43 protein-coding genes, 1 pseudogene and 1 CRISPR repeat array (2 of these 45 running past the window's edge) are annotated in these 57,671 nt (G+C 40.0%); of the genes and pseudogenes, 13 read left to right on the top strand and 31 right to left on the bottom strand.

What is annotated here, in order from left to right; all coding sequences use genetic code 11:
- Positions 1 to 215: the start of a DUF817 family protein gene (locus I6L31_RS16225; protein WP_004998505.1), read on the bottom strand. The gene continues 625 nt to the left of window position 1, outside the view; only the first 215 of its 840 coding nucleotides appear in the window; the start codon lies at positions 213 to 215; its stop codon lies off the left edge, out of view.
- On the bottom strand, positions 187 to 1,260 hold the full coding sequence (gene hemE / locus I6L31_RS16220; RefSeq protein WP_005003503.1) for a uroporphyrinogen decarboxylase: 1,074 nt from the start codon (positions 1,258 to 1,260) through the stop codon (positions 187 to 189). The genes I6L31_RS16225 and hemE overlap by 29 nt, the downstream gene beginning before the upstream one ends.
- Positions 1,261 to 1,464: 204 nt before the next feature.
- Here hemE and I6L31_RS16215 point away from each other — a divergent pair, with 204 nt between their 5' ends.
- Positions 1,465 to 2,799, top strand: coding sequence for a L,D-transpeptidase family protein (locus I6L31_RS16215; RefSeq protein ID WP_005003501.1), 1,335 nt, complete (start codon positions 1,465 to 1,467; stop codon positions 2,797 to 2,799).
- Between the two features lie 504 nt (positions 2,800 to 3,303).
- Complete coding sequence (locus I6L31_RS16210) at positions 3,304 to 3,993, top strand: pirin family protein (RefSeq protein WP_004990083.1); 690 nt, start codon at positions 3,304 to 3,306, stop codon at positions 3,991 to 3,993.
- Positions 3,994 to 4,136: 143 nt separating this feature from the next.
- A CRISPR array of direct repeats spans positions 4,137 to 9,505; the repeat unit is 28 nt; unit sequence TTTCTAAATGGCGTATGTCGCCATGAAC.
- Between the two features lie 132 nt (positions 9,506 to 9,637).
- Here the strand turns inward: I6L31_RS16210 and cas6f are convergent.
- The 6 genes from cas6f to cas1f are packed head-to-tail and all read right to left on the bottom strand — an operon-like array spanning position 9,638 to position 17,777.
- Positions 9,638 to 10,231, bottom strand: coding sequence for a type I-F CRISPR-associated endoribonuclease Cas6/Csy4 (gene cas6f / locus I6L31_RS16205; RefSeq protein WP_005003495.1), 594 nt, complete (start codon positions 10,229 to 10,231; stop codon positions 9,638 to 9,640).
- Positions 10,232 to 10,233: 2 nt separating this feature from the next.
- On the bottom strand, positions 10,234 to 11,247 hold the full coding sequence (gene csy3, locus I6L31_RS16200; protein WP_005003494.1) for a type I-F CRISPR-associated protein Csy3: 1,014 nt from the start codon (positions 11,245 to 11,247) through the stop codon (positions 10,234 to 10,236).
- Between the two features lie 23 nt (positions 11,248 to 11,270).
- A complete protein-coding gene (gene csy2, locus I6L31_RS16195; RefSeq protein ID WP_005003490.1) occupies positions 11,271 to 12,155 on the bottom strand; it encodes a type I-F CRISPR-associated protein Csy2 in 885 nt (294 codons plus the stop codon).
- Complete coding sequence (csy1, locus tag I6L31_RS16190; protein WP_005003488.1) at positions 12,155 to 13,405, bottom strand: type I-F CRISPR-associated protein Csy1; 1,251 nt, start codon at positions 13,403 to 13,405, stop codon at positions 12,155 to 12,157. Before csy1 ends, csy2 begins: the two co-directional genes overlap by 1 nt.
- A gap of 23 nt (positions 13,406 to 13,428) precedes the next feature.
- Entirely contained in the window at positions 13,429 to 16,815 is a 3,387-nt protein-coding gene (cas3f, locus tag I6L31_RS16185; RefSeq protein ID WP_005003486.1) for a type I-F CRISPR-associated helicase Cas3f, read from the bottom strand.
- Positions 16,812 to 17,777: a type I-F CRISPR-associated endonuclease Cas1f gene (cas1f, locus tag I6L31_RS16180; protein WP_005003484.1), complete on the bottom strand. Its 966-nt coding sequence runs from the start codon at positions 17,775 to 17,777 to the stop codon at positions 16,812 to 16,814. Before cas1f ends, cas3f begins: the two co-directional genes overlap by 4 nt.
- A 570-nt stretch (positions 17,778 to 18,347) precedes the next feature.
- On the opposite strand from cas1f, the gene I6L31_RS16175 reads away from it, so the two are divergent.
- Positions 18,348 to 20,180 carry a monovalent cation:proton antiporter-2 (CPA2) family protein gene (locus I6L31_RS16175; RefSeq protein ID WP_004990095.1) on the top strand — a complete coding sequence of 611 codons (1,833 nt, stop codon included), beginning with the start codon at positions 18,348 to 18,350 and terminating at the stop codon, positions 20,178 to 20,180.
- A 63-nt stretch (positions 20,181 to 20,243) separates the two neighbouring features.
- Here I6L31_RS16175 and I6L31_RS16170 read toward each other — a convergent pair whose 3' ends face one another.
- The 7 genes from I6L31_RS16170 to I6L31_RS16140 all read right to left on the bottom strand — a co-directional run bounded on the left by I6L31_RS16170 (position 20,244) and on the right by I6L31_RS16140 (position 28,462).
- Entirely contained in the window at positions 20,244 to 20,588 is a 345-nt protein-coding gene (locus I6L31_RS16170; RefSeq protein WP_004990097.1) for a hypothetical protein, read from the bottom strand.
- Positions 20,589 to 20,934: 346 nt separating this feature from the next.
- Positions 20,935 to 21,891 carry a carnitine monooxygenase, reductase subunit CntB gene (gene cntB / locus I6L31_RS16165; protein WP_004990099.1) on the bottom strand — a complete coding sequence of 319 codons (957 nt, stop codon included), beginning with the start codon at positions 21,889 to 21,891 and terminating at the stop codon, positions 20,935 to 20,937.
- Between the two features lie 104 nt (positions 21,892 to 21,995).
- The gene (locus I6L31_RS16160) at positions 21,996 to 23,447 is read right to left on the bottom strand and encodes an NAD-dependent succinate-semialdehyde dehydrogenase (protein ID WP_004990103.1); all 1,452 of its coding nucleotides are present in this window, start codon (positions 23,445 to 23,447) and stop codon (positions 21,996 to 21,998) included.
- A gap of 77 nt (positions 23,448 to 23,524) precedes the next feature.
- Positions 23,525 to 24,640, bottom strand: a complete 1,116-nt coding sequence (gene cntA, locus I6L31_RS16155) for a carnitine monooxygenase subunit alpha (RefSeq protein ID WP_004990105.1) — start codon at positions 24,638 to 24,640, stop codon at positions 23,525 to 23,527.
- A gap of 64 nt (positions 24,641 to 24,704) precedes the next feature.
- Complete coding sequence (locus tag I6L31_RS16150; RefSeq protein ID WP_004990106.1) at positions 24,705 to 25,658, bottom strand: alpha/beta hydrolase; 954 nt, start codon at positions 25,656 to 25,658, stop codon at positions 24,705 to 24,707.
- Positions 25,655 to 27,310: a BCCT family transporter gene (locus I6L31_RS16145; protein WP_171064987.1), complete on the bottom strand. Its 1,656-nt coding sequence runs from the start codon at positions 27,308 to 27,310 to the stop codon at positions 25,655 to 25,657. Before I6L31_RS16145 ends, I6L31_RS16150 begins: the two co-directional genes overlap by 4 nt.
- 39 nt (positions 27,311 to 27,349) lie before the next feature.
- Entirely contained in the window at positions 27,350 to 28,462 is a 1,113-nt protein-coding gene (locus I6L31_RS16140) for a tartrate dehydrogenase (protein WP_004990110.1), read from the bottom strand.
- A gap of 100 nt (positions 28,463 to 28,562) precedes the next feature.
- Here I6L31_RS16140 and I6L31_RS16135 point away from each other — a divergent pair, with 100 nt between their 5' ends.
- Positions 28,563 to 29,543, top strand: coding sequence for a LysR family transcriptional regulator (locus tag I6L31_RS16135; protein ID WP_004990112.1), 981 nt, complete (start codon positions 28,563 to 28,565; stop codon positions 29,541 to 29,543).
- A 57-nt stretch (positions 29,544 to 29,600) separates the two neighbouring features.
- Here I6L31_RS16135 and I6L31_RS16130 read toward each other — a convergent pair whose 3' ends face one another.
- The 5 genes from I6L31_RS16130 to I6L31_RS16110 form a co-directional block, all read right to left on the bottom strand.
- Positions 29,601 to 30,785 (bottom strand): hypothetical protein, encoded by a 1,185-nt coding sequence (locus I6L31_RS16130; protein ID WP_005003472.1) that lies wholly within the window; start codon positions 30,783 to 30,785, stop codon positions 29,601 to 29,603.
- A gap of 157 nt (positions 30,786 to 30,942) precedes the next feature.
- Positions 30,943 to 32,061, bottom strand: coding sequence for an ABC transporter permease (locus I6L31_RS16125; protein WP_005003471.1), 1,119 nt, complete (start codon positions 32,059 to 32,061; stop codon positions 30,943 to 30,945).
- A 5-nt stretch (positions 32,062 to 32,066) separates the two neighbouring features.
- Complete coding sequence (locus I6L31_RS16120) at positions 32,067 to 33,194, bottom strand: ABC transporter permease (protein WP_005003468.1); 1,128 nt, start codon at positions 33,192 to 33,194, stop codon at positions 32,067 to 32,069.
- Positions 33,194 to 35,005: an ATP-binding cassette domain-containing protein gene (locus tag I6L31_RS16115; protein WP_005003466.1), complete on the bottom strand. Its 1,812-nt coding sequence runs from the start codon at positions 35,003 to 35,005 to the stop codon at positions 33,194 to 33,196. The genes I6L31_RS16120 and I6L31_RS16115 overlap by 1 nt, the downstream gene beginning before the upstream one ends.
- Before the next feature lie 10 nt (positions 35,006 to 35,015).
- Positions 35,016 to 36,017, bottom strand: a complete 1,002-nt coding sequence (locus I6L31_RS16110) for an HlyD family efflux transporter periplasmic adaptor subunit (protein ID WP_005003464.1) — start codon at positions 36,015 to 36,017, stop codon at positions 35,016 to 35,018.
- Between the two features lie 112 nt (positions 36,018 to 36,129).
- Between I6L31_RS16110 and I6L31_RS16105 the strand changes: the two genes are divergently transcribed.
- Entirely contained in the window at positions 36,130 to 36,765 is a 636-nt protein-coding gene (locus tag I6L31_RS16105; protein ID WP_004990122.1) for a TetR/AcrR family transcriptional regulator, read from the top strand.
- Between the two features lie 47 nt (positions 36,766 to 36,812).
- Here I6L31_RS16105 and I6L31_RS16100 read toward each other — a convergent pair whose 3' ends face one another.
- Positions 36,813 to 37,739 (bottom strand): LysR family transcriptional regulator, encoded by a 927-nt coding sequence (locus tag I6L31_RS16100; RefSeq protein ID WP_004990125.1) that lies wholly within the window; start codon positions 37,737 to 37,739, stop codon positions 36,813 to 36,815.
- A 143-nt stretch (positions 37,740 to 37,882) separates the two neighbouring features.
- Here I6L31_RS16100 and I6L31_RS16095 point away from each other — a divergent pair, with 143 nt between their 5' ends.
- The 3 genes from I6L31_RS16095 to I6L31_RS16085 all read left to right on the top strand — a co-directional run bounded on the left by I6L31_RS16095 (position 37,883) and on the right by I6L31_RS16085 (position 41,163).
- Positions 37,883 to 38,938, top strand: a complete 1,056-nt coding sequence (locus I6L31_RS16095) for an aromatic ring-hydroxylating oxygenase subunit alpha (protein ID WP_005003462.1) — start codon at positions 37,883 to 37,885, stop codon at positions 38,936 to 38,938.
- Positions 38,939 to 39,133: 195 nt separating this feature from the next.
- A complete protein-coding gene (gene greB / locus I6L31_RS16090) occupies positions 39,134 to 39,616 on the top strand; it encodes a transcription elongation factor GreB (protein WP_005003461.1) in 483 nt (160 codons plus the stop codon).
- A gap of 434 nt (positions 39,617 to 40,050) precedes the next feature.
- Positions 40,051 to 41,163: an MltF family protein gene (locus tag I6L31_RS16085; RefSeq protein WP_004990131.1), complete on the top strand. Its 1,113-nt coding sequence runs from the start codon at positions 40,051 to 40,053 to the stop codon at positions 41,161 to 41,163.
- Positions 41,164 to 41,241: 78 nt separating this feature from the next.
- Here I6L31_RS16085 and I6L31_RS16080 read toward each other — a convergent pair whose 3' ends face one another.
- Complete coding sequence (locus I6L31_RS16080) at positions 41,242 to 41,625, bottom strand: SCP2 sterol-binding domain-containing protein (RefSeq protein ID WP_004990135.1); 384 nt, start codon at positions 41,623 to 41,625, stop codon at positions 41,242 to 41,244.
- A 212-nt stretch (positions 41,626 to 41,837) separates the two neighbouring features.
- Positions 41,838 to 42,743, bottom strand: coding sequence for a tRNA 2-thiocytidine(32) synthetase TtcA (gene ttcA / locus I6L31_RS16075; protein WP_004990137.1), 906 nt, complete (start codon positions 42,741 to 42,743; stop codon positions 41,838 to 41,840).
- 506 nt (positions 42,744 to 43,249) lie between these two features.
- Here ttcA and I6L31_RS16070 point away from each other — a divergent pair.
- Both I6L31_RS16070 and htpX read left to right on the top strand, forming a co-directional pair.
- Positions 43,250 to 44,107, top strand: coding sequence for a lytic transglycosylase domain-containing protein (locus tag I6L31_RS16070; RefSeq protein WP_004990140.1), 858 nt, complete (start codon positions 43,250 to 43,252; stop codon positions 44,105 to 44,107).
- Between the two features lie 149 nt (positions 44,108 to 44,256).
- The gene (gene htpX, locus I6L31_RS16065; RefSeq protein ID WP_004990141.1) at positions 44,257 to 45,162 is read left to right on the top strand and encodes a protease HtpX; all 906 of its coding nucleotides are present in this window, start codon (positions 44,257 to 44,259) and stop codon (positions 45,160 to 45,162) included.
- Positions 45,163 to 45,228: 66 nt separating this feature from the next.
- Here htpX and I6L31_RS16060 read toward each other — a convergent pair whose 3' ends face one another.
- The 3 genes from I6L31_RS16060 to I6L31_RS16050 all read right to left on the bottom strand — a co-directional run bounded on the left by I6L31_RS16060 (position 45,229) and on the right by I6L31_RS16050 (position 50,626).
- Positions 45,229 to 45,807: a DUF4112 domain-containing protein gene (locus I6L31_RS16060; protein ID WP_004990144.1), complete on the bottom strand. Its 579-nt coding sequence runs from the start codon at positions 45,805 to 45,807 to the stop codon at positions 45,229 to 45,231.
- 131 nt (positions 45,808 to 45,938) lie between these two features.
- A complete protein-coding gene (gene mgtE / locus I6L31_RS16055) occupies positions 45,939 to 47,288 on the bottom strand; it encodes a magnesium transporter (protein WP_004990145.1) in 1,350 nt (449 codons plus the stop codon).
- A 239-nt stretch (positions 47,289 to 47,527) separates the two neighbouring features.
- A complete protein-coding gene (locus I6L31_RS16050; protein ID WP_005003457.1) occupies positions 47,528 to 50,626 on the bottom strand; it encodes an efflux RND transporter permease subunit in 3,099 nt (1,032 codons plus the stop codon).
- A 386-nt stretch (positions 50,627 to 51,012) separates the two neighbouring features.
- Here I6L31_RS16050 and I6L31_RS16045 point away from each other — a divergent pair, with 386 nt between their 5' ends.
- Positions 51,013 to 51,390 carry a diacylglycerol kinase gene (locus I6L31_RS16045; RefSeq protein ID WP_005003455.1) on the top strand — a complete coding sequence of 126 codons (378 nt, stop codon included), beginning with the start codon at positions 51,013 to 51,015 and terminating at the stop codon, positions 51,388 to 51,390.
- A gap of 178 nt (positions 51,391 to 51,568) precedes the next feature.
- On the opposite strand, the gene I6L31_RS16040 is transcribed toward I6L31_RS16045, so the two are convergent.
- The 4 genes and pseudogenes from I6L31_RS16040 to I6L31_RS16025 form a co-directional block, all read right to left on the bottom strand.
- Positions 51,569 to 51,847 (bottom strand): gamma-butyrobetaine hydroxylase-like domain-containing protein, encoded by a 279-nt coding sequence (locus tag I6L31_RS16040; protein ID WP_005003454.1) that lies wholly within the window; start codon positions 51,845 to 51,847, stop codon positions 51,569 to 51,571.
- Positions 51,837 to 52,829 carry a HEAT repeat domain-containing protein gene (locus I6L31_RS16035; protein ID WP_005003451.1) on the bottom strand — a complete coding sequence of 331 codons (993 nt, stop codon included), beginning with the start codon at positions 52,827 to 52,829 and terminating at the stop codon, positions 51,837 to 51,839. The genes I6L31_RS16040 and I6L31_RS16035 overlap by 11 nt, the downstream gene beginning before the upstream one ends.
- Before the next feature lie 63 nt (positions 52,830 to 52,892).
- A complete protein-coding gene (locus I6L31_RS16030; RefSeq protein ID WP_004990164.1) occupies positions 52,893 to 53,138 on the bottom strand; it encodes a 4Fe-4S dicluster domain-containing protein in 246 nt (81 codons plus the stop codon).
- Between the two features lie 18 nt (positions 53,139 to 53,156).
- Positions 53,157 to 54,203 (bottom strand): annotated as a pseudogene (locus I6L31_RS16025) (fumarate reductase/succinate dehydrogenase flavoprotein subunit); the annotation flags it as partial.
- 171 nt (positions 54,204 to 54,374) lie between these two features.
- On the opposite strand from I6L31_RS16025, the gene I6L31_RS16020 reads away from it, so the two are divergent.
- Together I6L31_RS16020 and I6L31_RS16015 are read left to right on the top strand one after the other, a co-directional pair.
- A complete protein-coding gene (locus tag I6L31_RS16020; RefSeq protein ID WP_004885576.1) occupies positions 54,375 to 55,598 on the top strand; it encodes a tyrosine-type recombinase/integrase in 1,224 nt (407 codons plus the stop codon).
- 101 nt (positions 55,599 to 55,699) lie between these two features.
- Positions 55,700 to 56,908 carry an IS256-like element ISAba26 family transposase gene (locus tag I6L31_RS16015; protein ID WP_000343018.1) on the top strand — a complete coding sequence of 403 codons (1,209 nt, stop codon included), beginning with the start codon at positions 55,700 to 55,702 and terminating at the stop codon, positions 56,906 to 56,908.
- A gap of 88 nt (positions 56,909 to 56,996) precedes the next feature.
- Here I6L31_RS16015 and I6L31_RS16010 read toward each other — a convergent pair whose 3' ends face one another.
- Positions 56,997 to 57,671, bottom strand: the 3' portion of a protein-coding gene (locus I6L31_RS16010) for a UvrD-helicase domain-containing protein (RefSeq protein ID WP_004885574.1). It continues 1,059 nt past the right edge of the window; only the last 675 of its 1,734 coding nucleotides appear in the window; its start codon lies off the right edge, out of view; the stop codon is at positions 56,997 to 56,999.

Raw genomic sequence — 57,671 nt, 5'->3', positions numbered from 1 at the left:
AGTAAACAAGCTTGAATCGCCAAGGCATAAAAAAGCAAATAGTCATAACGATAAAAACCAAGATAGTCATGACTGCCCATCGGCGCAGTAAACACAAATGCGAGCAGTAATAAAATACCAAACAAGGCAGCCGAAGCTGCCTTAAAACAAAATTGAGAAACAAGTTTCAGAACGTACACAAAAACCTTATCCCAAGTATTTGGCGCTATATTCATGTACGGTATCAACAAAAATTTTCGGTTGAGCAGGATCTACCCATTGCGTGATGCCATGTCCAAGATTTGCTACATAACCTGTTGTTTCACCATTGGCATAGGCATCGTCCAGCATTGCTTTGACAGATTTTTCAATGGATGCTCTAGAGCCATACAATACCGCAGGATCTAGATTCCCCTGTACAGCAGCACGACCTGCAATACTTTGACGCGCAACATTTAAGGGAGTTGTCCAATCCAGTCCAAGCGCATCAGCACCTGTCGCAATCATTGGTTCTAACCATTGACCACCACCTTTGGTAAATAAAATCACTGGAATACGACGACCGTCTTTTTCACGTTGTAAACCCGCGACAATTTTTTGCATATAGTTGAGTGAAAATTCAATATATTCACGGTGCGCCAACGCACCGCCCCAACTATCAAAAATTTGAATCGCTTGAGCACCTGCATCGATCTGTGCATTTAAATAATCAATCACAGCGACAGCAAGACGATCAAGCAAGGCATGCAAAACTTCTGGCTGAGCATAGAGCATATGTTTGGTATGACGGAAATCTTTACTCGAACCGCCTTCAATCATATACGTAGCCAATGTCCATGGACTTCCAGAAAAACCAATCAAAGGAACCTGACCGCCCAATGCAGAACGAATGGTCGAAACTGCATTCATGACGTAATCCAGATCGGACTTGGCATTGAAATTAGGTAAATTTAAAACATCTTGTTCAGTGCGAATGGTCTTTTTAAACTTTGGCCCTTCACCCGTTTCAAAATAAAGCCCCAAACCCAATGCATCTGGTACGGTTAAAATATCTGAAAATAAAATAGCCGCATCTAAATCATATCGACGTAAAGGCTGCAAAGTCACTTCACAGGCAAAATCAGTATTTTTACATAATGATAAAAAATCACCCGCTTTACCGCGCGTTTCGCGGTACTCAGGTAAATAACGACCTGCTTGTCGCATCATCCATACAGGTGTGGTGTCCACAGGTTCACGCAATAAAGCACGTAGAAAACGATCATTTTTTAAGGTCGTCATTTACTTTCTCTATCTCAATTTTTATTGCATGCATCATAACAAAAAGGTTTGCGATTTAATAACTTCTCTGTGCGATAAAATCCAGATTAGGCAAGATAAAATTGGATAACTACACAAAAGAACTACTGCATCGTGATGTATTTTCTGTAATACTTACTCCGTTTTCTGTCCTAACTATATGAATAATTCTTAAGGTTGAATTACATGTTTGTTCGCTCTTTGCTCGCTTTGAGTCTAACTTGTATTATGACTGGCACAGCGTTTGCTGCACCTACGGCCGAGCAACCGTTAAATCCAAAAGTGATCCGCACTCAATCTGTTCAAGATCCGATTGATCCACTTGCCATTGAACGTAAGCCTCTCTCTCAAAATACATCTTCAGCATCTAGTCCTGTTTCGTCACCTGTGACAAATTCGGCTTCAGCTCCTGCTGCAAATGTTGCGGCTACATCTAGCCCAGCAAGTTCAGATCAGGCACAAGTCAGTGCTCAAGAAGAACATGATCTGAATCAGGCCTCTGCAACATTGCAAAACCTTGAAAGCAGCGAAACGAAAAATGCAGATACAGGTGTTGCACCTACCCCTGCTCAAAAAGCAGCAGCCACGACAACTGCTACAAAAACTCAAGCAGGTAAAGCATCTTGGACACTTGACGGTCTAAATAATGCTGACTGGTATGAAAATATCGGACGTGGTCAATTTCCAGTCTATGCGCGTGCGCAAGTCATGCTGAATAATACCCATGCGTCTCCAGGTGCAATCGACGGCACAAGTGGTATGAATACACTGAAAGCTCTTTCATCTTTTCAGCAAATGAATGGTTTAAAACCAACGGGTGAGCTCACCAAAGAAACGTGGGATGCCTTGGTCGCCAAGCAAAATAAACCCGCTTTTGTAGAATACACCTTGACAGCAGAAGACTTAAAAGGTCCTTATGCTGCATCTATTCCCCATGATTATGCACTACAGGCCAAAATGAAAGGTTTGTACTACACTCGTGTTACAGAAATGTTGGGTGAAAAATTCCATATGGATGAAGACTTTTTGAAAAAGTTAAATCCTAAGGCAAGCTTTAAAAAAGAAGGTGAAAAGATTATTGTCGCCAATGTGCGTAATGATCTCCCAGAAGATATTCATCTGATCATTGCGCATAAAGGTGCACGTCAGTTATATCTATTTAACAGTCGCAACCAAATGATTGCCTCATTTCCTGCAACCATTGGCAGTAGTGATACACCATCTCCAACAGGTACTTATAAGGTAGTGGGTGTTGCGCGTAACCCTTGGTATAGCTATTCACCAAGTAACTTCGTTCAAGGCAATAACTTAAAACCACTGTCTTTGCCACCTGGTCCAAATGCCCCTGTAGGTAATATCTGGATTGGTTTAAGTAAAAAATCTTTTGGTATTCATGGAACACCAAACCCATCTGCGATTTCCAAAACAGCATCACATGGTTGTATTCGTCTAACCAACTGGGATGCCAATGATTTGGGCAATAAAGTCAGTAGCGGTGTAACTGTTAAATTCCTTGAATAAAATCAATTAGCCCTTTTAAAGCCTGCATCTTAATGCGGGCTTTTTTATATTCCACTTTTATAGTTAACGTAAGTTCGATGAAAATATTTCTTTAACTTATTGAAAAACAATGATCTTGGCGGAGTCTTACTGAGTTCTCATCTAATTTTAGGATTAGCTTTCAGCTAGAGTTACTTTGGTTTCGTCCAAAGTAACCAAAAGCATTGTCATCTGCAAAACCTGTTGTCTTCTTGGATTTATTAAAATATATCGCAGAAACAGTATCTTGTTTAAACTATGCAGGTTGCAGATGACGTTTACGAGTATCATATCCATTGTCGAACTCAGGTTAGTTATCAATTATTTTGATACTTTTTACTGTTCTATTATTTTTAATAATTATAAAAATATCATAAAATCATTTCACAAATAGAACAATTTGTTCCAATACTGGTGTTTTTACTTTGCTGAGGGATTGCTACGATGTGTTCATGAAGTAATACATAAGAATTTGGGAGGTGCAGAATGAATGCATATCTACATCGTAGTGAAAACCGTGGTCATGTCCAAGCAGGTTGGTTAAATACCTATCATAGCTTTTCATTTGGAAGCTGGTATGATCCAAAATATATGGGTTTTGGTCCACTTCGTGTGATTAATGACGATACGATTGCGGCACATAATGGTTTTGGTACTCATCCACATGACAATATGGAAATCTTGACTTATGTCACCGATGGTCGCCTGAGCCACCGTGATACAATGGGTAATGAAGAACATATCACCGCAGGTGAATGGCAGTTGATGAGTGCGGGTACGGGTGTTGCACATAGTGAGTTCAATAATAGCGATGAGCCAGTGCATCTATTTCAAATCTGGATTCATCCAAATGTACGCGATGCTGAACCAACGTATCAACAAATCAAACTTGATCCAAGTGAACAGCCAAACCAATGGCACTTGATTGCAGGACCAAATGATAATGCTGCTATGCATATTCGCCAAAATGCAGAAGTGAAAGCGGCTGTGTTAGAAGCTGGTAAAACACTTGAGATTGCTGCAACTCAAAAACACAATTATGTGCATGTGATTAAAGGTCAAATTATGATTGAGAATCAAATTGTTAAAGCAGGTGATGCTTTATTGTTTGATGAGAAAACTACGATTCATGCACTTGAAGATAGTGAAATGATCTGGTTCGATTTACCAGCATAATCTTATTAACCTAACGCACTGTTTCGCCAGAAGCAGTGCGTTTTTGTTTATATTATTTCTTTTTAACTCATTTTTACGGGCGATTAGATTCCATATTCTACTCTCGTGAATCAATCAGCTTAAGCTTTTACACATCGTTTGCATTTCTAAATGGCGTATGTCGCCATGAACCTTTCAGTATATGCCACAACATATCACCCAAATTTCTAAATGGCGTATGTCGCCATGAACGGATTAAACTGCTGCATTTGCTTGAATTGTTTTTTCTAAATGGCGTATGTCGCCATGAACTTAATCCGTAGACCTGCTGCAAATGAATGCGCTTTCTAAATGGCGTATGTCGCCATGAACTGAAGATATTCCGCGGCTTGCTTTTTTGTAATCTTTCTAAATGGCGTATGTCGCCATGAACGTTTTTGGGTTGATAGTGAAGCAACATTTGAATTTCTAAATGGCGTATGTCGCCATGAACCAAAAACAGCATCTACTTTAACCACTCCACTTTTTCTAAATGGCGTATGTCGCCATGAACGCAAAACAGTGTCGATCGCTGGAATCGAAACTTTTCTAAGTGGCGTATGTCGCCATGAACAACACAAACCCGCTTCGGCGGGTTTTTTAATGTTTCTAAGTGGCGTATGTCGCCATGAACCAAAATAATGTTTTTAAGTGGAACTTTAAGCATTTCTAAGTGGCGTATGTCGCCATGAACGCAATTGTTTTATCGGTTCTACACGTTCTGACTTTCTAAGTGGCGTATGTCGCCATGAACGTTAATCATATGTACACGCCAAACATGTACCGTTTCTAAGTGGCGTATGTCGCCATGAACCTGTATCAGTTTCAGCGTGGCCCAATTAAATGTTTCTAAATGGCGTATGTCGCCATGAACAGACTGTTCACATGGAATTGGCTGGTCGTCGTTTTCTAAATGGCGTATGTCGCCATGAACTCCAGAATATCATAAGCAGGTAATGAGTCCTGTTTCTAAATGGCGTATGTCGCCATGAACGGATCAATACAGCACGGAGTTATCTGGGGCTATTTCTAAATGGCGTATGTCGCCATGAACCGACCGATGGTTCAATTTCTGGCGATGCTACATTTCTAAATGGCGTATGTCGCCATGAACGCTTCATGAACTACCCCATTATTCTTGCGCCCTTTCTAAATGGCGTATGTCGCCATGAACGTTATGCATGTCACACTCCCATTTTCCGATACTTTCTAAATGGCGTATGTCGCCATGAACTTACCCTTGATCGTGTAGTGACAGGGCAAACATTTCTAAATGGCGTATGTCGCCATGAACGGTGGTGTAGAACTAGCGAAGTTCCTACACATTTTCTAAATGGCGTATGTCGCCATGAACATATGGCTTAAAACCATCGGCATGAATCTCTTTTTCTAAATGGCGTATGTCGCCATGAACAAATTGTGTGTATGGCAGAAGGCTATGCTACTTTTCTAAATGGCGTATGTCGCCATGAACTTAAATACGAGCGTTTATTGTGTTTTGCATCGTTTCTAAATGGCGTATGTCGCCATGAACTTGATGCTTCTCTGGTGGATATCACCAGTGATTTTCTAAATGGCGTATGTCGCCATGAACGTTTGGAGTTGTCATCGTTAAACGCATGTTAATTTCTAAATGGCGTATGTCGCCATGAACCATACAGCATTCGCATCTTGACCAGAAAATTGTTTCTAAATGGCGTATGTCGCCATGAACCAATTTGATCAAGCATCACTTTCACTCATTGATTTCTAAATGGCGTATGTCACCATGAACCCCCTAATGTTGTCAATTACCGTGTTTTTAGCTTTCTAAATGGCGTATGTCGCCATGAACTTAACTCATCTGGTGTTACAAGTAATGCGTCTTTTCTAAATGGCGTATGTCGCCATGAACTTGAATACTGTTTCAGCGTTTAAACCGTTACTTTTCTAAATGGCGTATGTCGCCATGAACCTTCACTTCGCGGTGTGCAGTTCGTACGTGATTTTCTAAATGGCGTATGTCGCCATGAACTGAAAAACGCCCGCGGAAACGGTCACGATTCTTTTCTAAATGGCGTATGTCGCCATGAACATGTAATGTCATTTTATTTTCCTGACTTGTTTTTTCTAAATGGCGTATGTCGCCATGAACGCAATACCTACAAATGGAGAATTTTGGCAAATTTTCTAAATGGCGTATGTCGCCATGAACTACGAATGAGACCTGACTTGGTCGATTTAACATTTCTAAATGGCGTATGTCGCCATGAACCGTTCCAGTCGGTTTTTTTGCGTCCTCCTGGTTTTCTAAATGGCGTATGTCGCCATGAACTTTATTTTGTGTAGTCCTGTTGATAAGCCTTGTTTCTAAATGGCGTATGTCGCCATGAACATTTAAAGCGTTAATAATTTGCTCTTTTGTGTTTTCTAAATGGCGTATGTCGCCATGAACTAGCAATTCATCCAGTGTGTGAACCGATATGATTTCTAAATGGCGTATGTCGCCATGAACGCGTTCAACATTTTTCGAGTCTTTCCATTTATTTTCTAAATGGCGTATGTCGCCATGAACATCACTTGGAGGATACTGAATGGATGTCTTATTTTCTAAATGGCGTATGTCGCCATGAACATCATTTCATACAGCATTTCCATCGGCTACATTTTCTAAATGGCGTATGTCGCCATGAACGAGCTAGTGTTGCTTGGCAACGCTCACCATTATTTCTAAATGGCGTATGTCGCCATGAACTCGGGTGGTACTAACCAAAATGATATTATAAATTTCTAAATGGCGTATGTCGCCATGAACCAGCTAGTGGTCGTGTGATATTGGTTGATCGTTTTCTAAATGGCGTATGTCGCCATGAACTTAATGCAGGTATTCCAGTTGTAGATGCGGTTTTTCTAAATGGCGTATGTCGCCATGAACCGAAGGCTAAACCCTGAGCGTGTAAACGGTCATTTCTAAATGGCGTATGTCGCCATGAACAGGAACAACTCGCTCCTTTAGCATTAAAGTTTTTTCTAAATGGCGTATGTCGCCATGAACAAGTACGCAGCAGTTTATTTATTAAATCGCTGTTTCTAAATGGCGTATGTCGCCATGAACCAAATTGCTTATTTGTCAGATTCTATCTTTGATTTCTAAATGGCGTATGTCGCCATGAACATGGTAGACATGAAGCGTATTTAGGGTTATTCTTTCTAAATGGCGTATGTCGCCATGAACTCTACTCAAATAAACCAGTCGATCTTCTTCTTTTTCTAAATGGCGTATGTCGCCATGAACCTTCAAGGCCCTAACGCTTCTCAATGGCGCATTTTCTAAATGGCGTATGTCGCCATGAACAGATGAATTAAAAACTATTCGTAAAAAGAATGTTTCTAAATGGCGTATGTCGCCATGAACCAGAAAGTATAGCAACAGATGTTTTATTAAATTTTCTAAATGGCGTATGTCGCCATGAACCCCATTGATATGTGCAAGATGTGTTATGTGGATTTCTAAATGGCGTATGTCGCCATGAACTCGTCATCAATCTTTTTCGCTTCATCACCCATTTTCTAAATGGCGTATGTCGCCATGAACCAGCACCAAGATCAATCATGCTAAATAACTTATTTCTAAATGGCGTATGTCGCCATGAACATTTCTAAAACGTGCCGAGTAAGTCACATCAATTTCTAAATGGCGTATGTCGCCATGAACTGATTAACTTTCTGTCAGCGACTCCAGGTTCTTTTCTAAATGGCGTATGTCGCCATGAACTATTTTTGGATATGTTGCTACTGCGATAGTCTTTTCTAAATGGCGTATGTCGCCATGAACTGGTGGATTTATACAAGTTATAAACGTGTTTATTTCTAAATGGCGTATGTCGCCATGAACATCTTGAGCTTCAACTGAATATTTGACTAATTTTTCTAAATGGCGTATGTCGCCATGAACGCCTTTTTTGGCTTGGTACATGCAATCACTAATTTCTAAATGGCGTATGTCGCCATGAACGATGACGATCAGATCACGGAAGTTAAGTTGATTTTCTAAATGGCGTATGTCGCCATGAACCGGTAACACAGTGGGCATTTCTACCCATTCAATTTCTAAATGGCGTATGTCGCCATGAACGCAAGTGAAGTTTTTCCGTTTTTCTCAACTACTTTCTAAATGGCGTATGTCGCCATGAACACATCAATGCCTGAACCCGCAGCATTCGCATTTTTCTAAATGGCGTATGTCGCCATGAACAAATAAGAAGCATCAATGTCTTCTTGAGATGATTTCTAAATGGCGTATGTCGCCATGAACTCATAAAATGATTTATAAATTTGTGGTTTTATTTTCTAAATGGCGTATGTCGCCATGAACTGCCGTTCCATTTATCTAAGTGTAATGGCTGATTTCTAAATGGCGTATGTCGCCATGAACTAATCGATGGAATAATTGAAGTAAGTAGAGATTTTCTAAATGGCGTATGTCGCCATGAACACGCACCCACTAATCATTGAATACACCCATACTTTCTAAATGGCGTATGTCGCCATGAACTATTGATCTGCCCCGCACCTTTTGATTTTCTATTTCTAAATGGCGTATGTCGCCATGAACCAGTACGAACCCCCGCATCTGGAATCGTCCACTTTCTAAATGGCGTATGTCGCCATGAACATTTTCGTGGGATTCATCAACGTCCGACTCAATTTCTAAATGGCGTATGTCGCCATGAACCCAGAAGCCGATGCAGCAGCAGCGGCGGAAAATTTCTAAATGGCGTATGTCGCCATGAACTGGGTAAGCGGCGCAAACGTGGCACAGCGCATTTTCTAAATGGCGTATGTCGCCATGAACGAAGTAATGATTGAATATCTGTTGAGCCGTTCTTTCTAAATGGCGTATGTCGCCATGAACTAGATCGGTGTTTTGGCTTGGCATTGCGTTCTTTTCTAAATGGCGTATGTCGCCATGAACTTGAGTCTGTTGAGATTGTTGAGTCTAAGGGCTTTCTAAATGGCGTATGTCGCCATGAACGCGATTTTCATCCCAATATTTTTCCTTCCATTTTTCTAAATGGCGTATGTCGCCATGAACTGAATTGCGGCTTCATTGTCTAAAGCTGCATTTTTCTAAATGGCGTATGTCGCCATGAACGCTTAGAGAATTATGGTCATGCAGATGTTAATTTTCTAAATGGCGTATGTCGCCATGAACTTTTTATGGCTACTCGAAAAACACAAGTGCCATTTCTAAATGGCGTATGTCGCCATGAACACGCCGCCGTGATTTTATTTTCATTAACCATTTTTCTAAATGGCGTATGTCGCCATGAACGATCATTACACACAAGTTGCTATTGACTTGCATTTCTAAATGGCGTATGTCGCCATGAACTTTGTATCGCCGTTGGCACGTTCTCAGCGCATTTTCTAAATGGCGTATGTCGCCATGAACGATTTGGATTCCCTCCACCCAAAAGACTAACTTTTCTAAATGGCGTATGTCGCCATGAACAGTAAGAATAAAGCAAAAAATAAAGTTATAACAGTGCTTTATCCCTAAAAAGTATGAAATACCCAAAGTTTTAAAGCAAAGTTATAACTTATTGATTTTATTAAGCTGTTAAAGAGTGTAAAAAATATTGGGTTAAAACTCAGGTACCGTAGATGTACGACTTAATCCATAGCTTCCAAATTTTCCAATATTTGCTTCATCAACACGTCTTTTTCCAATAATCAAACGGAAGCTCATATCATTGGTTTGGCTTTTCATATTGATATAAGGTTCAAAAGTCTCCGTTAGATCTAATGCTTTAAAGTGTTCCTGTGCCTCTTCAATTGAAATTCCACGGCGTTCTGCCTGATGAACAACACGCTGCTCAACCGTCAATTTTGGATTAACTTTAAAATAAGCAGCATAGCCGTTGATCTTATCCTCAGGAACTTTACGGGCGGATAAGACATGTACATAATCTTGCAGCCTTGCGAACCAATGAGTTAGATTCAGTTGCTCCAATGCTTCGACTGAATCCGCAAAAATACGAATTTTATCGCCTAAATAACCCAATTTTTTCTGCTGAATTAAGCGATATTTTGGAAAAGATACACCGTAACTAATCTTTCCCTCTTCATCGGCTTGTTCAACAAAAGCAATATGTAATTGGGTATAAACTTTTGACCAAATTAAATGCAGAGGTATTTCCTCCTGCTCTAATAAAGTAATTTCTAAATAATAGAGCATAGTTAATCCTTGCTGCTTTGACCAAAGACACCACCACGTACTAAAACTGCCATGACATAATGCTCTTGTTCAGGATTTTCAAGTGATTCACCCAAAGCATATTTATCAAATAAGGTAAAAAAATCTTTTTTATCTTTCGGGGTACGATACGCTTTGCCGAGGTTAGTCACAGCACCATATGGCTCAATCGCAATTGCTGTTTTTTTCTCATCAAATTCTGGATACCAAGTATCTATGGTACGTAAAGCATTACCTAACTTTTGTGAATGCATTGCTGCAACATCATTTACATGGTAAAGAATTTTACTTTTTTCACCTTTACCTTTATCTAATACAAGTTCTTCGCTTGGATAGACTTCTTGACCTTTACCCACCAAAGCATAAGCTTCAACTTTAATCAGTAAATAGGGAATTTCTCCTTTTAAAGCACTTGCAATTTGATGAGCTAGATTTTGTATATTTTCATCTGTAGCATCAAAATTATGCAACGGATAATTTAAAGCATTAAATGTCACTGCTGCTTGATCATTCACAGTCACAACCACTTCTACTTTTTCAGCACCAACGCGGTTACGCCATAAAAAACGTGCATTGGCGAGATTGAGTGCATATCGTTTTGCAAGCTCACTAAAGCCATACGTAGTAATATAATTTTTAGCAACGTCATTATATGATTTTAAGAAAATTTCATTATTACAAGCAGATGGATGTTCAACTCCACCCAATACTTTTAGGGTAAATCCAACTTTTAAAGTATCTTGATGCTCGCCTAATGCACAAGCATCAACAGTTTGTGGATTAGCATGAGCAATATCCATATTAAGTTTTAACAAGTCTTTATCAGTTGTATTTTTTAAACGATGTGAAACCGTACCGCGCACAGATTTTTCAATCAGTTTTAAAGCGCTTTGTTCATTTCGTTTATTCCAATTTGTTCCATATAAATAACCGTCAGATGGAACCAATTTTTTTTCAAACGCAAGTACACTTGCAACTACTTTGTCATTTTTAGCCATGATTTTTCCTTTTAAAGATTAAATTAGTTTGTTATTAAGTTTTGGCAAAGATAAAGATTATTTTCTAAATCAACATGATATTGCCATAGGAGTTGATCCATACTTTTAATACGATAAGGCATAACAAATTCCCCAAGCGTCAAAACAGCTTCCGCAAAACGGTGCGGTGTGTCGGCATCACGCTGATTTTTTGCAATACCTAATTCAGAAATTCCCTGAAAACCCACCGCAATGGGTACAAGCCACCCCTTTTCTTTTCGGCTGCTTGACCACGTGATTTTTCCATCATCATCTATTTGTGAACTATGTGTGACTTTTAAATGGTCTAAAACAGCATCTAGAGCATCCTGCCCTTCTTGCATACTTTGAATGACTAAATCACGACGCTCGATCAACACATGACCGAGCATGAGTTTATTTAAAATTGGCTTGAGTTCTTGATCTTTTTGACCATCTTCATCAACAGTCAAAAGCTCACAAGCTTTTACTGCAAGTAAATCACCGCTCGCAAATTTCATACTAGAAATACAGTTTTGTATGTCGTTTAGTAATGTTTCTTTCTCATCTGGATCAATATTTTGACATTCAATTAAAAGCGAAACTTCTAAATGACAACGTGCTTCTTCAATAAATGCAGGTCGGCTACCATCCTTATCTAGTGGATTTGCTGTACCAATAATGGAATGAACAAAATCACTCTGTCCTTTATGCGTTTGCAAGTTAAAGTCATGACAACTCACAGCGAGTCGCGTCAATTCAATATCATGCCCCTTGGCATTTAATTTACGCTGTAAGGCATGCATTGCCCCTAGCCATGCCGTTATCGCAGGAAATCCAATGCTATACGGACTACTCATGGCATTGGCATTATGAATTTTTAAATGTGGAATTAAAATAAAGCGGCGCATTAAAAAAACTCCTTGATCTGTTGTAACGATTTCTCAATACGCTGTTTAACATCCAACAGCTCCCCTGTTCCTAACTTATAAGCATCGCTGATCACTTTTTCATAGCTACGAATGATCCACCTTGCAATTTCTCGGCTTAGCTCATCTCGCCATTCTGAATTTTCTTCACGTTCTTCTTTATAAATTTGATCTAACCAAATGCGTTGTAATTTAGGCAATCCAACATAATAGTCCTGATTTGACCATCCACTTTCGGCATATTCTCGTGTTTTTAGAGCCTGTAAAAGAACTTGATCAATGACAAATTGAATAATGTTTCGAATCGCTGTGCGAATATCGATATTATTCAGATCTAATTGCATAAATTTATGCAATTGAACAAAACTATCCTGATAATTTCTTCGATATAAACACTGTGCAAAAAAATCTGTTTTAGGCAAACGAATCGCTCTTTTTTCAATTACAGGCGGACAGCTTGAAAGTAAATAAGCTCGCCCTGCATTTTGACTATTTAAAACACTCACATTTTGTGGTTGAGTTCCGCCATAGGCAGTCACTGTTAGATCATAAATATCAGCATAACCAATCTCATTTAACTCATTCTTCTTACGATTTTCTTTAGCTTGTTTGGTTTCTTCCGAAAAACGAATTTGATCAATGGTTTGTTTTAACTTTGTGATTAAACCTGATGGCGTTAATAACGACAATAAATGATATTCGCCCTCTGCTATTGGAAAATACACCTGTTTTACCAAATGATCTGTTTTCACAGAAAAATCCGTTGTTTTTATTTTTAAAAACTCAAAACTTAACTGTTCAAAATCAAGCTTATTTTGAACTAAAAGTTTTTTTAAATCTTCATTTTGCTGCTCAAATCCATCTAACACTGTTGATTGATCAGTCAAAGGTAAAGATAAAAATTTAAAAACATCCATTGCAGCCGCATTACCAAAAACATCCAAACTATAATCAACATTACCGCTACGCAGATAACCATCACTCTTCTTATTCGATGTAGCAATCACACTTGATGTTTTAGCGCTTGGATGGCTGAATTTACTTGGATGACTCACCATTGAAAGCTGAGAAACACGCTTTGCCGCATCAGGCAACCATTCATTTAAGCTAAATTTATCATCTGCCTGTTGATTTAATTCTGAAATTACAGCTTCTGTTTCTGCCTTTTTTAAATGATCTTTTAACCACAATTCTTTACGCTCGTTTAAAAAAGTATGAATACTCTCAGTCATACTTTCCCCCTATATTGTTATTACTATAAAATGATTAGTCCAAATTGTTCTGAATAATTTAACTGCTTATCTTCATCATATTTGGGCAACATAACTTCCCCATAACGCCTTGATAATTTTTCAATCTTTGCATTAATATCCTCATTTTCATTTAATTTATCAAGTGCCATACAACTTAAAATGTCGTGATAATCACGATTTAACCATAATCGCTGTTGTTCAATGACATTTAATTCATACGGCTTAATCTTGTAGAGACCACTACGATCAATATACTCACCAAAATCATCTCGTTCACAAAATGCAAGCTTGCCATTTTTCAACACAGCAAAAAGCTGAATGTTGGCGGTACTCTGTCGAAATGGCGTAAATTGCTGCGGCAATGCGGTTAAAAACCATTTTTGCGTCAACCATGCATTCAAGGGTTTAGCACCTTGTTTTTGATATGATGTAAGCGCATCAATCATGACCGCATGCTCAAGATCTGCCAAGTTTTTAATTGCCTGCAAAGGCTCATTGGCTCGAATTCTTGGAATGGCATTAACTTGTACTAGATTTTCAATATCAATCAGTTTAGATAAATCTTTTGTCTCCAAAATAAAATTCGCTTTAGCAGAATCAACCTCAAACCCTGGTTTTTCAAAAGCAACTTTCGCCCCACGTAGACCTTTCAGATTATATTGCATCAACGCAATATTCGACTGCTGAATATCTTGTTCTAATTTACGATGTCGTAAAACACGCCCTGCTAACTGAATAATCGAACGATAAGATGATGGCTCGATAATAGCCCAATCAAAATCATGATCTCGTCCGACTTCTTCAACTGGTGTTGCAACGAGAATAAAAATTACATCACCGCAATCTGTGGTATCTAAATGTTGACGAATAACGCCATCATTGCCTGTTTCTAAAAATGCCTTAGGCTGTTCACCCTGTTTTTCTTTACGTTTCAGCGTTTCATCTAAATGTTGTTCTTGTTTACTACGCAATAATAGCACCTGCCGACTATGATAAGCCATCACCCGTGGTGCAACATTTTCCGACCATTCGGCGTTTAACAAATATCGGGTGAGTGCAACACAAGGCGAAATATTGGCAACACGTATCACGCCAAAAGAAACTTTTTTCCCAGTTTTGGCATCAATACTATGATGTGCTTGATGCAGCTTTTCAGCTTCAATTTTGATTCGTTTGAAATATTGCTGTTGAATACTTTCTTCTAAACGGGGCTGTTCTTTTTCAGCCACCAAATCCTTACAATCAACAATATAAGCTTTGTGCTTAATGATTTGCTGATTTAAGGCATCTGCACGGATTTTCACAAATTGAGCATGCGCCGTTTGATAGTTTTGAATACTATTTTTTGGCTCAAGTAAGTCAATCGATTGAATTTGCGTTTTAAACTCATCGACCCACATACACTGCACATCTGTTTTTTTTATTTTTTTAAATGCACAATACAACTGCCACCCTTGCTGGTACGCATTGAAAAACCCTTCTGCTAAAGCAGGTGGAATGGTTGCCGATGAAATCATGACTTTACGTCCAAGCATGCCTGCCAAGTGCACCAGTCGCGCAATCGCAATTAAATCTTGCCCATTAAAATCATCCACTTCATCAATCACTAAATCGGATGATGATAATCGCAAGCTCGGTAAAATATATTTTCCACCTCGTTTGGTTTCAGTTGCCGAGATAATGTGATCAATGGTACAGACTAAAACAGGTTTATATAAAAAAGCTTTGTTGCGCTCGGCTTGATGTTGAGGGAATAGTGCATCCATAAAATCAGCTTGAGGCATATTGTCATAAATCAGTTCATTGCCTAATAATTCTTCTAAAGACTCCGAACCTAATTCCTCAATATCCGCCTCTTCAGATTCATGACTCGCTTTATTTTTTTGTTGATGTAATTCCTGCACTGCTTTTGAGCCAATTAGAATTGCCAACTCATCTTTAGCTAAACCAATATCATGTTGATAAGAATCACCCGTTTGTAAAGTTAAAGTTCTTAACCCTAATGCCAAAATATAGCGTAATGATTGCGCATCTTTCGAAAGAGCCTGCATAATTTTGGCATTGGCAATGGTTTTGCCTTTACCTGTACTGGCCATATTGACAATAAACCAGCCTTTATCGGCTGCAATTTCATTTTTCTGGATAAATTGCTGAATGCCTTTAACCGCTTGATCTTGCCATTCAAAACCTTCTGGGCTTTTCTTTTTTAGCTTTTTCAAGTCATAAGCGGGTTCCATCTCGTCAGCCAAACGACTCAAAGACTGCGCGACTCGCATGGCATTATCACTGACACGCACCAAATGCTCATCAAGCTTTTGTTTGCCCTCTTTCGTTTTTGGATCGGTATTCGCTATGAGCGATAAACTGGTTTTCCAATTTAAATCAGCATTACAAGATGAATAATAATGATCGCCTAACATTAAGCAGAGTCGAGCATGGTGTAAAACGACTCGCCAACTGCCATCTTTAAAAATTTGCTCTAATGAGCTTAATTCTTGAACTAAACGACCTGACCATTTTTTTAACTGTGTTGTCCATTCAACCGATTGGCTTAATAGTCCTTGTTCAAACTCGAAACATAGCTTTAAACGTTGCTTGTACTCCGTTTCATCCTGTTTATTTTGATATCCCCAATTTGATTTAATACTTTTGAATAAACTGTCGAACGTGTCTTTTTTTATATCCGCATATTCTCTACGAGATTTTTCATCTAATGCAGGCAACCGATGATGTGAAACAATCAACCATGCCACCAATTGCGCCAATGGCGGGAGTTGGTCAAGCACTTTTGATTGATCAGAATTTTGCAATAACGTATTTTTAAGTGTTTGTTCATCCCAACTGTGTTGCATGAGTAAACCTAGCCATGCTTCATCAGACTGATTATTTCCTGACGATTGCACCAAAGCATTGAGTAATAAACAAGAAATCCATTCATGTCTTAACGGATCACCCTTTTTTGCATTTTTACTTTTGCGCTGTAATTTTTCTTGAAATAAAACAGTAGCTTTACCCCAATCATGCAATAAAGCAGATACCGCCACCAATGCTTTGATTAAGGGCAAATAATGCCAATCGTTTTCCCATTTATTTTGATCTAATTTTTTCTGTGTAGTATTTACAGGGACTATGCCTTCATTATTAAATTTGTTCCGATTCCCTACAATCCACATCAATTCACTTCTACGCCGACCACGAATCCAGTGACACGAAATAGCTGTATTCTTCGTCACTGTCTTTTTAAGTAAACGCTTAACTGCCAATAATCCATCTTCGGTAATGACAGTCTGCCATGTGTTATCCCCAATACGATCAGCAAATGCATCCAGCACACGACGAGTTCGAGGAATCGCTTTCTTTTCGCATTGAGAAATGAAGGTGACGATCATAATTCGCTCTCCAAATTTGGAAAGTTTCGACACGCCTGTAATCTCACCTGTTCAAACATCCAGTCCAGACACCGATATTCTGTAAATTTCTGCAAAAGCTGCTGACGAAACTCCTGCTCAGATATCCCCTCTTTTGCACAAATAAAAGCCCACGGTAAAACCACTGCATCCTTTATTAAATCAGCCACATCAAACACTAATGCACCACGGCGGGTTTTGCCGTGCATGACTGCAAAACTGTGTGAAATACCTAATACCCAAAGAGTCGTAGCAGCTAAACCGTAGGCCAGATAATTGCCATGATTCAAAAAGTCATTCGCTAAATCACCCTGTTCAGGATTTCGTTCAAAACTCAATTTACAACGAGTAGCAGCGATTTTATAAAGTTGCTTGGTCGTCTGCGCTTCAGCAAGCAACAAATCACCGACTTTGCTTTGATGTGGAATTTTCTTTTCAAAACTAGTTAAAGCTTGTTCGATATCTGCATCATCAAGATAGAAGCCCTCATCTTTGAGGTCTTTGTCTTTTGCCCAGATTCTGCGGATAAACTCGATACGGGCTATTTGAAAAGCTTTTGCCACTTCCAAACGTTTAGCATCGTCAAACCAAAAACTCATCCAGCCTTGCATGTACTCCGTGGGTCGATATTCACTTTGTGGCATCATCCATTCAATTTCAGATCCCATAAACAGTGGCGTCCCACCTCCACCTGTAAACCCCACCAATACCCCTGCACTGGCAAGCATTCGCATGGCTGCTTGGGTAATCGATGTCCCCGTTCCTAATAAAATTACTGTGGTATTGGCAATCGGAATATTCCAGTATTGGTTTTCGTTTTTGGCCTCAGTTAAATATAAAACGCGACCATCTTTTTGCATGACTCTGCAATGTTCAAGATAATAAAGATTGGCTCGCTTAGAATGTAATATCGCTTTTAAGTCTGATGGTGAAAGTTGTTCCATTTTTATCATCGTATTGCTTTGATGTTATTAACTAAATTAACATACGTCCGTTTTTGTTTTACATCATTTTTTCTGTTAAACGTCATAAAATGTCGTGTATATTTATCCTTAAAGACAAAAATTATTTTAATTTTCGATTATCACTATTCGCTTTAAATCAATCATAAAATCACTTTCATATTGATCAAATTCTCTTTGTCCCACAGATATCAGTTTAGAATAAATTTTATTATTACAGATCGATCTAACGGGTAATTCAATCAAGCAATACCGCCATCAATCTCTAATTTTTATAATGATAAATGAATAAAGTAAGATGATTAGATCAAGCTGTATTAGTACAATATTTTGAACGTTTTATGATTTTTTAATCATTTTAATTTCAAATCTTTCAAAGTCTTTTTATGATTTTCACTAATTTATCAATAAATTTAAGCAAATTTTCAGAAAAACTTGAGTTAAAAACTCAAGTTTTCTCTATATAACAGTAAAAGATTGTTATGATCTATCTGACATATAAACAATGATGATTTCTTTTTTAACACCATTTTGTTCTTTGGACACATTTTCATGGCAGCAGAAGCACATTCTCTAGGACTACTCAGCCCTGTTATTTTACTGGCTGCGGCTGTGATCGCAGTCCCAATTTTTAAACGCTTAGGGCTTGGATCAGTCCTTGGTTATCTTATTGCAGGCTTAATTATTGGTCCATTTGGTTTTGCGTTTATCCATGATCCCGCTTCTATTTTACATATCGCTGAACTCGGCATTGTCATGTATCTCTTTATCATTGGGATGGAGATGCAGCCTTCTCATTTATGGAATATGCGACGTGATATTTTTGGTCTAGGCACACTACAAATTACGTTTTGTACAATAGGACTCACTGCAATTGGTTTACTGTATGGTTTTGCATGGCAAATTGCCTTTATTGGTGCGGCAGGTTTTGTTCTCACTTCAACGGCCATCGTGATGCAAATTTTGGGAGATCGTGGTGATTTAAGTCAGCCCAATGGCCAAAAAATTGTCGCTATTTTATTGTTTGAAGATCTACTGATTGTGCCATTGCTCGCCATTGTTGCCTTTATGTCTCCGAATCAAGTGGTTGAAAGTACACCAGATCGTTTAAAAGATATCGGGATTGCACTGGTAGCTATCGCAGGTCTCATTGCGGCTGGCTGTTGGCTGCTCAATCCATTATTTAAAGTTCTGGCGGCTGCCAAAGCGCGTGAAGTCATGACAGCCGCAGCATTGTTGGTCGTTTTAGGCGCAGCATTACTCATGCAAGTTAGTGGTTTGTCTATGGCAATGGGCGCATTCCTTGCAGGTGTTTTACTCTCTCAATCGACTTTTCGTCATCAGATTGAAGCTGATATTGAACCATTTCGCGGTATTTTATTAGGTCTATTTTTCCTTAGTGTAGGAATGTCACTTAATCTATCGGTTGTACAAAATAACTGGCTCCTTATTCTCAGTAGCGTCATTGCGTTGATGTTCACCAAAGCTGTCCTCATTTATTTTGTCGCGCGTCTCACGAAAAGTAGTCATGCAGTTGCTCTAGATCGTGCGGTACTGATGGCACAAGGGGGTGAGTTTGCATTTGTGCTTTTTACAGCCGCCGCAAGTGCGCAAGTGATTGATGAAACGATCAAATCCAATCTCACGGCGATTGTGGTTTTGTCCATGATTTTTACCCCCCTGCTTGGTATTTTGGCCAAACGTTTCATCAGTCCAAAGAGTTCTGCCTCTCTTGACCATATCGAAGTCGCCAATAATTTACATGGACGTGTACTACTCATCGGATTTGGACGTTTTGGGCAAGTTGCCAGTCAGCTTTTACTGGCGCGTGGCGTGGATGTCACATTGATCGACACTGATATCAACATGATTCAAAATGCCACAAAATTTGGTTTCAAAATTTATTATGGTGATGGGACTCGTTTAGATATTTTGCATGCATCTGGAGCCGCAAATGCTCAGGCAATCATGGTATGTGTGGATGATAAAGAAACGACCAACCGTATCGTTGAATTAGTCAAACATGAATTTCCACTGGCCAAATTGTTAGTGCGCTCTTATGACCGTGAACATTCATTATCATTGGTCAAAAAAGATGTCGATTACCAAATTCGTGAAACCTTTGAATCAGCATTGCTGTTTGGCGGTGCCACACTTGATGCTTTGGGAGTAGAGAGTAGTGAAATCCACGCGATCACCAAAGAAATACGAGAATTGGATAAAGAGCGTTTTGAAACTGAAATTGCAGCGGATGACATAGATGCAGGTATAGGTTTTCAATTTTCAAACACTGAACATCAACCTCGTCCAACTTCACCACTGATCAAACCTAAAACCCACAGTCAAATTTTAAATGATTCAGATAAGTCGGCTATGAAACAATAACTGAATCTTTATATCCTTCTTTTCCGCAAATATGAATAAAACCGAGTTAGACATGATTCGGTTTTATTTTTTTATTGTTAAAAGACTATCAGCTGGTGTGACGACTGCTCTTTTCTGTTGTCTTTGATACAAGCAAAGTTCACGTCCTTTTTGATTCTTCATATGTTTCTGCGGATAATTTCCTTCTAGGACTACAGCCGAATAACCCACACGATCATCAAATAACATAATATCGCTGACTGCTTTTACATTTTTTAAGGTACTGGCTTTCGCACATGCAGTTTTAATCGCCTGATCGTGCTGTTTCCATGCCTGATCTGAACTTGCATGCGTTATTCCTGCAACAACACTACATACAATTAATGATAATTTAAAAAAAATTGACGCCTTATCTTTACAGTATTTCATTATAAATACTCAATCGTTTATTCACATTTATCATGGAATGAATCAGGACAAAGGCATAGTGTTTCACACAAGATTTAACAGCATTACTTGAAAGGATTACATATGTAGTAGTGAAAGCAGATGAACTCTAAATATTTTATTTTAATTATGCAGGAGACCGCTTTGATCATTGTTTAAATCCTCTTGATTATTCTCCCATAGAGGAGAAAAATAAAGAGGGTCTAAACAATTATGAAAGAAGTCTAATGTCTTTGAGTAAAACAACTTTAGACCAAGTATTCTCACTTTGAATTATACTTTTAAAAGAAATCATTCTTGATCAAGCTATCTTTCTAATCCATACAACTTATAAATTCAATACTAATTTTTTCCCTTTAGCACGTGACACGCAGATCATCATGGACTGCTGTGATGCTTTTTCATCATCACTCAGATACTGATCGAAATGCTCTGCCTCACCTTCCAGAATCATGGTTTCACAAGTCCCACACACCCCTTCACGACATAAACACTCCACATCAATGTTGAGGAGTTCAATTGCCTGTAAAATGGTTTGATTAGCTTGAACTTCGACTTGTTGATTGGATTTCGCAAGTACCACTGTGAATGCTTCACCTTCTTCTGGTACAGTAGATGCAAACTGTTCCCAATGAATATATTCATCGCGGTAACGATGATAATTACAACGATCGATCACCGCATCAATCATTGGCTTAGGCCCACACACATACACATGCGTACCTTTGGGTTGAGACCCAATCAATTGATTCAGATCAAGACATTTTCCATCCGAATCGATATAGCTGAAAATATGTTCAGCATGTTTTTGTTTGAGCTCTTCTAAGAGTGCAGCATGCTCTGACGAACGATAGGCATAATGCAATTCATAATCAGCACCGCGTACAGCCAACTCATCCATTTGCGGTACAAACGGAGTAATCCCGATACCTCCCGCAATTAAAATATGTTTCTCACCATCTGCCGCCAATGGAAACAAATTCTTCGGTTCAGAAATAAGAATCTCACAGCCTTCATTGCATTGATCATGCATAAAAACTGAACCACCTTTACCTTCAATATCTTTACGGACACAGACTTGGTAAGTCGATAGATCTTGAGCACAGCTCATCAATGAATAGGCATTGGATAGCTGGTCATTCATTTTCACAATAATATGACTACCACCATTGAATTGAGGGAAATTTTGTCCGTCCTGACGTTTAAATGTAAACCGTTTGATTAGTGGAGTCAGTTGCTCTACCCGTGTGACCACTGATGCAAACATTTCATAATGACTAGCCATGTCTAAATCCTCTTTACCACATTCTGCTCATCTAAGCATTCTCTAGTTTTAAACACATATTGTAGATTGGGCTGTCCTCGAAAACAGCCCAATCCACTGTGTCTCTACAATCCTAAACACATATATTTAATAGTCATAAATTCTTCTAAACCGTATTTAGAACCTTCACGCCCCACACCTGACTGTTTGACACCACCAAATGGTACAACTTCATTGGAAATAGCCGTTGAGTTCATTCCAACCATGCCATATTCCAGCTGTTCAGCGACACGCCAAATCCGTGAAATATTTTCGCTATACACATAAGCCGCTAAACCAAAAATGGTATCGTTGGCTTGCGCCACCACATCCGCTTCATCTGTAAAGCGAATTAAAGGGGCTACAGGGCCAAAAATTTCTTCCTGAACAATGTCCATATCACGCGAAACATCGGTTAGAACCGTTGGTTCGAAGAAAGTTTGTCCAAGTGCATGTTGTTGACCACCGCACGCCACTTGGGCACCTTTGCCACAGGCATCATCAATCAACTGTTTTGCTTTCAACACCGCTTTGTCATTGATTAATGGCCCAATCTGCACATTCGCTTCCAAACCATTGCCGATTTTGAATTTTTGTACTTCTTGCACAAATTTCTCGGTAAAGGCCTGATAAACCTTGTCGTGTACGTAGATTCGATTGGCACAAACACAGGTTTGCCCTGCATTACGGAACTTGGCAAAGATTGCACCTTGTACCGCTTTATCCAGATCGGCATCATCAAAGATGATTAATGGTGCATTGCCGCCCAATTCCAAAGCTAACTTTTTAATGGTGCCTGAACATTGCTGCATCAATAAACGACCCACAGGTGTAGAACCGGTAAAGGTCAGTTTTTTGACTTTTTCATGGCTAGTAAAGACCGAACCAATCTCTTGTGATTTGCCTGTCACCACATTAATGACACCCGCTGGGATACCTGCCATCTCTGCCAGCTTGGCAAGCGCAAATGCGCAATACGGCGTTTCATTGGCAGGTTTGATCACAATGCTACAGCCCGCTGCCAAAGCAGGTGCTGCTTTACGGGTAATCATCGCAATCGGGAAATTCCACGGCGTAATGGCTGCAACCACGCCGACAGGCTCTTTGGTCACAATAAAACGCTGCTGACTGTTGGTGGTCGGAATCACATCGCCATAAACGCGTTTGCCTTCTTCAGCAAACCATTGAATAAATGAAGCCGCATATTTCACTTCACCCAATGCTTCGGCTAAAGGTTTACCCTGCTCAATGGTCATAATGCGTGCCAGTTCATCAGCATGACTCAAAACCAGTTGATACCAAGCCAATAACAGGTCTGCACGTTTTTGTGCGGTTAATCCTTTCCATGCAGCTAAAGCCTGATACGCGACTTCGACTGCCTCGGTAGCTTCTGCTGCACCCATATTTGGAATGACGCCAATTTCTTCTCCTGTTGCAGGATTGGTCACAGCAATGGTGGCATTAGATTGTGCACTCACCCATTGACCATTGATCAGTCCGTGTTGTTGAAATAACGGACTTGCTTGCAAACTTGACATGTCATGTTCCTATCGATTGAAGCAAGGTGTGGCTTTATCGTTTGCCACACCTTCCTTATCTAATACCTGAGACAAAATTATTGATGGTGTTGCGCAACAAGATTCTGGAAATACGCAATACCGTGCTCACTGATTCCTGAACGTTGCTTGTCGGTCATAATCCGGCCCTGACCACGATAACCCCGTGATTTCAAGCCACGTTGTACGCTTTCAACCAGTTCCAGATCTTCAGGACGGAAGACATTGCGATACCATTCGATCAAATCTTTCTGATCTTGAGTCAACTCTTCATTGGTGAAGAAAATATCGTAGTGCTGCAAAGTGGTTTCCGCATCCATCGGAAACTCATAGATCACGGTCATAAAGTTTGCACCCGGCGGTACGTTAAACATGGTGCACGGCCACGTCCAGAAACCACTAAATGTCGGATCTTTTACTGATGGATCAAGCTTGAATGACTTTTCTGAAGAACGTGCATAACCATATTGCAGTGTCCAGTTTTGATGCGTGGTATGCCAATATTTATCCACCTGTACAGAGTCTGCAAAACCAGGATGCGCTGGACCACAGTGATAACATTCTAAATAGTTATCCACGATCACTTTCCAGTTCGCAGGTGTTTCCGTCACAAACCGTGCAGCCAGCTTCAAGTCTTTAATTACAGCACAAGCTTCATTCAGTTTTTGTGCAAATTCAGGCAACTGATCTTCAACACAAGTGGCATTTTCATCCATATTGATAAAGACAAAACCGCCATATTCTTCAACTTTTAATGGCACCATGCTGGAGTTTTGCTTATCAAAAGATTCAACATGATCACAGTTACGCGCCAATGCCAAGCTACCATCTAACTTAAAGGTCCATGCATGGTAGGGACAGGTAATCACGTTTTTGGCTTTGCCACTGCCATTTAACAACTCATGGCCACGATGCGGGCAGACATTATAAAATGCACGTAATACGCTGTCTTTGCCGCGAATCACGATAATATTTTCACCAATTACCTTACGGGTAATATAGTCATTGGCTTGGGCGACTTCACTGCCATGTGCCACGCAAATCCAACTTTTCGCAAAAATTTCTTCTTTTTCACGCTCAAACACCTGAGATGAGGTATAGAACACTTTTGGAAATGTCCATGCCACATCTGGGTTTGAACAGAAATCTTCTGGTAATTTTTCAACTGCATTCATGGTTTTACTCCATTAAAATGTTTTGTCCTAAAGACCGTTTTATCAAAATTGGCTGATGTTCAAATCACTTGAACATTTGCTTTAACGAACTCAGCATCTGCTGATATAAATCCTGCACCACAGGACAATCCCGTACTAAACGTAAACTGCCATGTAGTAATCCTTTGCCGAGATAAAACTCGGCGGCAATATTGGCTTGTTTTAACTTGTCCACAAAAATACGCCCATCGTCACTCAGTGGATCGTATTCAGCCACCGCAACAAAGCTACGTGGCATGTCACTCAAATCTTCTGCCAAAAGTGGTGTTAAACGAGTGTCCTGCCAGTCGCTTGCATTCAGTGCATATTCACTTAAGTAATAATGCATTTCCTCGAGTGTCAGTAACGGCGCCCGTGCATGTTGCTGACAAGACGCAGTATCAAAACTGCTGCCCAAACATGGATAGATCAAAGCCAAACCACAAGCCTGCACACCTGTATGTTGTAACTGAACCGCCAATGCCGCAGCTAAATTGCCTCCTGCACTGTCGCCAGCTAACACAATCTGCGTTGGATCAATGTTCCAGTCTGCGCCATGCGCGCGGAGCCAGTGATAGACCGTTTCACAGTCTTCATAAGCAGCGGGAAAATGATGTTCTGGTACCAAACGATAATCCACACTCAGTACTGCAACATTCAGATCACGACATAAATAGCGAGTAATAAATTCATGTGAATCTAGATTCCCCACCATCCAGCCACCACCATGGATAAACAGAATACAAGGCCAACCCGCTTCAGGTGCCTCACCCAGTGGGGAATACAACCGAACATTGACGGGATGAGTGGCATGCGCAACGGTTTTATCTTCAATATTGACCGCACCATCGCGTGGCAAGGTGTAATGCAGGCACATGGCATCGTAGGCTGCACGAATTGAATCAATATCGTTATCCGCTGCTGAATAAATGCTGCTCCAATACACCAGACTTTGCATTTCTTCGCTTAACTCATAGCGCGTGTTCGGTTGCTGTGTCATAACAATTCCTTTTGACTACTTTTATGTGCAAGTGGTGTTGCAGCAATATCAATCTGCATCTGTTGATTTGAATCAGTATGCTCAAGGGCTTCCAGCTCACTAAAGCTACTCTGCTCGATCAAATGTGATGGCACCTTGGAATAATCCTCAATCAGCCACTTCACCAAACCATAAGTCTGCACCAGAATAATCACAATAAACGGCAAGGCAGTCACAATCGTCGCAGTTTTCATGGTGTCTAACGGCGCCTTAGAGAAGATCATCGCAATCGGCACTAGGGTTAACATCAGACACCAAAACAAACGCGCATTCGGAGATGGATCTTGCCCTTCACTTAAACCGCGGGTACAGGTTGCAGAAACCGCATAGCCCACCGCATCCATATGTGCTGCAAGGAAAATCACCATAATGCCAAGGAACAACCACATCATCAGCTTGCCTGCTGGCAATAAACCGAGTAGCTGCCCAATTGCCACTTCACCGCCTTGCTGACTCAAGATTTGCGGCACATTGACCATGCCGTGAATAAAGCTATGAACGCTGTAATTTTCAAATACGCCAAAGATGAACCATAAACCAACGCTACCGCCGATGACCATGGCAAGAATCACTTCTTTAATGGTACGGCCTTTTGAGACACGTGTTACGAATAGCGCGACACCTGGTGCATAAGAAATCCACCATAACCAATAGAACACCGTCCATTCACGGGTGAATTTTCCATCGCCCATCGGGTCGGTAAACAGACTCATATCGACAAAGTTAGTCGCCATCAAACCAAAACTCATCAATGAATTATTCATAATGAATTGGGTTGGCCCAAAGCAGAGCACGTAGATCGCGAACAGCACCACACCCAAGCACACCATATGACTCAAACGCTGCATGCCTTTATCCATACCGACATAGGAGCTGAGTGCAAATAACACCGACACCGCCAATATAATGATGACTTTGGTCATGAAGGTATTGGGAATACCCGTGAGTTGCGACAGAATGTTGGTAAAAGTGACCGCAGTCAAAACCAGTGAAATGGTCAAGGCACCAAACATACACAGCAAGAACATCAGATCAACGACACGTCCAACAGGTCCTGTCGCTTTAAAGCCAGTGACCGCTTCCACCATTGACGCTAAGCTCAGGCCTTTATTCTTTCTGACATGGTAGCTGTAACACAGTGAAATCGATGCCAAAGCATAGATCGACCATGCACTCAAACCGGAGTGAAAGAAGGAATAAGCCACACTGTATTTCAGTGCTTCAGCCGATTCAGGGGCTAAATTCAAACCCGGAGTTTGGTAGTAATAGGCCCAGTCTAGAAATCCCCAGTACAAGGTAGAAGATCCAATCCCCGACAAAATGAACATGAAAATCCATGACATGGTGCTGTATTGGGGCTTACCTTCACCAAGCTTGATTTTGCTGTATTTGCTAAAGGCCAAACCGAAGGTAAAAATAATTGATAAAAACGTAAATAAAAGCACTGGCGTGGTAAACACCGACGTGGTCCACTGCATCCATTTTGCAGCCAGTTGTATTGATTCAGATGAGTAGATTGCCAAACCAGCCACCGATGTAAATACAACGGCAAGACTGGTGATCGCAAGCGTCTTATCTGTATAAGGTTTTGTAATTTGATTATCCATATCTATTCAATCCATCTCGGATAGTGACTATTCCCTCAGGGGTACTTACTCCATTGCGAATAAATCCATTTTTTGCTGAGTCAAACAGGATGCAATCGCATCACCCACTTCATAGGTCTTGGCAGTTCCACCGACATCAGGCGTTTTCGGGCCATGCATCAACACATGCTCAATTGCCTGCATGATTTCCTGTCCTGCCTGAATGACCTGCTCATCTCCATCTGCCAAGAAATCCAACATCATCGCACCCGACCAGATCGCCGCAATCGGATTGGCAATTTTCTGACCGTAAATATCAGGTGCTGAACCATGTACAGGCTCAAACAATGACGGGAATTTACGTTCAGGGTTGAGGTTTGCCGAAGCCGCCAAACCAATGGTACCCGTGCATGCAGGGCCTAAATCCGACAAGATGTCACCAAATAAATTCGATGCCACCACCACATCAAAACGCTCAGGCTGTAGAACAAAACGTGCCGCTAAAATATCGACATGCTGTTTATCTGCCTTGATCTGTGGATAGCGTTTTGCCATTTCATCGACACGTTCGTCCCAGTACGGCATGCTGACTGCAATGCCATTGGATTTGGTCGCAGCCGTGATTTTTTTAGCCTCACGCTGATCAGCAAATTCAAATGCATATTTTAAAATACGGTCAACACCATGACGGGTAAACACCGCTTCCTGCAAGACAAACTCACGATCAGTACCTTCAAAGGCTTTACCACCAATGGCAGAATACTCACCTTCGCTGTTTTCACGCACCACATAAAAATCGATATCGCCCGGTTGCTTGCCAGCCAGTGGACATTTCACCCCAGGCATTAACCGAACAGGACGTAAATTCACATACTGATCAAAACGACGACGGAACTGGAGTAATGATCCCCATAGTGAAATGTGATCAGGCACCTTTTCAGGCCAACCCACCGCACCAAAGAAGATAGCATCATATTCCTGTAAGACTTCGAACCAGTTATCTGGCATCATTTTGCCGTGTTCAAGGTAATAATCGCAGCTGGCCCAATCGAAGCTATCCATTTGAACTTGAATGCCATATTTGTCTACTGCCGCCTTTACAACCTTGATGCCTTCTGGTAGAACTTCTAAACCAATCCCATCACCCGCAATCGTGGCAACTTTATACTTTTTTGCCATAACGCTCCCTTACACCTTTGGTTAATATCCTTAGCTGTAAACATGCTGTTTTCAGCAAAAATGATCAATAAGAAAACTATCACCCCAATGGACACGGATCGTGAATAATCTACCTAACCTATCGGATTTAAAGGTTTTTTGCACAGTCGCCAAACGCAAGAGTTTTGTCGATTCAGCTGAGGAGCTGGGTGCTTCACCTGCATTTATCAGTAAACGCATCAATATTTTAGAAACCAACCTGAACTGCAAACTGTTTCATCGTAGTACTCGACACGTGAGCTTAACTGAAGATGGCAAACTCATTTTGGATCGTGTATCAAATATTCTGGATGAATTTGATGAAATCAGTGAACTGGTGAATAACCCCTTAAGCACGCCCACAGGTCATCTCGACATTGTCAGCAGCTTCGGTTTTGGGAGAAAGCATATTGCGCCGATCTTATCTAAATTGATGACCATGTATCCCAAACTCGAAATTCAGTTTGATACCATCGATAACACCAAAGACCTGATTCAACACAGCATTGATCTGGATATTCGCATTGGCAATGATATTGCCCCCAATATGATCGCTAAAAAATTAGCATCTAATTTTCGGATTTTCTGTGCATCACCTAGCTATCTAATGAAAAATGGAATACCTGAAAGTCTAGAAGATCTGCGGACTCATGATTGTTTAACTATTAGTGAACGTGACCAATCCTCAGTGCTGTGGAAACTTCGTCATTGGTCAGAAGATCGGTCAGTACACGTTACTCCACGTTTCGTATCTAATAACGGTGAAATTATTCACCAATTAGCAACCGAGGGGCATGGTATTATCCTACGTTCAATCTGGGATGTGGCTGATGAATTGATTAGCGGTCAGTTACAGCATATCTTGCCTCAGTACTGGCAAGATGCTGATGTTTGGGCGGTGTATCCTTCACGTTTAAAAAGTTCATCTAAACTACAGACCTGTATCCTATTTATTCAAAATGAACTGATCAACCGTTTACAACATATTCAGAATCTAAGTCGTGGTCAGTTGATCCAACCGATTGAACCAATCACCCAACAGACAGAAAAAGTCTTTTTGTAGCAAAGAAGCCAGCCTCATGATTAAATTTGGCTGGCCTTATACATGGGATTGACGGCTTTAGAAATAATAGCCAATCGATAAATAAAATAACTTATTCCATTGATTACTATCACCTTGAGCAAGTCCATCTGCACCACTACCTGTCATGGGATCATTACGACTCAAGATATATTCTCCCTGTATTCCCACTTTTTTATAGTTAAAATATAAACCCGCAATTAAACGATCAGAATCTTGATATCCAGATTCATCTTTATAGAAACGACTATAAGATACATATGGCTTAATATTTTCTAACTGATGGAAGGGCTTGGCAAAAGTATAATTAATCTCATTAGCCATATATTGGCCTTTATTGGCGACTTGATAAGGATAATCAAATGCCCCAATCGTTGAAGTGTTTGGCAGCAAATCATCTCCATTTTTGATATTTTGCTCTCCAAATAAAAATAACCATTGCCACGCCTGATAATTAGTGGTGCTAAAAATGCTCCATGTACGACGATTTCCATGTTGATCAGTGCGATGATTTTGCAGTTCTGAATACCAGTACGATCCTCCAATTTCAGTCGAAAAGTTTTCTGTAGCATTCAATTCAAATTTCCGTGAAAAACGTGTGATCCACATATTTTTCTCATTAATATCAGTACCTTGAGTCAAATCATCAGCTTCAACGAAGTTACCACTATAACGACTGGAATCTTTAGAAGTCCCTTTATAATTTCCACCATCAGTAGGATAAAAACCTAAAATAAAATTGTATTGATCATCCTTAAATTGATACTTCATCCCTAAATTTTGAATATCTTCTAGCCCTACAGTATTGAGCAAAGTTTCATAATAGCTATTGCCCCATAGTCGTCCAAATCCAAAATCGACTGATTGAAAACCAACTGAGATGCGCTGCTGATTTGAAATTTTATAACCTGCCCATGCATCTTTTAAAAATAATGCGTCACACAATCGATGATATTGATAGCAACGCAAATCTAATGATGCAATCCAATCTGGATTTTCATAGATTAAAACTGTTTTAATATCAGCAAGTTGCCAGTCATCATTTTTTGAACCTTCATTTGCTTCAACCACATAATCCTTATGAATATATCGAGTGCGAATTGCGCCAGAAAGTTTCAATTGACCTATATCTGTGCTTGGATCGCCAATGCTTAAATCCGAGGCATACATTGGCATACTACTAAAAAGCCCTATTGATCCTAAAAAAAGAAGTGTCCTCTTCATAGTTTTACATCCTTGTTTAAACTCATGTAAAAATGAAGAAATTCAACTCAATGAACAATGGCTAAACTATGAAGTCGGTTTTTACAAAACGTGTTTAATCCTTATTCTCAGCTAGTAAAATACAGTATGAAAAATAATAAAACTATCCAAACATTATTTAAGATAAACGATTTCTAAATAGCCACGCAGCCAATGGCAAAGTAATAATTGCTAAGACAAACATAGGTACAAAATCATTTTTTACCTGTTTAAAAGTTGCTCCTTCCAGATAAACCCTTTGCACCAAATCAATTCCAAAACGTAAAGGATTGGCATACGTCGCAATTTGTAGAACATGTGGCATATTCTGTATAGGGGTTAGCAATCCGGATAACAACATTAAAGGCATGATCAAAAAGAAAGTAAATAACATCGCCTGTTGCATATTGAGGGAAATTGCAGAAATTGATAAACCCACACCCACTACCGCAATGTTAAAACACAACAAACCAAAATATAAAAGTCCCAAAGAACCATTCATGGGAATATCGAACCAGAACATAATAATCAATAAAATAATAGTCGATTGTATTAAACCAATAAAAATAGGGGGTAATGCTTTACCAATCATGATGTGAAGCGGGGTATAAGGAGTCACTAAAAGCTGGTCAAATGTCCCTTGTTCGCGTTCTCGCGCAACTGAAAGTGAGGACAATAATAAAGTTTGCATCATACTCAAAGCAGCAATTAATGAAGGCATAATCCCCCATCTGGACTCCTGATTTGGGTTATACCATGTGCGTATTTCCAGTTGAAAAGGCGTTATATTTCCCAAACGCTCCTGATTTAAAGAACTCACAACATTAGTGATATAAGTGCCTGCCATTCCTGCGGTTGAGGAATTACGTCCATCTAAAATTACCTGTATAGGTGAGGATTGAGCACGGTTGAGCTTATCTTCGAAATCAGAAGGGATACTAATCACAGCTAAAGCTGTTCGCTGATCAATTACTTCTTTAATCTGTGAATGATCCTGAAGAGTGGCTGTTCGATGAAAAATACCAGAGCCATCCAGACGTGATAATAACTGTTGAGAAGCTTGCGTCTTACTTTGATCCAAGACCGCATAATCCACTCGGTTTACATCGTAATTTGCGGCATAGCCAAACAATAAAGCCTGAATCAAGGCAGGTGCAAATAAAATGACCCGATTGGCAGGATCACTAAAAATGGTCAGGAATTCCTTTTTGACTAATACCATCAAGTAATTCAACCACATCACGAAATTATGTATCATGGCTGTTACTCCAGACGTTTTTTGAGTGATCGACAGGATGCTGTCATTAAAATCACGACATACACCATCAAAATGCCACATTCTTTTAGCCAAAGTCCCCAGTCATCTCCGCCTAAAAATAGCGTTTTAATTAAAGACATAAAATGAGTCGCAGGCAAAATTTGGCTAATCGTTTGCACCAACCAAGGTAAATTTCGTGTATCAAAAACAAATCCCGATAACATCATTGCTGGCATAAAACTGACCAATAAAGCGATTTGACTAGCTTGAAACTGGCTGCTAGAAAAACCTGAAATCGTCAATCCCAATAACAATGAAACCAATAAATATAAAAATGAAGCACTCATAATCGAAAGTAATGAGCCACGAATGGGAACATCAAAAATCAAACTGGCAGCCAATAAACACATCACAATATCGATCATGCCAATCACGATATAAGGAATCAATTTGGATAAAACAATTTCCAATGGTCGAACTGGTGTCACAAATAAAGCTTCGAGCGTTCCCCGCTCTCGCTCCCTCGCGATTAATAATCCAGTGAGAAATGCACCAATCAAGGTCAATACCAATACCATTAATCCAGGAACTAAAAACCAAGTACTATTTGCTGACTCATTAAACCACATACGCTGTTCGACACTGATCAGGCCCAGCATTGAGCCCATATTATTTCGATCAGACTGAATGATTTGCGCTGTTTGCAATGCACCTGAAATATATCCCTGTAAAGCAGAGGCAATGGTGGTTGATCGACCATTAGTAATGACTTGTATGGTTGCAGTATTTTGTGCGCTTTGCTGTGCAAAATCAGAAGGTAAATTGACAATAGCATCTATTTCAGCGCGTCCCATCGCCTGTTCAGCTTGATAAAAACTGCTATAAGGCGTTGCGGTGATATAGGGCGTTCCATTTAAACCTGCAAGTAATTGCTGACTTTGAGGCGTAATATTTTGTGCGACCACGCCTACCCGGCCATTATTTAAGTCGAAAGATAAGCCATAACCAAATAATAGAATCAAAATTAGCGGTAAAATCAGACCAATTGCTAAACTACTTTTATCTCTGAGTAGTTGCTGGATTTCCTTACGCGTTAAAGCAGCCACACGTAAAATGGAAGCTGACCATTTCATCAGACCGGCTCCTGCTGATGGGCACGAGATTGCTCTACAATTGCAATAAACGCGCGATTCATATCACTACTACTGCCTGTGCCTGCTTGTCGACGAACTTGTTTTGGAGAACCCAAAGCCAGCATCTTGCCAGCATCCTGTATCGCAATACGGTCACAATATTCTGCTTCTTCCATAAAGTGCGTAGTAATAATAATCGTCATACCCTGATCAGCTAGTTTCCCAATGGTGTACCAAAAGGCTCGTCTGGCTAAAGGATCAATGCCACTTGTCGGTTCGTCCAGAAAGACAATTTCTGGTTGATGCAATAAAGCAGCTGCCATCGACAAGCGCTGTTTAAATCCATTGGGTAAATCACCACTTCTGGCTTGTGGCTGAAGTTCAAATTGTTGTAAGGCTTTTTCAATTTGTTGTTTGAGCTTATTGCCCGATAAACCATAAGCTCCACCAAAAAATTTTAAATTTTCCAGAACTGTTAAATTTCCATAGAGTGCGAATTTTTGGGAAACATAACCAATACGCGCCCGTGCTTTTGCTCGAGCATGACGCAAATTTAATCCAGCAACTTCAAGTGTCCCGCTTGTTGCAGGTAACAACCCGCATAGCATTCTAAATGTCGTGGTTTTACCCGCACCATTTGGGCCAAGCAAACCAAAAATTTCTCCTCGTTTGACATCAAAAGAGGTGCTAGCCACAGCGGTAAAATCCCCAAACTTTCGTACTAAATCTTTAACGACAATTACAGACTCAACTGGTACCTTAGCCACTTGCACATTAGCCACTTGAACATCCGTCATTTGCACCGTAGAAACCGAATCATGTGCGGACTGAAGCGTGGTAGGAGCATGTTGCTGTGCCTGATGTAAAAACCACATAAAAGCATCTTCAAGTTCAGGTTCTCGAGCTGAAACTACCGCGCCCTTTGGTAATTGTTCATCGGGTAATTTAGGATGATCAGGACGGGTAATAAATCGAACTTCATCTCCTTTAGGTACCGCGTCCGTAATATATGAATGATTGTCCAATAAATGGGCTTGTAGTTCTCGTGCTTTCATCTGCTCGGGCGGCTTGACCTGCCACGTTAGTCCTCGAACCTGCTCGCTTAAATACTGTGGCGTTCCTTGTTGCAGTATTTTCCCGTCATACATCACATAAACTTCAGCGCAGCGTTCGGCTTCATCCATATATGCGGTACTGATAATTACGCTTAAACTTTCTTCTTTCACTAGCTGTTCAATAATCAGCCATAAATCACGTCTGGACAAAGGATCAACCCCTACACTAGGTTCATCAAAAAGTAATAACTCGGGTGATCGGACCAAAGTACAAGCTAAACCCAGTTTTTGTTTCATACCACCAGATAGATTGCCCGCGGGTCTTTGGGTAAACTTACTAAGATCTGTAATCTCTAATAATCGAGCAAAACGTTGTTTGCGTATTTCAAGGGGAACGCCATGCAAATCTGCGTAGAGGTCTAGATTTTCCTGAACAGTTAAATCTTCATATAAACCAAACCGTTGTGGCATATAACTAATACGATTCTGTACGGCTTGCGGATTTTGGCAAATATCAATCCCTAATACCTGTAAAGAACCTGAAGTGGGTTGATACAACCCCGCGATTAAACGCAAAAATGTGGTTTTCCCTGCACCATCTGGTCCGACCAAAGCAGTCAGTTGCCCTGATCTTATTTGTATATTTAAATCCTGAAGAGCACAAATATCAGGCATTTTTTTATTTTCTGCGCGAAAGACCTGTCGCAAATTTTGCGTAATCACCACATCAGATGTATGGTTTAGCAAGTCATTCATAAGCAATTACTCACTGCGTCTTGGCAATTTTAACGGTCACAGGTTGACCCATTTTTAATTGGTCGTGAGGATCATTTACATAAACTCGAACCTCATAAACCAAAGTGGTTCGAATATCCTCCGTTTGCACTGTTTTAGGTGTAAATTCTGCTACAGAAGAGATGTAACCAATCTTGCCCGAAATCGGCTGGTTTGGTTGTGAATCACGAAAAATTTGCGCCTGATTTCCTATTTTGATTAAACCCAATTGCTGTTCATTGGCATAGACACGTACCCACTTAGGATCTGTGAGTGCCAGTGTATAAACGACTTTTTGAGCCGTGGTCATATCCCCTACTTCTTGTAATCTAGCGCGTACTACAGCATTGACTGGTGAACGTAATACACTTTGGCTTAATTGATATTCAATCAAATTCAGATTCGCCTGACTGACGTCAAATTGTGCTTTGGTGGCAGCCCGATCTTCAGCCCTTGCCCCTTTTTCTAACAAAACAAGATTGGCTTGTTGTTCTTTGACCGTGGCAGCAGCAGTCTTCTGGCTGGCTCTAGCAAAATCGAGTTCCTGCTGACTCATGGCTTGCCCTGCGGTACTATTACTCAATGACTGTAAACGCTGAACATCTTTAGTGGCTTTTTCAAGCTGTGCTTGTGCAGAAGCCAACTGTGCTTGAGCTTGGGTAATTTGTTCAGGTCGAGTGCCTACTTGCTGTGCAATAACGGCTTGTTTTTGTACATTCAATTGCGCTTGTGCTTGTTGTTTTTGTATATCAAGTGCATCGGTATTAAGCTCTGCCAATATTTGCCCTTGATGAACTTGATCACCTTCCTGAACATTTAAGCGCTGAATACGCCCCGCCTGTTCAAACGCCAATGACACTTGTCGAATATCAACATTGCCATACAAGGTCAACTCCTGTTCTGAAGATTTATCTTTATTCCAATACCAATAGGCTACAAATGCTAGGGCAATGATCAGAACGACCAATATAGTCAAAATGACACTTTTCTTCATGTGAGTCGCCTTGAATAAAATTATTAAAGTTTAAATTCAATTTAAATTTAAATTACCTCAACTTGACAAAAAAATATATACTTAAAAAGCAAAATTTGATTTAGGTTATCTTATGTCCAGATCTCGTCGCCGCGATGGTGATTTAACAAAAGCGAAAATTATTGAAGCAGCAGGTCATTTAATTGCGCAAGAAGGTTTAGCTCAAACCACCAATAAAGCAATTGCCCAACTGGCTCAGGTCGATCTTGCCGCAATTAATTATCATTTTGAAGGACGAGATGGCTTATATAAAGCAGTTTTGGTAGAAGCCCATCGACATTATATCGACGAACAGCAATTGGCGGAGTTAGTACAAAGCTCACTCTCTCCTACTCGAAAACTGGAAGTTTTTTTTGAAACACTCATTCAGAAATTGGTTGAAAAAGATCTTTGGCATAGTAAAGTTTTTATTCGTGAGTTATTTGCCCCTTCCCCTTATTTAGAACAATTCATGGCACATGATGGTGCCAGAAAATTTCATTATATTCGCCAAATTATCAGTCAGGTCTCAGGACTAGATGAAAACCATCCCTCAATTTTGCCTTGTGTGCTAAGTGTCGTTGCACCATGTATGATGCTGATTATTGCCAGCAACAATGTTCCAACACCGCTACAAAATATTTCTCAGATGGACTCACAGCAATTACTTCAACATCTCATGACGTTCTCTCTAGCTGGTTTGCAAGCCATTAAGCAAAATCAGCCATAAGTAACCGATATTTTTAATTCATGTGAAGCCTTTAGTAGGCTTACAAACTATTTTTGGTCGTTAACATGGACTTTTAATGTTTCCATCTTTCGACTCAATTGTTGTATCAAGATTTGAGAAATTCTGGAAAGTTGACGACGTTGCCCTGCACAAAGCGCCAGTGTTAAAGGCTGAATGCCCTTTTCATGAATCGGAACAAACACTAACTCTTTATTTGCAACCGCTGTGTAAACATCCAGATAACTTAAAATTGCAATGCCCATATTTCTTTTTAACATGGAAATCATAAGACGAATATCATTGGTCAGGGTTTGATGTATAGGCACGATATGCTGCTTTTTATACATAGCCATCACTCGCTCATGAATAATTAAAGGAGCATCTGCCATGATATGACGACTTTCAAAGGTATCCGCCAGTGTGAGTTTGGACTGGGTAGCAAGAGCATGATCTGGACTCATGACAAAACCGATTGGAATTTCAATGAAAGATAAAACCTCAAGTTGAGTATGAATGATAGGATCTAAAATCAAACCAAAATCGATTTCGGTGTTGATAATTTTTTGAATAATCACTTTACTTTCATGGGTATGAATATTGAAGCTAATCCACGGATATTGCTGCTGTAAATCGGCTAAGGATTCAATCACAAAGCCATCACTCAAAGCAGAAATCAATCCTAATTCGATGGAACCACGCTTTAGCCCCTGTATCTCATCAAAACGAATACGGGTTTGCTGAAATTCTTTTTTCCAACGTAACAAATCTGAATAAAGTAATTCACCTGCGAGCGTTAGTTTTAAACCATTGGGCAAACGTTCAAAAAGTGCAATATCTAATTGTTCTTCAGCGAGCGCAATTTGGCGGTGCACAGCTGATACAGAAATAAAAAGCTGTTCTGCCGCTTTGTGTAAATTTTCGGTTTCAGCCACCACCAAAAAGTACTCAGCAAAGCGTGAAAATGGGACGTTCATCAATGTCATGGCCTAGCAAATACATCACGTTTAAGATCATTCTGTTTTTTAGAACAGTTTATACAAATCATTCTAATAGATAATATACAGCATCTATTCAATACTGCATCCAATCTCAGCAAAATTATCTACAAGGTGCAGCCATGAATGCCATCCCAGTGATCAATTTAATCAATAAACCGTGCAATAGCCAATTCGAAGATCGGGATTGGGAAATTCTTTCTCAACATTGGTATCCAGTGGCTCGCATTGAAGATGTTTCAACTCAACCGCAACAAGTGACATTGTTAGATGTCAAAATGGCATTGTATAAAACTGAATCTGGCGACATCCATCTGGTACGGGATATTTGCCCACATCGTGGTGTTCCTTTAACAAAAGGATGGGTGGAAGGTGAAGAAATTGTGTGTCCTTATCATGGTTTACGCTATAACGCAGCAGGCAAATGTACAAAAATACCTGCACAGCCAGAGCTCACCAAGATTTCAGATCGATTTCGTCTAAGCAAATTTCCTGTTGTGCAAAAATATGGGCTGATCTGGACCAGCATCCAAAACCACGATGTCGAATCTGCTCATTTCCCAGTGCTTGATACATGGGAAGATCCAGCTCATCAAGCCATTTTACCACCTTATGTAGATATCGCAGGTTCGAGTGGTCGTCAGCTTGAAGGATTTATTGATGTGGCACATTTTGCATGGGTACATCACGAAGCTTTTGCGAGCCGTGAAAATCCTGTCGTTCCTAAATATTCAACTATCAAAACAGATTATGGCCTCCAAACAGAATATGTCAGCGATGTAAGTAACTACCCGCACGGTTTGCAGCATTTAGCTCCTGAAGGTTTTTTATGGAAACGTGTGTTTGATGTTTATCCACCATTTTCGGCCATATTAACTGTTCATTTTCCTCATGATGGGATCCTCAAGATTTTAAATGCTTGCTGTCCAATCTCTCATAATAAAACTCGTTTATTTGTACCACTCACTCGTAATTTTGACACAACAGGTGATTTACAAGCTGTGTACGACTTTAATGCACAAATTTTTGCAGAGGATCAAGACATGGTGGAAGCACAAAAGCCTGAAGAATTACCGCTTGATTTGATGATGGAAGCACATTTTGAAGCCGATCGCTCTTCAACGATGTATCGTCGTATCTTGGCGGACTTAGGCTTGAGTAAACGCTATACAGTATGATGTATAGCTCAGGCTTTAACTCGACAGCCTATGCTTAAGATACCTCGGGTTGTGATCATTCCATTATTCAAAGTGCTGAAAACATAAAAAACTTGTCAAAACTTTACAATGCAGTTTTAACTTGTTGGAGATAAAAATGACCACCAGTTTGCGGACTGGTACAATCAGTTACTTTTTTTAAATATGGAGGGGTGGATGAACCGAAAATTATTAACAGCGGAAGGCTATCAACGTTTGCAAGATGAGTTAAATCATCTGGTACGTAAAGAACGACCTGAAATTACTAGTATTGTGTCTTGGGCAGCCAGTCTCGGCGATCGCTCTGAAAACGCAGACTACCACTATAATAAAAGAAAATTAAGAGAAATTGATCGTCGAATCAGATACTTGACCAAACTTTTTGAGATTGCACACAAAGTTGAATATAGTCCCGAACAAGACGGTAAAGCATATTTTGGTGCATGGGTGGCGTTAGAAAATGATGACGGAGAAACCATTCAGTTTCGTATTGTCGGCGATGAAGAAATTTATGGTCGCAAAGATTACATTTCCCTCCAGTCACCTATGGCAAAAGCGTGTTTAGGAAAAAGCATCGATGATGAAGTACAGGTCTTAACCCCTTCTGGCAAGAAAAACTGGTATATCATTGGGATCAGTTACTCAGATCCATCTGCATGAATCTCATACCAGCCCTTTAAAAAAAGCCAACTGGTTTGGTTTTGCGCCGACGATGCTCTTTAAGTGAAATTTCATGATCTCCACCAACTAAAACACAACATTGTCTTTACAAGAATTAGCATTTTATCCGTGATTTCAACATGTAGAAATTATATAAATACATCTCTTTTTTAAATCATTAACTTAGCAATTGGTCGGTATGTTTTTTATGCAGAATATTTGACATTTAGATTCAAGGTGATTATTATTCGCCCTGACTTACATTTGGTCATTTTTTAAACTATGTAGTATTTCTACATAGTGTCAGTTTTTCTATAGTCATTTTTTGAATGACGTCATGACTGCCCACCCCTCTTGGATTTACCAACTTGTTGAAAATCTGGAAGCATTTTGTCTGGATTTTTAGGGCGTAAATTATCTGTAGCGGAGACAACATGCACAGTAGTTCAACCACTGGATCGAGGCTTGGCCTAAATTCACTATTTCCGTCCATCCCATTTAGAGCCTTAGCGCTAAGCACCGCCCTCATTCCTTTTCATAGTATTAATGCGGGGAAAACACATCAATATAATGATGTCGTAAATAGCAGTACACTCACCGTTGTCGCAGTTGAATCTCCCACGACTGTGTTCAAAGAAGGTCAGTTTTTACATGGTTTTGGTTATGACCTTACCAGACAGTATGCAAAAAGTTTAAATGTTAAGCTGAATTTTAAAACTGTGAAAGACAATGCGACCGCCTTAAATATGGTTGCACAAGGCAAAGCAAACTTTGCCATGACTACTGCAACTTTTAAAACGGTCGAAAATAAGCATTTGATTTCATTTTCAGCCAGTTGCGGTGACGACGCCAATTTGGCCAAAAATGGTCTAAATACTCAATTGAATTGGGTATTTAAATATGCCGACGATCCACTTTCACAAACAGCCAGTGGATTTATTTGTCAAAGCAAACAAAACGGTATTACCGGCCAATTAGCGTCATTTTATAATCGCAACGTGGTCACGCCTGAATCATGGCCCACCATTAAACGTGATTTAGATAATCGCTTACCGATCTATAAGGCAAGTTTCAAGAAAACTGCTGAAAAGTATGATTTGGATTGGCAACTACTGGCTGCAATTGGTTATCAGGAATCGTATCTGAAACCTAATTCAGTTTCACCTACAGGTGTCCGTGGGCTGATGATGCTCACCAACAATACCGCACGGGCCATGGGTGTAACCGATCGTGTTGATCCAGCACAAAGTATTCAGGGTGGTGCAAAATATTATGATCTGATGCTCAGTCAATATCAGGATATCCCCTACCCAGACCGTAACTGGTATGCCTTAGTGGCTTATAACATGGGGCCAGGGGCCGTTAGTCAGATCCAGAAGCGTTTACAAAATCAAGGTAAGAACCCAAATAACTGGGTAGTTTTTTATGATTATTTAAATCGTAATAAAGCCAGTAATGGTCGTTATCGTCAGGCTGTACAGTATGTCACTCGCATTCGAGCCTATGTAGAGCACATTAAAACCAGTGAACGCTGGATTGATGTTTAATATTTGGATTTATCTTAAAGTCTGTTGGTGTTAAAAAAAGCTTAGTCCAAACAGACTAAGCTTTTTTATACCGCACGATTATGCTGTTTGTTCAAGCACTTTTTTGAACAAAGTTTTTTGTTCCTGACTCGGTTTAGCAGTCTGCAATGCCATCAATTGAGACATATCACCCTGTACTTTAATTTTACCCGTCATAAATGCCTGCATAGCCGCAGCCATATCAAACTCTAGAAACACTTTACGAAGAGTTTCAGCATCCATATTCAATGTTGTTTTTGCATTTGATGACAAACCCTTTTGAATTTTTCCGCCATCTAAAGCTAATTCGGTGTTGCCAGTAGAATCGGTAACAACAAGATTAATTGCCAAATTCGCCAATGCTGGTGGTAAATTTAAGTCACCTGCCTCAGCAGTTAATTGGTCGACAGTAGAAAACCAGTCATCAGTTAAAAATGCAGGCATGTTTTTTCCTCAAATATATTTGTTCAATTCCTTGTGTTGACTAAATCAAGCATAGACAACATCATTTTGAAGCAATTTGCTTGTGCATTGTTATAGCACGTTCTTTTTATTTTGAGCTAACCTTTTTTGTACGCACCATTCATTTCTGATTATTTTCAAACTCATTGTGTAAAAAAAATGCTAACTTATAAGTAAGTTAGCATTTAAATCGCTTATTCGGCAGCAAAACTCAGATTAACAACATCCAGTTTTTTCTTGATTTCTTCAGGGTCTTTAAAATCCAATTCACGTTGTGAATCAAGTACTTCAAAATCAAACAATTCACGATCTGCCAATTGTGATGGTGAGACATTTTGCAAAGCACCAAAGATACTGTGTAGGCGTTTTGGATACTGTTTGTCCCATTCACGTAACATGTCGTTCAACATGGCACGTTGCAGGTTTTCCTGAGAACCACACAAATTACATGGGATAATTGGGAACTGACGCATTTCGGCATATTTGATGATGTCTTTTTCTTCAACATAGGCCAAAGGACGAATCAAAATATTCTTTTTATCTGAAGATAAAAGTTTGGGTGGCATCGCCTTCAGACTACCGCCATGAAACAGGTTTAAAAAGAAAGTCGCAATAATATCATCACGATGATGTCCAAGCGCGACTTTGGTCGCCCCAATTTCCTGAGCAAAACCATAAAGCGAACCACGACGTAACCGTGAGCAAACGGCACAATAGGTTTTACCCTCAGGGGTTAAACGCTTGGTAATGGTATAGGTGTCTTTTTCCAAAATGTAATAGGGAATATGATTTTCTTCCATATAACGTGGCAAAACATCTTCTGGAAAACCCGGCTGTTTCTGGTCCAAATTTACTGCAACGATATCAAAATTAATCGGCGCGATACGTTTAAACTGCAATAAAATATCCAGCAAAGTGTAGCTGTCTTTGCCACCAGACACACACACCATGACTTTATCGCCATCCTCAATCATCTTAAAGTCACGAATCGCATGACCGACCTGACGGCGGAGCTTTTTGAGCAAACGATAATATGCTGAACTGGTTGGCAGCTCAGGTTTAAAATTAAATCCCTGATCGGACTCAACTGGCGAGTACATAGACACACGTTACCATAAGAAAAATACCGCATAATTTTATCCGATTCATCCATGAAGCGCACCTAAAGAATTTTAATTTCTCTGCTTTGTCATTTTTAAGATTTATACTGGTGAGCTTTAAAGAAAAAATTAAGCCTGATTGAGTAAGATTTGGTCAAGATGCTTATATTTTGGACTTTTCCACAGTTTTCCACAAAACCTGTGGATAAAATTGTGGATTTCTTTAGGCTTGACAAAGTATTGTGATGTGAAAATAAGGCTTTTGTTTAAATTGATCATTTTTTAATCAATTATTTTTATTTATATTTTTCAACAATTTAATCATGTCAAGCAGACTTTTCTAAAATATTTTTTAATTTTTTTTTGATGAAGATTCAGACAAAAAAACTTGATTTTATTTGTCAAACAGCTTTAAAAAAAACTAACATCAAATCTAGCCAATTTACTTTTTTTTGTTAAACTAGATTACGTGACGTTACACATTTTGATACAGCGAATAATATACAATGAAAAAGAGTGTGCATTTTTCTTTACATTTTATTTTGGGGGCAGTCGTTACAGCCATAATGACTGTAGCTACGCATGCTGGACAAATTTACATTTATAAGGATCGAGAGGGCGGCACCTTACTGACCAATCGAAAAAGTTCGGATCGCTCACTGACAAAAATTAAAGCCACGTATTATCCAGACAGTAATATTCATTCTTATCGCAACTGGGGCAACTCTGAAGCCGCCGTTTTACCAAGCTATAGTAAAAATAAGAATGCATTTGATCAAATTATTCGTCAGGCGGCTCAACAGCATGGTATTTCTGAAGGTTTGATTAAAGCCGTCATGCATACTGAGTCGGGTTTTAATACCAATGCCCGCTCGCCTGTAGGTGCACAAGGTTTAATGCAACTGATGCCTGCGACAGCGAAGCGTTTTAATGTGTCTAATGTTTATGATCCCTACGAAAATATTTTTGGCGGCGCCAAATATTTAAGCTGGTTGCTGAAACGCTTTAATGGTAATACTCAACTCGCATTGGCTGCGTATAATGCAGGCGAAGGTAATGTCGATAAATATGGTGGCATTCCCCCTTTTCGTGAAACACAAGACTATGTGCACCGTGTGACCAGTCGCTTTAACAATCTTTACGCCTCAGGGGTGAGTAATAGTTCGACGACCACACCAGCGCCTCAAATTATCGCCCAGTCTGCCAATTATAGCTCGGCGACAGCCGCTAATCCGCGTACCGATAACCCAACTAAATATAGTCGTCAGGTTATTTCTGTGTCGAATAACAGTTTTACCGATGCGCCAGGTACCTATGTGACTGATAATGCGACAGCATCTGCCAGAATTCATATTTCAAATTAGAGAGTTAGACTACATACAATAGTTAACTTAAAAACTCCTTAAATAAAATAATAGGTCTTGAATTTTTAAGAAAAGCCCCTCATATTTAGCCTAATGATTTTAGGATCATGCTGTATTTTATTTTAATACCCTAAAAGAGGATTTACTCAATGATGCGGATTGGTTTGTTTTTGCTAACCAACCTCGCGGTACTGGTTGTAGCTGGCATTATTTTGTCACTCTTCGGTGTCGGTAGTTACCATGGCGCGGGTGGCTTAAATCTAGGCAACCTCTTGGTCATCTGTTTTGTGTTTGGTATGGTTGGCTCTCTCGTTTCACTGTTCATGTCTAAATGGATGGCGAAAAAAACCACAGGCACAGAATTGATCGATCCGAATGCTCCACGTAATCAGGCGGAAGCATGGTTATTGCAAACTGTTGCAGAACTTTCGCAACGTGCAGGCATTCAAATGCCCGAAGTGGGAATTTTCCCCTCTTACCAGTCCAATGCATTTGCAACCGGCTGGAACAAAAACGATGCGCTTGTATCTGTGTCAAGTGGTCTGCTTGAGCGGATGAATAAAGACGAATTACGTGCAGTACTGGCACATGAGATTGGTCACGTTGCCAATGGTGATATGGTCACGCTTGCTCTGATTCAAGGTGTCGTCAACGCCTTCGTGATGTTCTTTGCGCGCGTGATTGGTGATTTTATCGATCGTAACGTATTTGGTCGCCAAGACGGCGAAGCGCCAGGCATGGGTTATTTTGTCGTGACCATTGTACTGGATATCGTGTTTGGTATTTTGGCTTCAACGATTGTGCTATGGTTTTCACGCCAACGCGAATACCGTGCCGATGAAGCAGGTGCACGTTTAGCCGGTAAACAAGCCATGATCTCTGCATTGTTACGCCTACAAGCTGAATCTGAACTGCCTGATCAAATGCCAAAAGAAATGAAAGCATTTGCGATTGCTGAAGGTAAAGAACAAGGCTTTAGTTTAGCCGCATTGTTTCATACTCATCCGAGCATTGAACAACGTGTTGCTGCGTTGCAACAGTTAAATTGTCCATAAGTTAATGAAGCAATGAAAAAAATGCCAGTCCTGATTGACTGGCATTTTTTATTGATGGGATCACAATCACTGACGACTTTGATACAGTGACCAAAGATAATGCGTTCCCATCCACAGACCGGCGACTAAGAATATTAGAAAAATCAATCCAATCAAATCTGGTAAATGCAACCAAATCCAGCTCACCACAGGATTTCGCCAAAATGCAGACTGTTGCTGTTTTCTTTCCAGCGCTTCATGCAGATACGGGTGTATCAGATGTGATTGACTTTGAATTTGATATTCTTCACGAATATGTTCATGTACGATATCCAGCGCCTTGCGACTCGGGCGAATAAAAATATCAAATAATGTTCCTGCAACTGGAATACAGCCTACCACCGCATCCATCGCAGCCAGTTTTATTACTGGATTCAACTTATGTTGCGGTACGCCAATTTGCCTGGCTTTGTAAATGGCATAACAAGTCAACGCAAATCCTGCTGCATCGCCAGCAAAAGGAATTGTACTTAAGGCGGCATCTGCTCCTACGCCTTGCTTGGTAAAAGGAATACGCACCACGCTATCCATCATATTGGCGAACTTGGCCAAATCGCGCTCTAGCTTAATGACTTCGTGTTCTGTTAATTTTTTTTGTTCCGTCATAAAAACTCTAAATCAAATGGATTGAAGTAGTTTAATGCATTCCAGTATTTTTGTTCTGACTTTCATCAAGGGTCTGGTGATCTTTCACAGATATTACAACTAGGAATGAAATGTCAGTAGATCGTAATTCTCTAGATGTTCACTTGATTCAACAACTGAGCAGCAATAAATAAATAAATGATCACTCCTGTTGCATCACAAATCGAAGTGACTAATGGAGCTGATGCACTAGCAGGGTCTAAACCGAGTTTATCTAAAATAAAAGGCAAACTCATTCCAATGATACTACCAATCAAGACAATGCCGATCATGCTTAAAATGAGCACTAATGCGACCATCGCATCGCCACGAATATAGCCTAATATTGCGACTGCAATGGCCATGGTAATTCCTAACCCTAAGGCGACCAGACATTCTCGACCAAGCAATTTAAACCAGTCTTTCATGACCACGTCACCCGTGGCTAAAGCACGAACCATCAAAGTGGCCGATTGCGAGCCTGCATTTCCTCCACTTCCAACCAATAATGGCAAGAAAAAAACCAATACAATATTAGATTGAATCACCGATTCAAAATGTGAAATCCCTAAGCCTGATAACAAACTGCCAAAGACCAGAATCACCAGCCAAAATACTCTTTTACGATAAAGTAAGAAAAGCGATGCTTCCTTGATATTTAAACTGGGTGCTGAAGCCTCTACCCCACCCACTTTTAAAAAGTCCTCATTGGCTTCTTCACTGGCGACATCCATGGCATCGTCATAAGTTACAATACCCAACAAAGTCCCTTGATGGTCAATCACTGGAAGTGCAATTAAGTCATAATGCGCGATTTTCTTAGCAACTTCATCTTGATCATCATCCACATAGGCACTAACCACATCAGTATTCATTAACTCTCGAATCAACTGTTGTAAGGGCGCTAAAACCAGTTCATGCAATGACACTACCCCGATCAGATGACGTTTTTCATCAATAATATAAGATTCATAAATGGTTTCCGCATCAGGTGCCTGTAACCTGATCGTCTGCATCGCCTCTGCAACAGTCATGTCCTGATTTAGCGTGACATATTCTGATGTCATGATTGCGCCAGCGGTTTCCTCCTGATAAGTCGAAAGACGGCGTATATCTTCGCGTTGTGCTTGAGCCAACGCGGGCAGTAAAGCTTGTTGTTCTTGAGAATCCAGACGTTTGAATAAATCGGTACGCTTATCTGAGGGCATTTCAGAGACGATTTCAGCTAAACTCGCTCGTGAAAACTCATGTACCAACTTGGCTTGATAAGCAGGATCAATTTTGGCAAAGATTTTCGCACGGCGCGGTAAGTGTTCCAAAAGCTGACAACTGAATTGTGCTGGCATGTGTTCTAACACTTCGGCAATATCTGCCTTTTTCATGCCCGCAACCAATGTAATAGCTCGCTCAATATCAAATTGAGTCATCGCTTCATAGACTTGAGACAAAAGCGCAGCATTCATGATCGACCCTCAAAAACTGAAGCAGTGCTTCAAACTTCATCTGTTTATGCTTATAAAGTATGCCTAGACACGAATAAAAATTAGACTATTCTGTCTGACTTAATTTTATTTTTTACCTGAATTAATCGATCGAATACATATCAAAAAGGTAACGATGACTTGAACGGCTATCAAATTTTCAATCAAGATTCAGCCGTTCAATTTTTGGTTTTGTTTTTCATCAGATAATCTTTTTGATTTCATCGTTTAGCTGGCTGGTATTTAAACATAGAGCGAATCACGACATACATCAATGGAATGAATAGAAGAACCAGAATCGTGCCGAATAACACCCCACCAAAAACACTATAACCAATGGCCTGACGGCTGAGCGCACCTGCGCCCGTAGAAAACATCAACGGTACCACACCTGCACCAAAAGCCAGTGAAGTCATGAGAATAGGACGTAAGCGCAAACCCGCAGATTTTAAGGCAGCATCAATTGCACTGGCACCCTGCTCTTGCAAGTTCGCGGCAAATTCCACCATCAAAATCGCATTTTTACAAGACAAGCCAATCGTGGTCAGTAAAGCAATTTGAAAATAAATATCATTGGCAAAGTTAAACCAATAACTAAACAGAATGGTTCCACCAATGCCTAATGGAATCGCCAGCATCACCACGGTTGGAATCGACCAACTTTCATAGAGCGCAGCCAAGCATAAAAAGATAAATGCAATCGAAATAATATATAGCCAGATCGCCTGATGACTCGATTGCAATTCTTGATATGAGAGCCCACTCCATGCCAAACCGATATCTGGCATATCAGTAACCATTTGGCTGATCTGCTGCATCGCCTGACCTGTACTAGAACCATTGGCAGCATCGGCTTCCAGTTCAATCGCAGGATATCCCATAAACCGCTCCAACAAGGGCGGCGCACCTTGCCATTGCACAGCACTAAACTGATTAAACGGGATCATTTGACCTTGGCTATTTTTGACAAACCAGTAACTTAAGTCTTCAGGTTTAGAGCGATAAGGGGCATCACCTTGCAAATAAACCCGTTTGATACGACCACGATCAATAAAGTCATTGATATAAGTACCGCTCCATGCGGTTGATAAAGTTCGATTGATATCATTGACATTGACACCATTGGCCATCGCAATCCGATGATCGATTTTAATGTTTAATACCGCCTGATCATCATTACCTTTTTTATCAAGATTGCTGACTTGCTGACTCTTTGCACTTTGCTGTTGTAGATTTTGAAAACTAGCAATCAGTTTGTCACGCCCCAAACCTTTGACATCCTGTATCCAGAAATCCACTTTATCTGAATTCCCCAAACCACGAATCACTGACGGCATTAAGACATTAATTCGTGCCTGATTATTTTTTGAAAAATATTTCGAAGCTCTGGCACGAATTTGTTGTGCGCTATTTTGATTACCCTTACGATCATCCCAATGTTTTAATGATACATAGGCTTGCCCTAGATTTTGCCCTGTTCCTGAAAAATTACGACCATTAATCACCATAATGCCATTGGTGTTGTTCTTTTCAGTGGTCTGAAAATAATCAGAGATTTGTTTACCAACTTCTTCAGTTTTACTCAATGGCGTCCCTTCAGGTAAAGTGAATTGAACCATTAAGGCGCCCTGATCTTCCTGTGGCAGGAAACTCGTCGGCAATGCCCGATAAATCAAAACAAAGCTGACAATCAAGAGGATAAAAGCAGCACCAGAAATATATTTAAAATCAATGGATTTTTTAGAAAGTGTTAAATAATGGTTTTTAAGTTTATCCAGACTGCGATTAAACCACTGCGCCCATCGGAACTGCTTGTTTTGGGGTTTGAGAAGTACAGCACATAAAGCAGGCGTTAAGATCAAAGCGACCATTAAAGACAGTGCCATCGCTGCGACAAGAGTAATCGAAAATTGTCGATAAATAATTCCCGTTGCGCCACTAAAAAATGACATCGGAATAAAAACCGCGGTGAGCACCAAAGTAATCCCCACCAAAGCGCCACCAATTTCCTGCATGGACTCAATACTGGCTTGTCTGGCATCGACCTGTTGCTCATGCATAATCCGCTCGACATTTTCAACCACCACGATGGCATCGTCGACCAATAAACCTATTGCGAGTACCATGGCAAATAAGGTCAAAGTATTAATACTCATCCCCAGAACGGACAAAATCGCAAATGTCCCTAATATCACCACAGGGACGGTGATCGCGGGGATTAAGGTGGCGCGCCAATTTTGTAAAAACAAAAACATGACCAAGACCACCAACACGATGGCTTCTATCAATGTTGACACGACTTGGGAGATTGACTCTTTGACAAACGGCGTGTCATCACGTGGATAAATCACAAAATAACCGTCTGGCAAATTTTTCTTGAGGGTTTCGACTTCGGCGTACACCGCTTTTGCGGTTTGCATCAGATTTGCACCTACTGCAAGGGAAATCGATAATCCTGAACCTGGATAACCATTAAGTCGGTTAAACACCTGATAGTTTTCAGCACCGACCTCAACCCTTGCTACATCTTTAAGATAGACAAAACTGCCATTTTGATTGGCTTTGATAATAATATTTTCAAATTGTTCTGGCGTTTGCAGCAGTGAACCCGATGTCACTTTGGCATTCAAATATTGATCATGGCTGGCTGGTAATTCACCAATTGCCCCTGCCGCAACTTGGGTATTTTGATTTTCAATTGCAGTACGGACATCACTGACCATAAGTTGATATTGTCTAAGTTTGGTCGGATCTAGCCAGATCCGCATCGCGTATTGCGAACCAAAAACATTAACCTCACCGACACCTTCGATACGGCTTAGATTCAGCTCAAAGTTATTGCTTAAATAATCAGAAATATCAATATTGCTTGAGCGACCAGAACGGTCACCCAATCCAATCACCATAAATGAATCACTTAAGGATTTACGAACCGTAATCCCCTGACGCTGTACATCATCTGGAAGACGATTAATCGCACCATTCACGGCATTTTGCACCTGAACCTGTGCTTCATCAGGATCTGTCCCTTGCGCAAAATACAGACTGATGCGACTGCTACCATTGGCATCACTACTGGAACTAAAATACAGTAAATGATCAATTCCCTTGATCTGTTGCTCCAAGACTTGAGTCACGCTATCTTCAACAGCCTGTGCATCGGCACCGCTATAGCTTGCAGAAACCGTAATCCGTGGTGGCGCAATATCTGGATAACGCTCAACAGGCAAATTTAAAACTGAAAACAAACCCACCGCCATGACAATAATGGCAAGTACACAAGCAAAAATGGGACGATCAATAAAAAATCTGGAGAGCATGAGCGCTTTACTTCCAATGTAAGGGAGCGAAATGTCAAATAAAAATGTTCAGTTGCAACGATGATCAACTTGAATAATCTATTGATAATCAATGAGTCTTTATTTAAATACAAGTATTTTTAATATAAATTTTCAGAGCAGAAAAAAAACGGATAAATCATGGAGATTATGTATAAAGACTGCGATTTTAAGGGCTTTTCTTCATCAAAAAAACATCAAAACGTCATCACCCTGTCAAATTATATCGGCATGCTACCCAATCAACCTTTTTTTAAATCAGGTTGTTGAAGATCGATAACAATCATCAAAAAATTTCTACATTCCTCATATAGTCTTAAGTAAAATTCTTCAAACTTCAAAGCATCATTTGATAACGGTAAATGTCCATGAAAACCACCTCTCCTTCTCCATACAAGGGTCAAAACGGCATCAAGCGCATTCTCAATGCGACAAGCTATTCCATCTCGGGTTTTAAAGCTGCATTTAAACTCGAAGCCGCATTTAGACAAATTATCTTGCTGAATATTGTGTTATTGGTGGTGAATTTCAGTCTGGATTTCAGCCCAGTTGAACGGATTTTACTGATTGGCGTTGGTTTCATTGCCATTATTGTTGAATTATTTAATTCTGCGATTGAAGCTGTGGTGGATCGAATTTCACTTGAAAAACATGAACTGTCTAAAAATGCCAAAGATATGGGCAGCGCTGCTCAATTTGTTGCCTTAAGCCTGATCGCAATCACTTGGTTGATTGTTTTATGGTGATAAAAATAATATCTCTAATTTTATGATGGGCAAGGCAAAAAAATCAAAGATGCTTATACCTATTTAAGTAAGATATAAACATCCCAATATCAAAGCCATATTTTACAAAGTTTAGCAAGGAAAAAAGTAAATAAGGAGACCCTAAACTTTTAGCCAATAGGCTAAAACAAAAAATCAGCTATAGATCAAGATTTTTCAAAAATACCCATGGAAAAATACCTTGATCATGTCCATCACTAAAACAGATTTGAGCGCCATACCCCTGATCAAACATAGCGGTAACTTGCACAGTATGTGCATCTACATCCGCTTGGTGACGTAGACGTTTGGCCTTACAGAAACCACAAGGGCAGATTTCGCGAAGTTGTTGATGGGTGATGAACAGATCCTTATCGGGCCATTTGAATGCAACGGTATGTTGTTGTACATCGACATGGATATTCGGTTTAAGTTGCATGCGCATATTCCCGAATCTGATCCAGACCGATACGAATTGCTTTACGCACTTCAGGATCAGAATCCTGTTCATGATCGCGGAGTAGTTGCGTAGATTGCTCGCCACCAATCTCACCCAGTGCCAGTGCAACTTCCTTACGTAAATTACTGATCTCATGCTTGAAATTTTCTGCCAGACCGTCCAGCGCCAATCTTGATTTTAACAATCCCAGACTTCTGGTCACCGCAATTCTGACCTGCCAGTATGGATCCAGCAATAATGGTAATAAGGCTTGCTCAAGTGCAGTTGCCCTAAGTTTACCGATGGTCAAAGCTGCTTCGACCCGCAATTGCCAATCAGGAGCGTGTAAAGCACTTCCTAATGCAGTGCTGACTTGCGGCGATATCTGCTGAGTATAGCTCAGCCCCCCAGTCGCAATACGACGTGTTTCTTGATCAATATCGTTCTGAGCAATATCAGCCAGAATGTCTACGGCCTGCTGTTGTTGCAACCAGCTTAAAGCACTGACTGCCTCGCGACGTACATGAATATCGCGATGTTGGGTATGTTGCAAAATACGGTCATATGAAGCAATTGATCGTAATGGTTTAAGCGCACGCAATATGGCAATTTTTACCATGCTATTATTGGAGTCCAGATAAGGTGTAAGGATCTCGGCAGATTCAGGATTTTTTACTTCACTCAGGCTTTGTGTCGCCGCATCGACCACCATCATTGAGTCATCATTCAAGGCATTTGCCAATGCCTGTAAGGATGCTGAATCCTCCCAACCCTCTAGTCGTTTTGCCGCTTCCTGACGAACGATCACTGCGGGATCATGCTGTAGTGCATAATGTAACCATGGTAAAAGTTCTTCGCGTTCTTCTTCTGCAATGTGCATCAGGGTAATGAAACGAATTTTTTCATCATTCGTGTTCAACTGCCTAAAAAATTCTTGATCATCTTCATCAAGATCAAGCACTTGTGGGTATTGAATAGACATGTATTATCCTTTTTCGATGTTATGAATGCAGCTGTTAACCCTCTAGGTCATTCTTCCAATAAATTATTTCAATAAATATGGAATATTGACCTGAATCGCATCTGTCGGGCAGTCCTTTTCACACGGCATGCAGTACCAGCATTCATCAAACTGCATAAAGGCTTTTTGGGTATGCGGATCAATCGCCAGTAAATCCAGCGGGCAGACGTCTACACAAACCGTACATCCCTTGTCAGCAATACATTTATCTTCATCGACCAAAACTGGAGCGACGCTACGATGATTAATTTCTTTAAAAATAAGTGCCATTTGTCATGATCCTTCTGTTTAACCTGTCACAGTTTCTTTATGCGTTTTCTGGATACGAAGCTGATCATAGGACTGTGCTTCACTTTCATGAATCGGAACCACATAGGGTTCAATGGCCTTTTTAAAACTCACCATATTGCCTTGTTCATCTTTTTTCAGATGCGCATGGCAAAACCAGTTTTCGTTGTTTTTTTCGGGAAAATCTGCACGGTAGTGGTATAACCCCCAACGACTTTCAGTCCGAAAGAGTGATGCTCTAGCTGCCATTTCAGCGCAGTCCCGAATCACAGATACCTCTGCGGCGCGCATCAACTCATGTGGGTTGTGGACCGCAATCTGCAAAATATCCTGCTTGATTTCTTCAAAACGGCGCAAACCGATTTCCATCTTTTGTCGTGTTTTGGGCGGCTGTAAATAATCATTCACAAAGCGACGTAATTTATACTCGACCTGTTCAGGTGATAACCCTTCCTGACGAGATAACGGCGCATAGATTCTGGCTTTTTCCTGTTCAATCTCCGCCTGATTTAGCTTGCTGTCTTCGACATCCATCACGTATTGCGCGGCATTGACTCCAGCAAACCAACCATAGGTAAATGCACCTAACATATAATTATGCGGTACAGCGGCCATATCACCCGCACTATATAAGCCTTTGACCGAAGTTTCCGCTTTCTCGTTCACCCATACGCCGGATGCACTGTGCCCACTACAAAAACCAATCTCGGAAATATGCATCTCGACCATATCTTGACGATAATTTGTGCCTCGCCCTTGATGAAAACGCCCTCGGCTCGGACGCTCATTGCTATGTAAAATCTCCTCAATCGTCTGGATAGTCTCTTCGGCCAGATGATCAACTTTAAGGAATACAGGACCATTACCACTTTCAAGTTCCTGATAAAATTCCCACATCATCTGTCCGCTCCAGTAATCACATTCAATAAAGCGTTCACCTTTACTGTTGGCGGTGTAGCCACCTAGCGGTCCAGTAACATACGCACAGGCAGGACCGTTATAATCCTTAATCAGTGGATTAATCTGAAAGCATTCCAGATTGGATAATGCCAATTAACAATCTAACCTTCTATAAATACAAATCACATTACAACCTATCCAATTGATTCAACGATATTTTTATTCTAACCTTCCATAACAATGTAATACATGCAATTACCAATTTTTGTGAGTAAGATTGTGAGTAAGCCCTTTCAAAAATAGCGTTACTCACAACATATGCTGAACGATTTAAAAATCAAAAGATTAAAACCACGTGAAGAATTATACCGCATGGCTGATCATTCAGGGCTCTGTATAGAAGTCCGCCCATCTGGTAGCAAATTCTGGCGTTATCGTTACCGCTTTCTTACTAAAGCAAAAATGCTCACAATCGGTAAATATCCTGAAATTACTTTAGCATATGCTCGATTAAAAACTATTGAATATCGAGAGCAACTTGCCAAAGGAGTAGACCCAATAGGTCACCAGAAAAATGAACGCCTTGAAGCAATTAAAGCAAATAATGGTACATTTCGGTTAGTCGCAAGTGAATTTATAAATTCCCGAAAAGCTCAACAATCCAAGGAATGGGAACAACGCCGAAGCAGTTATTTTGAGAAAGATGTTTACCCTCTTATTGGTAACAAACCTATTCATGAGATTGACTCTATTGATATTAAAACTGTGCTTGATAGCACTATGGCAAGAATCAAAAAATCAGGAAGAGGCACAGGAGAAGTTAAAGGGATTTTTGTAAGACAAATCATTGGTGAGGTTATGGAATATGCAATTATCACAAAACGCATTTCTATAGATCCTACTTATGTTCTTAGGGGTTACATTAAACAGCCAGATGTAACCCATGCCAGACCATTAACTGAGTCTGAAAAAAAAGTACTTATGCTTAAGCTCAATGCATACGGTGGCTCAATTAGCACACGAAATGCTATTAAAGCCGCAATATACACATGGCTTAGAAGCATTGAGATACGTCGAGGTAAAAAGGAATATATTGACTTTGAAGATAAGACATGGACGATTCCAGCAGTATCAAGGGCTGATATTTTGGCTGGCAAGCGCAATATGAAAAAGAACAGAATGCATGTTGTACCATTGTCTGACCAAGCCATTGAAATCATAAAAGAGCAATTTGCACTTTATCCAGATAGTGAATATATATTTGCAGGAGAAGACGGGGAAATGATGGGTAAAACCACATTGAATACAGCCCTGAGTAATATGAAATTAGAGTTCAGGATGCATACTCTAAGAGCAACTGCATCCACTGTGGCTAATGAGAATGGTTTTAATAAGGATTGGGTTGAATTACAACTTGCCCACGTTTCAGATAATAAAACAAGGGCATCGTACAATCATGCTCAATGGTTAAATGATCGTAAAACGATGATGCAATGGTGGGCTGAACATGTAGATAGTTGGGATAAAAATAATAATCTATAGTATAGGTATAAATTCTTTATTTTTTCGGGACTGTTCTAAATTTTGTGTAAGTACTTAATTTTCATTTATCCTTCAGAGGATAATTACAAAAGGTACTTCACATGGATGAAGCAACAATCAAAAGTATGGCTGCCGAATTGGCTAAAGGTCTAAAAACACCAGAAGACTTAAACCAAATGACAGCAGTCTTTAAAAAATTCATGATTGAAACTGCACTCAATACTGAACTTTCAGACCATCTCGGTTATGAAAAGCATCAGCCCAAGAAAGGCTCAAATAGCCGTAATGGGTTTAGTTCTAAAACCATTACAACTCAAGATGGACAACTGGCTTTAGATATTCCCCGTGATCGAGAAGGTTCATTTGAGCCACAAATTATCAAAAAGCACCAAACACGCATCACCAGTATGGATGACCAAATCCTCTCACTGTATGCAAAAGGAATGACTAATAGGGAAATTGTAGCCTTCTTCAAAGAAATGTACGATGCCGATGTGTCAGCATCTCTCATCAGCAAAGTTACCGATGCTGTGATTGAGCAAGTGACTGAGTGGCAAAATAGAGCCTTAGATAGCCTTTATCCTGTTGTCTATCTTGACTGTATTGTTGTCAAAGTCCGTCAGCACTCCAATGTGATTAACAAGTCCGTATACCTTGCTTTAGGCATCAATATGGATGGGCAAAAAGAATTACTGGGTATGTGGATTGCTCAGACAGAAGGTGCCAAATTCTGGCTGTCAGTCATGACAGAGCTAAAAAATCGAGGAGTACAGGACATTCTTGTTGCCTGTGTAGATGGATTAAAAGGCTTCCCTGACGCGATAGCCTCTGTTTACCCTCATACTGATATTCAACTGTGTATCGTGCATGTTGTACGCAATAGCCTGAGATTTGTAAGCTGGAAAGACTACAAAGCTGTTACGTCGGGTCTGAAAGCGATTTATCAGGCAAGTACAGAGGAAAATGCTTTAAAATCCCTAGACATCTTCTGTGATCAATGGAATCACCAGTATCCCAAAATTGGAGAATCCTGGCGGGCCAATTGGGAAAATATCCGAACGATCTTTAGCTATCCAGCCGAAATACGTCATGCAATTTATACAACAAATGCGATTGAGTCGTTGAATAGCGTAATACGCCATTCAACGAAGAAAAGGAAAATCTTTTCATCTGATGACTCAGTAAAGAAGGTCATTTACTTAGCAACATCAAATGCTGCGAAGAAATGGACGATGCCAATTCAAAATTGGCGTTTAGCAATGAATTGGTTTACGATTCAGTTCGATGATCGATTAAAAGATCATTTATAAAAAATGGAACTTACACAAAATAATTTACAGGCTCATTTTTTCCCAAAAAATATGTTTAAAAAGTTAGATACATAAGTTGAAAACAACTCTATGTATCTAAACTTAATTCTATTACATTCTCACTTCCAAATAGATTATTCACTGTTACAAGTGCTGTATCAGATAATGTCTGAGTAGCTAACACAGCCAGTCTCGTCATTGGGCGAGAAATCGATACATAGAAAAGATTACGAGCTCTATAAAAACCTTTTGTGTTTGCATTAGTCAACTTTTTAGTCTCAAGCAACTCGAGAAGCTGTGGCCATTTATAATTATTCCATCCACCACCTAAAACTACTAATACATTCTCAAACTCTGCCCCCTTAACACTGTGCTGAGTTGCAAATGGAGTTTGCTTTTCAATAAACTTTGTAACTTCGATTACTTCTTTATATGGAATTTCTCTTAATTTATTATAACGAAGTAGTGTTGAAGACATTTCCGTGTCAGGTGAATTTCTTAGAGAAATAAGCTCATCGTCTCGTCTAAGCACTCTATCTGGGGGGGAGGGACGTTTTGTCTGCTTAAGATGATCTATCACTTGCCCTATAGTCCCCTCTTGTCTTAGTTTTAATAATTGATCCATATCCCGTCGCCAACAAGATTTATCTTCATGCTTCGTTATTGCAGGCCTTGAGCCAAAGATTTTAAACATCTCACCATAATTTGATAAGCTATAGCTAACACTCATTGGTTCAACTATTTCTGCAAAAAATTTTATTAC

This window comes from Acinetobacter septicus, from assembly GCF_019355975.1.
Classification (GTDB): domain Bacteria; phylum Pseudomonadota; class Gammaproteobacteria; order Pseudomonadales; family Moraxellaceae; genus Acinetobacter; species Acinetobacter ursingii.
Note: the sequence above shows the minus strand (reverse complement) of the source record. Positions and strands in the feature narration are given on the sequence as shown.

Coding starts and splice junctions, on each gene's coding strand:
- hemE (WP_005003503.1), bottom strand. CDS start 1,260: ATGACGACCTTAAAAAATGATCGTTTTCTACGTGCTTTATTGCGTGAA.
- I6L31_RS16215 (WP_005003501.1), top strand. CDS start 1,465: ATGTTTGTTCGCTCTTTGCTCGCTTTGAGTCTAACTTGTATTATGACT.
- I6L31_RS16210 (WP_004990083.1), top strand. CDS start 3,304: ATGAATGCATATCTACATCGTAGTGAAAACCGTGGTCATGTCCAAGCA.
- cas6f (WP_005003495.1), bottom strand. CDS start 10,231: ATGCTCTATTATTTAGAAATTACTTTATTAGAGCAGGAGGAAATACCT.
- csy3 (WP_005003494.1), bottom strand. CDS start 11,247: ATGGCTAAAAATGACAAAGTAGTTGCAAGTGTACTTGCGTTTGAAAAA.
- csy2 (WP_005003490.1), bottom strand. CDS start 12,155: ATGCGCCGCTTTATTTTAATTCCACATTTAAAAATTCATAATGCCAAT.
- csy1 (WP_005003488.1), bottom strand. CDS start 13,405: ATGACTGAGAGTATTCATACTTTTTTAAACGAGCGTAAAGAATTGTGG.
- cas3f (WP_005003486.1), bottom strand. CDS start 16,815: ATGATCGTCACCTTCATTTCTCAATGCGAAAAGAAAGCGATTCCTCGA.
- cas1f (WP_005003484.1), bottom strand. CDS start 17,777: ATGGAACAACTTTCACCATCAGACTTAAAAGCGATATTACATTCTAAG.
- I6L31_RS16175 (WP_004990095.1), top strand. CDS start 18,348: ATGGCAGCAGAAGCACATTCTCTAGGACTACTCAGCCCTGTTATTTTA.
- I6L31_RS16170 (WP_004990097.1), bottom strand. CDS start 20,588: ATGAAATACTGTAAAGATAAGGCGTCAATTTTTTTTAAATTATCATTA.
- cntB (WP_004990099.1), bottom strand. CDS start 21,891: ATGGCTAGTCATTATGAAATGTTTGCATCAGTGGTCACACGGGTAGAG.
- I6L31_RS16160 (WP_004990103.1), bottom strand. CDS start 23,447: ATGTCAAGTTTGCAAGCAAGTCCGTTATTTCAACAACACGGACTGATC.
- cntA (WP_004990105.1), bottom strand. CDS start 24,640: ATGAATGCAGTTGAAAAATTACCAGAAGATTTCTGTTCAAACCCAGAT.
- I6L31_RS16150 (WP_004990106.1), bottom strand. CDS start 25,658: ATGACACAGCAACCGAACACGCGCTATGAGTTAAGCGAAGAAATGCAA.
- I6L31_RS16140 (WP_004990110.1), bottom strand. CDS start 28,462: ATGGCAAAAAAGTATAAAGTTGCCACGATTGCGGGTGATGGGATTGGT.
- I6L31_RS16130 (WP_005003472.1), bottom strand. CDS start 30,785: ATGAAGAGGACACTTCTTTTTTTAGGATCAATAGGGCTTTTTAGTAGT.
- I6L31_RS16125 (WP_005003471.1), bottom strand. CDS start 32,061: ATGATACATAATTTCGTGATGTGGTTGAATTACTTGATGGTATTAGTC.
- I6L31_RS16120 (WP_005003468.1), bottom strand. CDS start 33,194: ATGAAATGGTCAGCTTCCATTTTACGTGTGGCTGCTTTAACGCGTAAG.
- I6L31_RS16115 (WP_005003466.1), bottom strand. CDS start 35,005: ATGAATGACTTGCTAAACCATACATCTGATGTGGTGATTACGCAAAAT.
- I6L31_RS16110 (WP_005003464.1), bottom strand. CDS start 36,017: ATGAAGAAAAGTGTCATTTTGACTATATTGGTCGTTCTGATCATTGCC.
- I6L31_RS16105 (WP_004990122.1), top strand. CDS start 36,130: ATGTCCAGATCTCGTCGCCGCGATGGTGATTTAACAAAAGCGAAAATT.
- I6L31_RS16100 (WP_004990125.1), bottom strand. CDS start 37,739: ATGAACGTCCCATTTTCACGCTTTGCTGAGTACTTTTTGGTGGTGGCT.
- I6L31_RS16095 (WP_005003462.1), top strand. CDS start 37,883: ATGAATGCCATCCCAGTGATCAATTTAATCAATAAACCGTGCAATAGC.
- greB (WP_005003461.1), top strand. CDS start 39,134: ATGAACCGAAAATTATTAACAGCGGAAGGCTATCAACGTTTGCAAGAT.
- I6L31_RS16085 (WP_004990131.1), top strand. CDS start 40,051: ATGCACAGTAGTTCAACCACTGGATCGAGGCTTGGCCTAAATTCACTA.
- I6L31_RS16080 (WP_004990135.1), bottom strand. CDS start 41,625: ATGCCTGCATTTTTAACTGATGACTGGTTTTCTACTGTCGACCAATTA.
- ttcA (WP_004990137.1), bottom strand. CDS start 42,743: ATGTACTCGCCAGTTGAGTCCGATCAGGGATTTAATTTTAAACCTGAG.
- I6L31_RS16070 (WP_004990140.1), top strand. CDS start 43,250: ATGAAAAAGAGTGTGCATTTTTCTTTACATTTTATTTTGGGGGCAGTC.
- htpX (WP_004990141.1), top strand. CDS start 44,257: ATGATGCGGATTGGTTTGTTTTTGCTAACCAACCTCGCGGTACTGGTT.
- I6L31_RS16060 (WP_004990144.1), bottom strand. CDS start 45,807: ATGACGGAACAAAAAAAATTAACAGAACACGAAGTCATTAAGCTAGAG.
- mgtE (WP_004990145.1), bottom strand. CDS start 47,288: ATGAATGCTGCGCTTTTGTCTCAAGTCTATGAAGCGATGACTCAATTT.
- I6L31_RS16050 (WP_005003457.1), bottom strand. CDS start 50,626: ATGCTCTCCAGATTTTTTATTGATCGTCCCATTTTTGCTTGTGTACTT.
- I6L31_RS16045 (WP_005003455.1), top strand. CDS start 51,013: ATGAAAACCACCTCTCCTTCTCCATACAAGGGTCAAAACGGCATCAAG.
- I6L31_RS16040 (WP_005003454.1), bottom strand. CDS start 51,847: ATGCAACTTAAACCGAATATCCATGTCGATGTACAACAACATACCGTT.
- I6L31_RS16035 (WP_005003451.1), bottom strand. CDS start 52,829: ATGTCTATTCAATACCCACAAGTGCTTGATCTTGATGAAGATGATCAA.
- I6L31_RS16030 (WP_004990164.1), bottom strand. CDS start 53,138: ATGGCACTTATTTTTAAAGAAATTAATCATCGTAGCGTCGCTCCAGTT.
- I6L31_RS16020 (WP_004885576.1), top strand. CDS start 54,375: ATGCTGAACGATTTAAAAATCAAAAGATTAAAACCACGTGAAGAATTA.
- I6L31_RS16015 (WP_000343018.1), top strand. CDS start 55,700: ATGGATGAAGCAACAATCAAAAGTATGGCTGCCGAATTGGCTAAAGGT.